Source organism: Dankookia rubra (assembly GCF_004355005.1).
GTDB lineage: Bacteria > Pseudomonadota > Alphaproteobacteria > Acetobacterales > Acetobacteraceae > Paracraurococcus > Paracraurococcus ruber_A.
In genome coordinates this window covers 1-56367 of record NZ_SMSJ01000023.1, presented here as the reverse complement: position 1 = coordinate 56367, position 56367 = coordinate 1, and the positions used below count along the sequence as shown (strand labels likewise).

At 71.6% G+C, this 56367-nt stretch carries 49 protein-coding genes (1 of these 49 only partly in view); 22 read left to right on the top strand and 27 right to left on the bottom strand.

Annotated features, from left to right (window positions below; translation table 11 throughout):
- The 3 genes from E2C06_RS17565 to E2C06_RS17555 all read left to right on the top strand — a co-directional run.
- On the top strand, positions 1-611 hold the end of the coding sequence (locus E2C06_RS17565) for an MFS transporter (protein WP_133289918.1). The gene continues 634 nt to the left of window position 1, outside the view; only the last 611 of its 1245 coding nucleotides appear in the window; its start codon lies beyond the left edge, outside the window; the stop codon is at positions 609-611.
- Between the two features lie 16 nt (positions 612-627).
- Positions 628-1515 (top strand): polyphosphate kinase 2 family protein, encoded by an 888-nt coding sequence (locus E2C06_RS17560; protein ID WP_133289917.1) that lies wholly within the window; start codon positions 628-630, stop codon positions 1513-1515.
- A gap of 64 nt (positions 1516-1579) precedes the next feature.
- Positions 1580-1864, top strand: coding sequence for a hypothetical protein (locus E2C06_RS17555; RefSeq protein ID WP_133289916.1), 285 nt, complete (start codon positions 1580-1582; stop codon positions 1862-1864).
- A 33-nt stretch (positions 1865-1897) separates the two neighbouring features.
- On the opposite strand, the gene E2C06_RS17550 is transcribed toward E2C06_RS17555, so the two are convergent.
- Both E2C06_RS17550 and E2C06_RS17545 read right to left on the bottom strand, forming a co-directional pair.
- The gene (locus tag E2C06_RS17550; protein WP_133289915.1) at positions 1898-3610 is read right to left on the bottom strand and encodes a hypothetical protein; all 1713 of its coding nucleotides are present in this window, start codon (positions 3608-3610) and stop codon (positions 1898-1900) included.
- Between the two features lie 8 nt (positions 3611-3618).
- Positions 3619-5097 (bottom strand): hypothetical protein, encoded by a 1479-nt coding sequence (locus E2C06_RS17545; protein WP_133289914.1) that lies wholly within the window; start codon positions 5095-5097, stop codon positions 3619-3621.
- A gap of 280 nt (positions 5098-5377) precedes the next feature.
- On the opposite strand from E2C06_RS17545, the gene E2C06_RS17540 reads away from it, so the two are divergent.
- Entirely contained in the window at positions 5378-6376 is a 999-nt protein-coding gene (locus E2C06_RS17540) for a glycosyltransferase family 2 protein (RefSeq protein WP_133289946.1), read from the top strand.
- On the opposite strand, the gene E2C06_RS17535 is transcribed toward E2C06_RS17540, so the two are convergent.
- The 6 genes from E2C06_RS17535 to E2C06_RS17515 form a co-directional block, all read right to left on the bottom strand.
- Entirely contained in the window at positions 6362-7915 is a 1554-nt protein-coding gene (locus E2C06_RS17535) for a glycosyltransferase family 39 protein (RefSeq protein ID WP_133289913.1), read from the bottom strand. The genes E2C06_RS17540 and E2C06_RS17535 overlap by 15 nt on opposite strands.
- A gap of 169 nt (positions 7916-8084) precedes the next feature.
- Complete coding sequence (locus tag E2C06_RS17530; protein WP_165982453.1) at positions 8085-9506, bottom strand: oligosaccharide flippase family protein; 1422 nt, start codon at positions 9504-9506, stop codon at positions 8085-8087.
- A 4-nt stretch (positions 9507-9510) separates the two neighbouring features.
- Positions 9511-11130, bottom strand: a complete 1620-nt coding sequence (locus E2C06_RS37635) for a hypothetical protein (RefSeq protein ID WP_165982452.1) — start codon at positions 11128-11130, stop codon at positions 9511-9513.
- A gap of 53 nt (positions 11131-11183) precedes the next feature.
- Positions 11184-11936 carry an SDR family NAD(P)-dependent oxidoreductase gene (locus E2C06_RS17525; protein ID WP_206664574.1) on the bottom strand — a complete coding sequence of 251 codons (753 nt, stop codon included), beginning with the start codon at positions 11934-11936 and terminating at the stop codon, positions 11184-11186.
- Positions 11933-13321 (bottom strand): FAD-binding oxidoreductase, encoded by a 1389-nt coding sequence (locus E2C06_RS17520; protein ID WP_133289911.1) that lies wholly within the window; start codon positions 13319-13321, stop codon positions 11933-11935. Before E2C06_RS17520 ends, E2C06_RS17525 begins: the two co-directional genes overlap by 4 nt.
- Before the next feature lie 7 nt (positions 13322-13328).
- Entirely contained in the window at positions 13329-14807 is a 1479-nt protein-coding gene (locus E2C06_RS17515) for a UbiA family prenyltransferase (RefSeq protein ID WP_165982451.1), read from the bottom strand.
- Between the two features lie 287 nt (positions 14808-15094).
- On the opposite strand from E2C06_RS17515, the gene E2C06_RS17510 reads away from it, so the two are divergent.
- Genes E2C06_RS17510 through E2C06_RS17495 form a run of 4 tightly spaced genes read left to right on the top strand, consistent with a single transcriptional unit; the run spans position 15095 to position 19239 of the window.
- A complete protein-coding gene (locus E2C06_RS17510; protein WP_165982450.1) occupies positions 15095-16207 on the top strand; it encodes a glycosyltransferase family 2 protein in 1113 nt (370 codons plus the stop codon).
- Position 16208: 1 nt separating this feature from the next.
- Positions 16209-17162: a glycosyltransferase gene (locus E2C06_RS17505; protein WP_133289908.1), complete on the top strand. Its 954-nt coding sequence runs from the start codon at positions 16209-16211 to the stop codon at positions 17160-17162.
- Between the two features lie 57 nt (positions 17163-17219).
- Positions 17220-18821, top strand: coding sequence for a hypothetical protein (locus tag E2C06_RS17500; RefSeq protein WP_133289907.1), 1602 nt, complete (start codon positions 17220-17222; stop codon positions 18819-18821).
- Positions 18811-19239, top strand: a complete 429-nt coding sequence (locus E2C06_RS17495; protein WP_133289906.1) for a DCC1-like thiol-disulfide oxidoreductase family protein — start codon at positions 18811-18813, stop codon at positions 19237-19239. Before E2C06_RS17500 ends, E2C06_RS17495 begins: the two co-directional genes overlap by 11 nt.
- Here the strand turns inward: E2C06_RS17495 and E2C06_RS17490 are convergent.
- Complete coding sequence (locus tag E2C06_RS17490) at positions 19226-19528, bottom strand: hypothetical protein (RefSeq protein ID WP_133289905.1); 303 nt, start codon at positions 19526-19528, stop codon at positions 19226-19228. The genes E2C06_RS17495 and E2C06_RS17490 overlap by 14 nt on opposite strands.
- A 376-nt stretch (positions 19529-19904) precedes the next feature.
- Here E2C06_RS17490 and E2C06_RS17485 point away from each other — a divergent pair, with 376 nt between their 5' ends.
- Entirely contained in the window at positions 19905-20735 is an 831-nt protein-coding gene (locus E2C06_RS17485) for a TauD/TfdA dioxygenase family protein (RefSeq protein ID WP_165982449.1), read from the top strand.
- A gap of 50 nt (positions 20736-20785) precedes the next feature.
- On the top strand, positions 20786-21373 hold the full coding sequence (locus E2C06_RS17480; RefSeq protein WP_133289903.1) for an NAD(P)H-dependent oxidoreductase: 588 nt from the start codon (positions 20786-20788) through the stop codon (positions 21371-21373).
- 148 nt (positions 21374-21521) lie between these two features.
- On the opposite strand, the gene E2C06_RS17475 is transcribed toward E2C06_RS17480, so the two are convergent.
- The 8 genes from E2C06_RS17475 to E2C06_RS17440 all read right to left on the bottom strand — a co-directional run bounded on the left by E2C06_RS17475 (position 21522) and on the right by E2C06_RS17440 (position 32832).
- Positions 21522-22670: an aminotransferase class V-fold PLP-dependent enzyme gene (locus E2C06_RS17475; protein WP_133289902.1), complete on the bottom strand. Its 1149-nt coding sequence runs from the start codon at positions 22668-22670 to the stop codon at positions 21522-21524.
- Positions 22671-22693: 23 nt separating this feature from the next.
- The gene (locus E2C06_RS17470; protein WP_241671334.1) at positions 22694-24046 is read right to left on the bottom strand and encodes a cytosine deaminase; all 1353 of its coding nucleotides are present in this window, start codon (positions 24044-24046) and stop codon (positions 22694-22696) included.
- Entirely contained in the window at positions 24043-24849 is an 807-nt protein-coding gene (locus tag E2C06_RS17465) for an ABC transporter permease (RefSeq protein WP_133289901.1), read from the bottom strand. The genes E2C06_RS17470 and E2C06_RS17465 overlap by 4 nt, the downstream gene beginning before the upstream one ends.
- Positions 24846-25601 (bottom strand): ABC transporter ATP-binding protein, encoded by a 756-nt coding sequence (locus E2C06_RS17460; RefSeq protein WP_133289900.1) that lies wholly within the window; start codon positions 25599-25601, stop codon positions 24846-24848. Before E2C06_RS17460 ends, E2C06_RS17465 begins: the two co-directional genes overlap by 4 nt.
- A 72-nt stretch (positions 25602-25673) precedes the next feature.
- Positions 25674-27668: a glycogen debranching protein GlgX gene (glgX, locus tag E2C06_RS17455; RefSeq protein WP_133289899.1), complete on the bottom strand. Its 1995-nt coding sequence runs from the start codon at positions 27666-27668 to the stop codon at positions 25674-25676.
- A complete protein-coding gene (glgA, locus tag E2C06_RS17450) occupies positions 27661-29091 on the bottom strand; it encodes a glycogen synthase GlgA (RefSeq protein ID WP_133289943.1) in 1431 nt (476 codons plus the stop codon). The genes glgX and glgA overlap by 8 nt, the downstream gene beginning before the upstream one ends.
- A gap of 2 nt (positions 29092-29093) precedes the next feature.
- Positions 29094-30365 (bottom strand): glucose-1-phosphate adenylyltransferase, encoded by a 1272-nt coding sequence (glgC, locus tag E2C06_RS17445; RefSeq protein WP_133289898.1) that lies wholly within the window; start codon positions 30363-30365, stop codon positions 29094-29096.
- A gap of 22 nt (positions 30366-30387) precedes the next feature.
- Positions 30388-32832 (bottom strand): glycogen/starch/alpha-glucan phosphorylase, encoded by a 2445-nt coding sequence (locus E2C06_RS17440; RefSeq protein WP_133289897.1) that lies wholly within the window; start codon positions 32830-32832, stop codon positions 30388-30390.
- Between the two features lie 332 nt (positions 32833-33164).
- On the opposite strand from E2C06_RS17440, the gene E2C06_RS17435 reads away from it, so the two are divergent.
- The 6 genes from E2C06_RS17435 to E2C06_RS17410 all read left to right on the top strand — a co-directional run bounded on the left by E2C06_RS17435 (position 33165) and on the right by E2C06_RS17410 (position 38891).
- Positions 33165-34457 (top strand): sensor histidine kinase, encoded by a 1293-nt coding sequence (locus tag E2C06_RS17435; RefSeq protein ID WP_133289896.1) that lies wholly within the window; start codon positions 33165-33167, stop codon positions 34455-34457.
- Positions 34458-34608: 151 nt separating this feature from the next.
- On the top strand, positions 34609-35814 hold the full coding sequence (locus tag E2C06_RS17430) for a CaiB/BaiF CoA transferase family protein (protein ID WP_133289895.1): 1206 nt from the start codon (positions 34609-34611) through the stop codon (positions 35812-35814).
- A 291-nt stretch (positions 35815-36105) separates the two neighbouring features.
- Positions 36106-36285 carry a hypothetical protein gene (locus tag E2C06_RS17425; protein WP_133289894.1) on the top strand — a complete coding sequence of 60 codons (180 nt, stop codon included), beginning with the start codon at positions 36106-36108 and terminating at the stop codon, positions 36283-36285.
- Positions 36286-36336: 51 nt separating this feature from the next.
- Positions 36337-37518, top strand: coding sequence for an aminotransferase (locus E2C06_RS17420; RefSeq protein ID WP_133289893.1), 1182 nt, complete (start codon positions 36337-36339; stop codon positions 37516-37518).
- Positions 37515-38579, top strand: coding sequence for an NAD(P)H-dependent flavin oxidoreductase (locus E2C06_RS17415; RefSeq protein ID WP_133289892.1), 1065 nt, complete (start codon positions 37515-37517; stop codon positions 38577-38579). Before E2C06_RS17420 ends, E2C06_RS17415 begins: the two co-directional genes overlap by 4 nt.
- A gap of 111 nt (positions 38580-38690) precedes the next feature.
- Positions 38691-38891 carry a hypothetical protein gene (locus E2C06_RS17410; RefSeq protein ID WP_133289891.1) on the top strand — a complete coding sequence of 67 codons (201 nt, stop codon included), beginning with the start codon at positions 38691-38693 and terminating at the stop codon, positions 38889-38891.
- Positions 38892-39128: 237 nt separating this feature from the next.
- Here the strand turns inward: E2C06_RS17410 and E2C06_RS17405 are convergent, their stop codons facing one another.
- The 3 genes from E2C06_RS17405 to E2C06_RS17395 all read right to left on the bottom strand — a co-directional run bounded on the left by E2C06_RS17405 (position 39129) and on the right by E2C06_RS17395 (position 42327).
- Positions 39129-40082, bottom strand: coding sequence for a Bug family tripartite tricarboxylate transporter substrate binding protein (locus E2C06_RS17405; RefSeq protein ID WP_133289890.1), 954 nt, complete (start codon positions 40080-40082; stop codon positions 39129-39131).
- Positions 40079-40735 (bottom strand): polysaccharide deacetylase family protein, encoded by a 657-nt coding sequence (locus E2C06_RS17400; RefSeq protein ID WP_133289889.1) that lies wholly within the window; start codon positions 40733-40735, stop codon positions 40079-40081. Before E2C06_RS17400 ends, E2C06_RS17405 begins: the two co-directional genes overlap by 4 nt.
- Positions 40736-41040: 305 nt before the next feature.
- A complete protein-coding gene (locus E2C06_RS17395; protein WP_338324216.1) occupies positions 41041-42327 on the bottom strand; it encodes a polyhydroxyalkanoate depolymerase in 1287 nt (428 codons plus the stop codon).
- A 61-nt stretch (positions 42328-42388) separates the two neighbouring features.
- Here E2C06_RS17395 and E2C06_RS17390 point away from each other — a divergent pair, with 61 nt between their 5' ends.
- Complete coding sequence (locus E2C06_RS17390; RefSeq protein ID WP_133289888.1) at positions 42389-43096, top strand: glutathione S-transferase; 708 nt, start codon at positions 42389-42391, stop codon at positions 43094-43096.
- A 335-nt stretch (positions 43097-43431) separates the two neighbouring features.
- On the opposite strand, the gene E2C06_RS17385 is transcribed toward E2C06_RS17390, so the two are convergent.
- Complete coding sequence (locus tag E2C06_RS17385) at positions 43432-43782, bottom strand: DUF962 domain-containing protein (RefSeq protein WP_206664573.1); 351 nt, start codon at positions 43780-43782, stop codon at positions 43432-43434.
- 79 nt (positions 43783-43861) lie between these two features.
- Here E2C06_RS17385 and E2C06_RS17380 point away from each other — a divergent pair, with 79 nt between their 5' ends.
- Positions 43862-45472, top strand: coding sequence for an MFS transporter (locus tag E2C06_RS17380; RefSeq protein ID WP_133289887.1), 1611 nt, complete (start codon positions 43862-43864; stop codon positions 45470-45472).
- Positions 45473-45523: 51 nt separating this feature from the next.
- On the opposite strand, the gene E2C06_RS17375 is transcribed toward E2C06_RS17380, so the two are convergent.
- Positions 45524-46897 carry a calcium-binding protein gene (locus E2C06_RS17375; RefSeq protein WP_133289886.1) on the bottom strand — a complete coding sequence of 458 codons (1374 nt, stop codon included), beginning with the start codon at positions 46895-46897 and terminating at the stop codon, positions 45524-45526.
- A gap of 315 nt (positions 46898-47212) precedes the next feature.
- Here E2C06_RS17375 and dps point away from each other — a divergent pair, with 315 nt between their 5' ends.
- Entirely contained in the window at positions 47213-47716 is a 504-nt protein-coding gene (gene dps, locus E2C06_RS17370; protein ID WP_133289885.1) for a DNA starvation/stationary phase protection protein Dps, read from the top strand.
- A 44-nt stretch (positions 47717-47760) separates the two neighbouring features.
- On the opposite strand, the gene E2C06_RS17365 is transcribed toward dps, so the two are convergent.
- Positions 47761-49047, bottom strand: a complete 1287-nt coding sequence (locus E2C06_RS17365) for a CAP domain-containing protein (protein ID WP_165982447.1) — start codon at positions 49045-49047, stop codon at positions 47761-47763.
- A 197-nt stretch (positions 49048-49244) separates the two neighbouring features.
- On the opposite strand from E2C06_RS17365, the gene parE reads away from it, so the two are divergent.
- Positions 49245-51227, top strand: coding sequence for a DNA topoisomerase IV subunit B (gene parE, locus E2C06_RS17360; RefSeq protein ID WP_133289883.1), 1983 nt, complete (start codon positions 49245-49247; stop codon positions 51225-51227).
- Positions 51228-51371: 144 nt separating this feature from the next.
- On the opposite strand, the gene E2C06_RS17355 is transcribed toward parE, so the two are convergent.
- The 3 genes from E2C06_RS17355 to E2C06_RS17345 form a co-directional block, all read right to left on the bottom strand.
- Positions 51372-51884 (bottom strand): hypothetical protein, encoded by a 513-nt coding sequence (locus tag E2C06_RS17355; RefSeq protein ID WP_133289882.1) that lies wholly within the window; start codon positions 51882-51884, stop codon positions 51372-51374.
- Between the two features lie 44 nt (positions 51885-51928).
- On the bottom strand, positions 51929-52126 hold the full coding sequence (locus tag E2C06_RS17350; protein WP_133289881.1) for a hypothetical protein: 198 nt from the start codon (positions 52124-52126) through the stop codon (positions 51929-51931).
- Positions 52127-52193: 67 nt separating this feature from the next.
- On the bottom strand, positions 52194-53408 hold the full coding sequence (locus E2C06_RS17345) for an ABC transporter substrate-binding protein (protein WP_133289880.1): 1215 nt from the start codon (positions 53406-53408) through the stop codon (positions 52194-52196).
- 76 nt (positions 53409-53484) lie between these two features.
- Here E2C06_RS17345 and E2C06_RS17340 point away from each other — a divergent pair, with 76 nt between their 5' ends.
- The gene (locus tag E2C06_RS17340; protein ID WP_133289879.1) at positions 53485-53784 is read left to right on the top strand and encodes a hypothetical protein; all 300 of its coding nucleotides are present in this window, start codon (positions 53485-53487) and stop codon (positions 53782-53784) included.
- On the opposite strand, the gene E2C06_RS17335 is transcribed toward E2C06_RS17340, so the two are convergent.
- Positions 53781-54479, bottom strand: coding sequence for an alpha/beta fold hydrolase (locus E2C06_RS17335; RefSeq protein WP_133289878.1), 699 nt, complete (start codon positions 54477-54479; stop codon positions 53781-53783). The two genes, E2C06_RS17340 and E2C06_RS17335, sit on opposite strands and share 4 nt — an antisense overlap.
- 162 nt (positions 54480-54641) lie before the next feature.
- On the opposite strand from E2C06_RS17335, the gene E2C06_RS17330 reads away from it, so the two are divergent.
- On the top strand, positions 54642-56367 hold a 1726-nt coding region (locus tag E2C06_RS17330; protein ID WP_370451445.1), incomplete at its 3' end, for a DEAD/DEAH box helicase.

The window sequence follows — 56367 nt, the reverse complement described above, 5'->3', positions numbered from 1 at the left end:
ACCCCGTCTTCATCCGCACCATGCCGGCGGTGGCGCTGCTCTCGGCCCAGGTCTTCACCTACCAGGGGCTCTGGGCCGGACCCTGGCTGCGCGACGTCGGCGGCCTGGGGGACGACGCGCGGGCCGGGGTGCTGTTCTGCTACGCGCTCGGCATCATGGCGGGGCAGCTCTTCGGCGGGCAGCTCGCCTCGGCGATGCAGGCGCGCGGGAAGGATGCGATGCGGCTCTGCTACGGCGGCATCGCCGCGATGCTGGCGATCCAGGGGCTGCTGATCGCCCAGCCCCAGGGCGTGCTGCCGCTCTCCCTGCTGTGGTTCGGCTTCGCCTGCGTCGGCTCGGCCGGGCCGATCTCCTATTCCGTCCTGGCCCAGCGATTCCCGCCGGAGCTGACCGGCCGGGTCGCCACCCTGCTGAATTTCAGCATGCTCTGCATCGTCTTCCTGCTGCAGACGACGATCGGCCTCATTCTCGACCAATGGCCGCGCAGCGCATCAGGCGGCTGGGATCCGGCCGGCTATTCCTGGGCGCTTTGCTTGACAGTGTCGTTGCAGGGCCTGACCGTCCTCTGGTTGCTGGCCGGGGCGCGGGGGCGCGTGCGGCCGGCGGTCTGACGCCAGGGGCCGACCGATGATCAAGAGCAAGCAGGTCCGCAAGATCCTCGAGCGCTACCGCGTCACCGACGGCAAGGGCTTCCGTCTGGCCGACCGGGATCCGGCCGACACCGCCGGGCTCGACCTCGACAAGGATGCCGCCAGGTCGCTGCTCCAGGACGGAATCGCGCTGCTGAAGCAGGCGCAGGACATGCTCTATGCGCAGGACCGCTGGGCGGTGCTCTGCCTCTTCCAGGCGATGGACGCGGCGGGCAAGGACGGCGCGATCAAGCATGTCTTCTCCGGCGTCAACCCGCAGGGCGTGAAGGTCGACAGCTTCAAGGCCCCGAGCGCGAACGAGCGCGACCACGACTTCCTCTGGCGGCACATCCTGGCGATGCCGCGGCGCGGCGAGATCGGCATCCACAACCGCTCCTGGTACGAGGAGGTGCTGGTCGCCCGCGTCCACCCCGAGATCCTGGCCGGGCAGAACCTGCCGCCGAAGCTGCGCGGCAACAAGAAGATCTGGGACGAACGGCTGCAGGACATCGCCAATTTCGAGGGCTACCTGGCTCGCCAGGGCGTGGTGGTGCTGAAATTTTTCCTCAACGTGAGCAAGGAGGAGCAGCGCCGCCGTTTCCTCTCGCGGATCGAGGAGCCGGAGAAGAACTGGAAGTTCAGCGCCACCGACGTCGCCGAGCGGCGCCACTGGGACGAGTACCAGGCGGCCTATGAGAAGGCGATCCGCGCCACCGCCTCGCCCGAGGCGCCCTGGATCGTGGTGCCGGCGGATAACAAATGGTTCACCCGCCTGGTCGTAGCCGGCACCCTGGCGACCGCACTCGGCGAGCTCGACCTGCAATACCCGAAGGTCGGGCCCGAAGCGTTGGCCCGGCTGCAGGCGGCGCGGAAGGAGCTGGAATGACCGGCCGCCCCGCCGGTCGCACGCGGCGCTTGACGTCGGCCGCGCCGGTTGCGATCCAGGGCGGGTGAGGGATCTCGTCAGCGTCGGACGCAGCGACGACGACACGCTTTGGGCTGTCTATGCGACCGTGGGCCGCACGAGCCGCGTCGCGGAGGTCTTCCGCAGCCGGCCGGCTGCCCTGGCCGACCGCGACTGGCGCGCCCAGCAGGTCCGGGCCTATGCGGATTTCCTCCGCCGCTCGGAACAGCCGCTGCCGCATTACAGCGTGGCGCCGATCAAGCGCCACGACCTGCCGCGCAAATGGACGCCGCTGCCGGCGCTGGGCTTCCTGCGCGGCCAGTTCATCTGAACCGGGCCGCCCAGGTATCGGCCGCCGGGGTCCCTACCCTGCCACGCGGCCTGGACCGCCCGCCGCCAGGGCCGGCGCCGCGGCCAGCCCCGGCCGCCGCCGCCAGAGGCCGAAGCCGAGCAGCCCCGCCGCGCTGATCCCGGTGATCGCCCAGCCGGCCCATTCCCAAGGCGTCACCGCAATATGGACCCGCAGGTCATGCACCGGCCGGTCCACCGCGACTTCCAGGAAGCCGTCCTTGCCGGGCCGCACCGCCACCGGCTCGCCCTTGCCGTCCTCCGCCGCCCAGGCAGGGAACCAGAACTGCGGCAGCAGCAGCGGCCCGTTCGCTTCCGGCACCAGGTAGCCGGCCGTCAGGCGCTGCGTGCCGGGCGGCAGGGCTGGCCGCGGGTGCGGGTCGGGCGCCGGCGCCGTCTCCGTCCCGTTCCATTTCATCCGCCAGCCATTCGCCAGCGCCCAGGCGGGCAGGTGCTCGGAGGAGACGCCGCGCGGCGAGTCGACAGCGCGGGCCAGCCGCTCCTCGGGGGGCAGGAAGCGCGGCCAGTCCGGATGGCCGAAGGCGACCCGGGCCCAAAGGTAGGCCGGGGCGAAGACGGCGCAGGCAAGGCCAAGGCCGAGCACCAGCCGCCGCGCCGCCTGACGGCCGCCGGCCAAGGCCAGGGCCGCCATGGCGGCGAGCGGCAGGGTCAGCACGGTGGTGGCCCGCCAGGGGAATTCGATCGAGCGGAGCTGCGGCAGCACCACCCAGAGCGGCAGGGTCACCACCGTCATCAGCGCCGCCGAGACCGCCAGCAGCAGCAGCGCGGCCCGTGCCAGGGGACCGCGCGTCGCCACCCCGCCGAGGCGGCGGAAGGCCAGCGTGGCGAGCCCGGCCAGCGCCGCCGCCGACCAGATGATGACGAGGAACTGGATCCAGCCGGAGTCGCCGCGCGGCAGGCCATAGAGGAAGAGGCTGCCCTCCCAGGTGCCGTCCTCCAGCCCCTCGAAGTTCGCGTCGCGCAGCAGGCCCATGGCGGGCAGGACGAAGCAGGCCGCGAGCCCGGCGCCTGCGATGCCGCCGCAGAGCACCCGCATTGCCGCGCGCGGCCCGGCATAGGCCCAGGCGTAGAGCGGCGCGAGATGCGCGACCAGGGCGCAGGTCGGCAGATGGGTCATCGCCAGCGCGGCGAAGGCCAGCGCCAAGGCAGGCATGCCGCGGCCGTCGCGGCCTTCCGCCACGCGCTCGAGCGCCAAAAGCAGGAAGGGCAGGATCGCCGCGCCGGCGACCTCGGCATAGGCGAAGCGGATCCAGGGGTTGACCACCGCCGGATAGGGCAGCAGCGCCGCCAGCGCCGCCGCCGCCAGCGCCGCGCCCGGCGCCACGTGCCGCCGCAGCCAGAGAAAGCAGCCGAGCAGGAAGACCAGCCGCCAGAGCATAACCGCCAGCGCCAGCGTCCCGGGGATGTCGAGGCCGGTGACCCGGCGCAGCAGCGCCCCCGCCCAATAGCCGACCGGCGGATAGGTGTAGAAGGTGATGCCGCCGAGGCCGAAATTGGTCTCCATCACCCAGCGCGGCCAGAGCCGACCGGCCGACCAGCCGGCATCCATGAAGCTGAGTGCGGTCAGCGCGTAATCCGAGTCATGGCCGAAGTTGCGCCCATGCACCGGCACGCCCAGCAGCGGCGACATCGCCGACGTGGCGACAAGCAGCAGCGCCAGCAGCAGGGCGACGCGCCAGGTCGTGCCCTGGTCAGCGGACGGGGTCATGCCCGGGGTCATGCCAAGTCGCCCCGCCCGGACCGGCCGCGGACGACCAGCGCCGCCAGCCAGAACAGCAGCATCATGTCGATCGCATGCGGCGCCACGGTGTAGCGCATGTGCCCCGCCTCGGCCGCCGCGGTTGCCAGCAGCGTGCCATGCACCACCATCGCCCCACCCCACATCAGCACCAGCATCGGCGAGCCCCGCCGCCTGAGCACGGGCAGCGCCGCCAGCGGGATCAGCAGCAGCGCCGCCAGCGTGCCGAGGACGGAGACGATGAAAAGCGGCACCAGGCCGAAGAGCGGGAAGTCGTAGCGGTCGATCCCCCAGCAGGTCTCGGTCGCAGCGCAGGCGGCGAAGCGATGCGGCTCGGCCGGCGTGCTGGTGAAGGCGGCCGGCCAGTAATGCGGGTGGATGATCAGGGAGATCCAGTCGTTCGCCACCATCTGCAGGTATTCGCCGCGATGCGCGGCGATCAGCGGGGCGGAGATCGCCTTGGCCAGGCGGTCGCGCTCCCGCCCGTCGGCTGCGGCCCAGGCCGGCCACTCGGTCTCGGCGGCCGGCCAGAAGACGGCGTAGCGTACATCGCTGCTCGCCTGGATCTGCGCCCGCAGCCGGGCGGCCAGGTCGGGCTGCTCGGCGGTGAGCTGGCGGGAGACATCGGCCGCCTCGGCGACCTGCGTCGCCAGCGGCTCCGGCAACAGCGGCAGCTCGCCCGGCCGGGCCAGCACCAGCGACTTGCCGAGCACCGAGATGCCGGCCCAGGAGCCGATCTCGAAGGGTCCGCCGCGGCTCCAGGTCCAGGTCATGCCGATCAGCACGCAGACCACCGCGATCCCGGCCGAGGCGGCGGCGCGCAGGGCGCCGAGCCGCAGCGTCACGCGGCGGTCGCAGAGCGCCGCCAGCAACGGCAGTGGCAGGAAGGCCATGCCGGTGCTGCGGGTCAGCGTGGCGAGAGTGAAGCAGGCGGCGGCGAGCAGCAGCGCGTCCAGCCCGCCGCGGCGGACGAAGCGGCACTGCATGGCGAGGCCGGCGAGCACCAGCGCCATGAAGGGCGCCTCGGTCATCATCCAGCTCGGCGCGTCGTGGATGCCGGGATGCATCAGCAGCACCGGCACGCCGAGCAGCGGCACCAGCGGGCTCCGCAGCATGCGGCCCAGCTCCACCGCAAAGACGAAGACGCCGATGCCGACAAGGGCCAGCTGCGCCAGCGGCAGGTAGTCGACGCTACCGGCGACCGCCTGCCAAGCATTGACCAGCCAGCCGTAGAAAGGCGGCCGGTAGTTGAACAGGTACTGGTAGGCATAGCTGTCGCCGGTGGTCAGCGGCACGACCGGCAGCTTGCGCGCCATGCGCCCGACCAGCAGGCCGGTCAGCAGGAGTGCCACGCCCTGGATCCAGAGATCGATGCCGCCCCAGGCGAAGCGCCCCGGGAAGGCGAAGCCGATCGGCCGTCTAGCCGACAGAGGTGCCATGTTGATCCGTTGACTCATGCCCGGCCCGTACCCATGCCCTCGCGCTTCGTGCCGGGCGCGTTTTGCCCGGCATCCCGCCTCGGTTCAGGGTACGAATGTGACGCAGCGGCGGACGTCCCGCGCCTCACGGTGCGGTTTCCGGCCGCACTCTGACCGCGTTGTGACAGTTGATACCCAATACCACCCAATCGCGTGCCTCGCTGGATTGCGTTTTCGCCGGCATGGGATGCAGCGACTAGGTTTCCGCGGCATCCGGGTTGGAATTTCCGTGGACGACCTTCCTCACTGGCGCGGCCCCATGCCGGCCGCAACGCTTTCGCCGACCACGCGCGGTGCCGCGCCGTCGCTCTCTGTCGTCGTGCCCGCTTACAACGAAGCCGAGGTGATCGAGGAGTTCCAACGCCGGCTCGGCGCCGTCATGGACGGCATCGGGCTGAGCTGGGAAGTCGTCTATGTCGACGACGGCTCCTCGGATGGCACGCCGGCGCTGCTCGCGGCCCTGCAGGCGACGCGGCCGGAAGTCGCGGTGGTCGCCCTCAGCCGCAATTTCGGCAAGGAGGCGGCGCTGACCGCGGGGCTCGACCACGCCAGCGCGCGCGAGGCGATCATCGTCATCGATGCCGACCTGCAGGACCCGCCGGAAGTGATCCCCGAGCTGGTGGCCGCGTGGCGCGAAGGCTTCGACGTGGCCTATGCCCAACGCCGCTCGCGGGCCGGCGAGACCTGGACGAAGAAGGCCACCGCGAGCGCCTTCTACCGGCTGATGGGTCGCATCGGCGGGCCGGTGCGGCTTCCGGCGGATACCGGCGACTTCCGGCTGATGAGCCGCCGCGCGGTGGATGCGCTGCTGCAGCTGCGAGAACGCCACCGCTTCATGAAGGGGCTCTTCGCCTGGGTCGGCTTCCCGTCCCGTGCCGTGCCCTACGACCGCGCGCCGCGCGCTGCGGGCACGACCAAGTGGAATTACGGCCGGCTCTGGACGCTGTCGCTCGAGGGCATCACCAGCTTCACCACGGTGCCTCTGCGGGTCGCCACTTGGCTCGGCCTCGGCACTGCCGCCGCCGCGCTGTTCTATGGCGGCTGGGTGGTGGTGAAGGCGCTGCTCTTCGGCGACCCGGTGCCGGGCTACCCGAGCCTGATGACGGTGGTGCTGCTGCTCGGCGGGGTTCAGCTCATCACCCTCGGCGTCATCGGGGAATACCTCGGCCGCATCTTCAACGAGACCAAGGGCCGGCCGCTCTATGTCGTCGGCCGCCACGTGCCGAGCGGCCGGCGCGGCTCGCTACCAGCGGAGTAGCACCAGCGCCGGGTGGCTGCGGTCCACCTCGGCCGGCGGGCGGGACGTCGCGAGCGCCGCGTCCTTCTGCGCCGCCCAGTCGGTTGCCCGCAGCAGCACCCAGACCGGGCGGCCGCTGCGCGCCTCCTGCGCCAGCGCCTCGGTGCTCATGCCGACCGGCGGGATGATGTGGTCGGGGGTATAGAGATCGGCCGGATGCGGCTGCGGATACCAGCGGAACAGCTGCCGCACGCTGTCGTTGAAGGCACCATCGGCGTAATGCAGCGGCGCGAGCAACGAGGTATCGGGGCCGATCGCCACGACATCATCGGGCCCGAGACGCGGGAGCAGCTCGGCCATCAGCCCGCGCCAATCCTCCTTCTCCGCAAGGGTCCGGACATAAACGCCGTTCATCCCGACCAGGATGCAGGCCGCATAGGCCAGGGCGAAGCCGGCGCGAATCCAGCGCGGCGCAGGGGAGACGAGCGCCATCGCCGCCAGCAGCGCGAGCGGCACGCCCATCCAGATGATGATGCGCGGGATCAGGAAGGGCGAGACATAGCTGACGCCGATGGTGGCCACCAGGAACGTTCCGGGCACACCGACCAGCAGCAGGGCCAGCCGGCGATGCGGCCGCAACACCGGGACCAGCGCCGCCGCCATCAGCAGCAGCGCCGCCAGTGCCAGGATGGAGGTCAGGCGGAACAGCCTGAGCGGGGTGACCGGATCCACCACCAGGTGATCCGCCAGGCTGAGCAGGCCGATCAGGTCGGGCGGCTTGATCCAGCTGAGGTCATGCCTGCCAGCCTGGGCGAGGATCGGAATCGCCAACGGCAGCGCCAGCAGCCCGATGGCCAGATGCGCAAGGATGAAGGCGCGCAGCGCCGCCCGCTTGCGGGGGGTCCGCAGCAGGACCAGCCCGCCACAGACCGCCAGCGCCGCAGCGGTGAAGACCGAGGTCGCATGGGCATAGAGCAGCACGACCATGCCCGCCGCGTAGAGCGCCAGCGCGCCGCGATCCGCCTGCGCTCCGCGACGGCCGGCGCTGCCGAGGAAGCGCAGCAGCCCGAGCAGCGCCAGACCGAAGGCCAGCGGCAGCAGGGCATAGACGCGTGCCTCCTGCGCGAAATAGATCTGCATCGGCGCCATGGCAAAGAGCATGGCGGCGGCCAGCCCGACCACCGGCCCGGCGATCTCGAGGCCAAGCAGGAAGACCACGGGAATGGTGGCCGTGCCGGCGACGGCCGAGAAGAGCCGCAGCGCCGTATCGCTATTGCCGAAGAGGCCGGCCCAGAGCTTGAGCAGGGTGTAGTAAAGCGGCGGGGTCGTCTCGATCACCAAGCCGTCAGTCCAGAGATAGCCGAGCGGCTTGTGGATCCACCAGGCGGAGAAGGCCTCGTCGCTCCAGAGCGACGCCGCGCCGATATGATGCAGCCGCAGCGCCAGGCCGAGGAGCGTGATGGTGGCGGCAGCGCTGAGCACGGCAAGCGCCTGGCCAGTGAGCCAGGCCGGCCTGCTCGCGACGAAAGCAACGGCGCCGCCGCGTGGTTGATCGTGCATTGCAATGTCCCGGGTTGGCGGCGCAGGGCCACGATCATTGAAGCGCGCGAAAGCGCGACCGGCAGCACCGCGCCTAGATCACATGATTGAGAAAATACTTGCGAAACAAGAAAGCGACACGGTTTGGACTTTCTGTCCTAAATTGCGCGTCTGTGGAGCGTGTTATCCGTCATGCTTCCTGTAATGCGCGAGGCCACCGGAAGCCGAGCGCCGGGGCAACGACGGCCGCATAGGCAATGGCGCCGGCCAGGGCCGTGCCGATCAAGGCCGGCACGGCCGCCTGAGCGGCCAGCTCACGTGCCGCCCAGGCGGAGACCACGCCCATCACCAGCGTGCCGAGCAGCGGCGCCAGCAACCGCTGCGCCAGCCAGGCCGGCGAGCGGTGCAGCGCCCGCAGCGTGACGAGGAGCTGCAGGGGCGGCACCGCCAGGCTGCCGAGCACCCAGCAGATCGCCGCGGCCGCGGCATCCTGAGGCCGCAGCACCAGCAGCCCGACCAGCGGCAGGGTAAAGGCGACCAGCTGCATCAGCAGGTTCATTCGGGTCCGCCCGAGCGCGAGCCACAGCGCCGGGGCCGGCCCGACCAGGAAGCCGGGGATGGCGGCCAGCGCCACCAGCCGGGCCGGCTCCGCCGCGCCGATCCAGGGGCCGCCCATCAGGATCTCGATCAGCCGCGGCGCGGTGATGGCGAGGCCGGCAGCGATCGGCAGGCCGATCAGCGCCTGCAGCTGGGCGAGGTCGCCATAGGCCTCGGCCAGCGCCGCCCGGTCGTTCTGCAAGGCCGCCAGCCGCGGCATGGCGAGGCGCGAGGCGGCGCCGGTGACCACCGCCATGGCGACGTCGAGCAGGCGGAAGGCGATGTGCGTGACGGCCACCACCGTCTCGGCCACCAGCATCCCGAGCCCGACGATGAAGATGCGGTAGCGCCCGTTGAAGACCAGCAGGGCGAGGATCTGCGGCCCGGCCACCGGCCAGAGCTCGGCGAGCGCGGCGCGCTGGAACAGCCGCTGCGGCCGCCAGCCGGAGCGCAATGCCAGCAGCAGGAAGACCGACAGCGTCGCCGCGGCCTGCTGCGCCGCCATGGACCAGGCCCCTGCCCCGCCCAGCGCTGCCAGGACTCCGGTGCCGACCGCCAGCGGCTGGCAGAGCAGCACGCGGGAGGCGAGCAGCCGGTAGCGCCGTTCCTTCAGCACGAGGGCCGACAGCATGCCGGCCGCCGCCGAGAAGGGCAGCAGCAGCGCCATGGCGCGGATCATGCCCGTCACCGGCGCGCCGGTGGCCCGGGCGATCAGCGGCGCGCCAAGCCAGAGCACCAGCATTCCGACCGCCGCCGCGCCCATCGTCGCCCAGAGCGCGGACGACCGGTGCCGTTCCTCAAGACCACGGCGTTGCAGCAGGCTGTCGCCGAACAGCGCGGCGATGGGGAAATCGACGGTCAGGAAGACGCTGGCGGCGATTGCCCCGGTGCCCGCCGCCTGCGGCCCGATGATGCGGGCAACGAACAGCAGTCCGACCAGCGCGGTGACGGCGGAACCGAGCGTCTCCGCCGCGACCCAGGCGGGCGAGGCAGGACCGGGGAGGACACGGCGCATCCGCTCAGTGTGCCATCCGTGTCCGGTCTGCCATGCCCCAGTCGAGGATGGCGCCCGGCGGCAGGTCCGGCGCCATCGCCCGCAGCGCGGCGCGGATCGGCTCGGCTTCCTCCGGCTTCGTGGCATAGAAGGTCACGACCGGGCCGCGTACCGTCACCAGCCGGCCGCGCAGCTTGAGCTGGGCGACCGGCTGCCAGCCGGCGGGCGGCACCGGCGGGGCGACGTCGTAGAGCATGGCGAGGCCGACATCGTGCTTCGCCGCCAGTCGTTCCATCCAGCCCGGGCCGCTGCCGCCCCTGCGGGCTTCCTCGTTGGCCAGGCCCGAGAGGTCGAGCATGTAGTAGGGCACCTGGTAGTTCACGTAGCCCAGATGGTTGGCGGCGAAGGGCCGGCGCCAGTGGTCGTTGACGAAACGGTGCATCTGGTACTGCTGGTCGTGCACGTTGCCCGCTGCCGCCACCGCATCCACGGTGCGGAAGACATAGCCGGAGAACAGGAACAGCATGGCCAGGCAGAAACCGGCGCAGCGCCGCGCATCGAGCCGCCGCAGCGCCGCGTTGATCTCCGGCTGCCAAGCCACCAGCACGGCGCAGAAGCCGAGCGCCAGGACGTAGATCTCGTACCGCGAGAAGGAACTGAGGCTGCCGCCGGTGAGCTGCGCCAGGGCGACGACGATGAAGAAGCCGACGGCGGCCGGCTTGGCCCAGGCGCGCTCGCCGAAGCGGGACGGCACCGCGCCGCGCGCCAGGCCCCAAAGGCCGAGCACGATCAGCAGCGCGATATGCGTGCCGCCATAGGCCATGAGGTTGCCGCGATAGGCGCCGTAGACCGCCTTGACGAAGCCGAGCGCGCCGCTGTCGGACATGCCGATGCCGGTGCTGGCGACCTCCGAGCGATGCAGCACCGAGCTCGGCAGCCAGGGCAGGCCGAGGCTGTGCAGGAAAAGCATGAAGCCGCCGACCAGCACCACGCCGACCGCGCCGATGATGGCCGCGTGGCGCCACTTGCCGAAGGCGACCAGCACCAGCATGTCGGCCGCCAGCGCCGCCGCCGCCTCGAAGCGCAGCAGCGGCAGCAGGGTGATCGCCGCCAGCCACCACCAGTCCGCCTGCTTGGTGCGGACGAAGCGCAGCAGGCCAAGCAGCGAGATGACCGTCAGCGTCACGTGCAGCGAGTGCTCGAGCCCGGCGAAGGCAAGGCCTACCAGGTTGAAGGCGAGCGTCAGCGTGGCGGTGATCGCCACCAACTGCGGGGTCGTGAGGCGATCGACCTCGAGCCCGATCTCCTCGGCGACCGCGTACATCAGCACGGCGGCGGCGAGCGTCGCCACGAGGCAGACCAGCAGGGCGGAGAACTGCCCGAGCGGCAGGACGGAGAGCAGCGCCAGCAGGAAGGGATAGATGATCGATGAGGAGGGAGAGGAAGGCTCGCCCGGGTTGATCCCGTAGGTGCCCTGCGTGATCTGGTCGGCCATCGCCATCTGGGTATAGGGCGCATCCAGCGTGTAGCTGAAATGCCCGCCGTTCCGCAGCAGGATGCCGGCCAGCAGCACGAGCGCCAGCGCCAGCACGCTCAGCGCGACGACCATCTTCGGTCTTGCCGCGGCGGCTGCGTAGGCGTCCACGGAATCCGCGCCTGGGCGCGAGAGCGAATCCATCCAGTCCTCCAGCGGGTCGATCAGATATCGAGCTTGTTGAAGATGCGCGTCGGCAGGCTGCGGATGATCGTCATCACCGGCCACCAGATGCGCGGCAGGTAGGCTCCGCCCCCGCCCTTTTGGGCAAGCTTCCAGGCGCCCGCCGCAAAGCCCCGCGGCGTCGTCATGAAGGGCAGCTTCGGCAATGGCCAGGTCATCGCAGTATCGACCGGGCCGGCCTTCAGGCAGAGCACCCGGACCCCGGAACGCGACAGCCGCGCGGCATAGCCCTGCAGGTAGGTCAGCAGCGCCGCCTTGGTGGCGCCGTAGAGATAGTTGCGCGGCCGCCCGCGATCGCCGGCGACCGAGCCTAGGGCGACGACCACGCCCTGCTTCTGCGCCTCCAGCACCGGGGCAAGGGCGGCCAGCACCGTGGTGGCACCGGTGAAGTTCGCCTCGACCATGCCGGCGGCGATGGCCGGGTCGCGGTCGGCCTCCGCCTGGTCGGGCATGACCCCGAAGGCGAGGAAGACATTCAGCGGCCCGCCGGCCCGTGCCGCGCAATCCTCGACAAAGGCGGCGTGGGAAGCGGTGTCGCGCGCGTCGAAGGGCACCGGCGCGGCCGGCACATCGTGGCGGATGGACAGGTCGGCCGCCTGGCGTTCCAGGTCCTCCATGTCCCGCCCGGCCAGCAGGATGCCGGCGCCATGCGCGGCGGCCTCCTGCGCGAAGGCGCGGGCGACGGCGGAGGAGGCGCCGAGCATCAGCCAGGTCGGTTGCATCGTCGCGCTCATGCCGCCAGTCCCAGCCGCTTCGCCATGTCGGAGGAGAAGCGCCCCTCGGGGTCCACCGAGTGGCGGATCTCCTGGAAGCGCTGCGCTTCCGGGTACATCTCCCAGAAGCCCTCGGCCGAGAGCAGGCTGTCCTTCGCCAGGTAGATGCGGCCGCCGGCCTCCCGCGTGATGCGTTCCAGCGATGCGAACAAGCCGCGCAGGCCAGGCCGCGCCGGGATGTCGAGCGCGAGGGAATAGCCCGGCAGGGCGAAGGAGAGCAGCCCGCGCCCCGGCCGCCCCATCACCTTCAGCACCGCGAGGAAGGAGGCGTCGCCGGCGGCCGAGATGGTCTCCAGCAGCCGGCGCAGCGCCATCTCCCCGGGGCCGAAGGGCAGCACGCACTGGAACTGGTGGAAGCCGCGCCTGCCGTACATCCGGTTCCAGTGCAGCACCGCGTCCAGCGGATAGAGGAACTTGCCGTAGTGCTGCAGCTGCTGGCGCCCAGCCTCCGGCACGCGGCGCCAGTAGAGCGCGTTGAAGGCCTTCACCGACATCCGGTTCAGCGCCCAGCTTGGCGCCTCCAGCGGGAATGCCTTCGTCTTTCCCGCCGGCAGGGCGACGCCCGTCTCGCTCGGCTCGGCCGTCTCGAGGATGCCACGCCCGAGCGAGGCGCCGCCGGCCAGCGCGTCGATCCAGCCGACCGACCAAGTGGCATCCGCCGCGGCGGCGAAGCCGGCGAGGAAATCGTCGAGGTTGCGGATGCGCCGGCTCTGGACGGTCAGTGCATTGCTCGGCACCGGCTGCATGCGGAAGCAGACGGCGGTGATGATGCCGGTCAGGCCCATGCCGCCGATCGTCGCGCGGAACAGCGCCGGCTCCTCCTCATCGGAGATGCGGATCTGCCGCCCGTCCGGGAGCAGCAGGTCGAGCCACAGCACATGGTCGCCGAAGCTGCCGGCGCGGTGGTGGTTCTTGCCGTGCACGTCGTTGGCGACGGCGCCGCCCATGGTGACGAAGGCCGTGCCCGGCGAGGTCGGCGCCAGCCAGCCGCGCGGCAGGAAGACCCGCAGCAGGTCGGCGAAGGTGACGCCCGGCTCCGTCACCACCAGCCCGCTGGCCGGGTCGAAGGCCAGGATGCGGTCGAGCCGCCCGGTCAGCACCGCGGCGCCGCCGGTATTGAGCGCCTGATCGCCATAGGCGCGGCCGCCGCCATAGGGCAGCAGCGTGCGGCCTTCCGGCACGTCGAGCGCCGCCATCAGCTCGCGCATCCGCTCGGGCCGCGCCGCCAGGCAGGGCGCCGCGCTGCTACGGCCCCAACCCTGGAGCGAGACCTGCTTCCAGCCGGCCGCGCGATGGGCCTCGGCGGCCTCGGCGGCCGCGCGTTCCTCGGTCATGGTGTCCGACATGCGTTCCTCAGAGCGCCGCGACGATGGCGGCGGCGATGACCGCGCCGATGGCCCAGCTCCAGCGGTCGCGCAGGGCGAAGACCACCGGGTCGTCCTTCAGCAGGCGGCGATGCGACAGCATCCAGATCCGCACCAGCCAGACGGCCAGCGCGGCGGGCGCGACATAAAGCCATGCGCCATGGGTATAGAGGCGGGAGGGCGCGGCCTCGTTCGCCACGTAGAGGATCATGATCTGCAGCGCCGCCATGGCGGAGGCGGCGCCGAAGCCGAGAGTGAGCGGCCAGTCGTCGACCTCGTAGCCGCGCCGGGCAAGGCCGCCGCCATGCGCAACCTTGGCCTCCATCAGCTCGCCATGGCGCTTCGCCAGGGCGCAGGAGAAGAAGAAGAAGCCGGCGAAGGCCATCAGCCACGGCGAATAGGGCACGCCGGCGAGTTCGACGCCGAGCGCCAGGCGCAGGGTGAAAAGACCGCCGATGGTCAGCGTGTCCAGCAGGGCGATGCGCTTGAGGAAGGCCGAATAGGTCAGCGACAGGCAGACATAGCCGACCAGTCCGAGCAGGAAGGCGCCACTGAGCAGCGCGCCGCCGACGAAGCCCATCAGGATCAGCGCGATGGCGCCGGCCAAGGCGTGCAGCGGCGCGATGCGGCCGGCGGCGATGGCGCGGTTGCGCTTGGTCCGGTGCAGCCGGTCCGAGGGCAGGTCGGCGATGTCGTTGAGCAGATAGGTGCCGGAGGCCGTCATGCCCATCAACACGAGGCCGAGCACGCAGCTCAGGATCGCCTGCGGGTCGCCGAGCTTGTGGCCGAGGACGAGCGGCACGAAGAGCAGTGCGTTCTTCGACCATTGATGGATGCGAAGTGCCCCGATCCAATCGCGGATCGGCGAATTCTCCGACGGGAATTCGGCCAGGACCTCCGTTTCCGTCATCCGGCGGGCCGCGGCGGCGACCGCCGGGCTGGTATTGACCAGCACGATCTCCTCGGCCGCGGCGAAGACATCAAGGTCGTGGTGGCTGTCGCCGGCATAGGCGAAGCCGCCGGGGAAGCGGGCGCGCAGCCAGGCGGCCTTCTCCGGCCCCTTCAGGTTGCGGGTGCCGTCGCTGCCGGTGGCGCTGTCGAAGATCTCGAGGTGGCCGGCCACCGCGTCCGCCACCGACTGGTCGGCGGCGGTGACCAGGTGCAGCCGCCGGCCGGCGGCGCGCTGCACCTCCAGCCACTCGACGAAGGGCTTGCGCAGCGGCAGGATCGCCGCATTGGCGGGGGCCGCGCGGCTCACCTGCTGCTTGAAGTGAGCGCGCCCCTGCAACAAGGACCGCAACAGGCCGGGCACGGACGCCGGGTCGCGCACCAGCGCCGCCACGAGGCCTTCATGCAGCGTATCGGTCGCCAGCAAGGTCCCATCGAGGTCGACGGCCAGCGGCAAGAGCGGCGCCGCATTCCCCGCCGCCGACGCGCCATGGCCCTGGTGCATCACCGCGTCCTGCATCACAAATACTGTTCCTGATACCGCGGCCGGAAAATCACATCGCAGGTGCGAAGGCGGTAGTGCCATTGGCGTGAGAGGCCCTGGCATGACGCAAAGATGCGCAGCGTGCCCATAACTCAAAGTTGCTTTATGATGCGCCCGGCTCAGCCATCGGGCGATTGCGGCGTCGCGGCAACGCGCAACGCAACGTGACGGCAACGGGTCGCTCCTGACCGAAGCTTGCCTTTCGCGCGAGTGCGGCGGCTGCTTAATCTCCGGCCGCCATGCAAGGTCATGACAGGAACGGAATGCGCGACACGGCAAGCGAGGCGGCACGGCTGGCACGGGCCGGGCGTCAGACGGGACGGGTGCCGAGCATCACCGTCTGCCTCGTCACCCACAACCGCCCTCACTATGTAAGAAGCTGCCTGGACAGCCTGCGGGTCCAGACCGTCGGGCTGGATCGCTTCGACGTGATCGTCGTCGACAGCTGCGGCACGCCGGAAACCGGCGCCGCACTGCGCGGAATGGTGGCGACCCTGCCCAATGCGCGGTTGCTCCGCGTCGATCGGCCCGGGGCCAGCGCCGCGCGCAACATGGGTGCGGAGGATTCGGACCGGGACTTCCTCGCCTACCTCGATGACGACGCCCTGGCGATGCCCGACTGGCTCGAGCGCATCCAAGAGGTGATCCAGGAACACGATCCCTGGCCGGGCGTGATCGGCGGCAAGGTCCTGCCGGTCTGGGAGAAGCCGCTGCCGGATTGGTGGCCGGAAAGCCTGCGCGGCGTGCTCTCCATCATCGACTGGGAGGGACGCGGCGAGTTCCGCACCAAGGCGATTCCGGCGGGGCTCGAGCCCTACGGCGTCAACATGGTGGTGCAGCGCCTGCCGCTGCTGGAAATGGGCGGCTTCGCCGACCGGCTCGGCCGATTCGCCGGGCTGCTGCTGTCGGATGAGGACGTGCAGGTCGGCTGGAAGCTGCAGGATCGCGGCTATTCCGCCTGGTACGACAGCCGCCTGGTCGTGCGCCACCAGATCCAGGCGACGCGCATGAACCCGGAATGGCTGATGAAGCGGCTGTACTGGCAGGGCGCCTCGACCGTCGCCACCCGCCGCATGCTTGGCCAGCCGGAACAGGTCTGGCGCGAATTCCCGCGCCGCCTGGTGGTCGAGATGCTGACCAGCGTCGCCGGCCTCCTCCCGGCCTCCAGCACGCGGCTGGTACCGCTGCGCTGGCGGCTGGCCTACGCCCAGGGCTTCACTCGCATGGCGCTGGCCAACGAGCAGAAGAAGCGCAGCCTGCCCGGCCGCGCGCTGCGGGCGCTGATCCGCCGGGACGGCACGCCGATCGTCCCGGTGATGGATATCGGCGCCCGGGCCGGCGTCCCCGACCCGGCCCGGCCGGAGGCGCGGCGCTGAGATGCTGACCGCCGTCTTCGCGACCCGCAACCGCGCCGCCGCCCTGCCCCGCGTGCTGGATGCCTTCTGCGGCCTGCAATCGCCGCCGGGCGGCTGGAAGCTCGTCATCGTCGACAACGGCAGCACGGACGATACCGCTGCCGTGATCGATGGCTATGCCGGGCGCCTGCCGGTCACCCTGCTGCACTGCGCCGCGCCGGGCAAGAACCGCGCGCTGAACACCGCCCTGCCGGAATTCGCCGGAGACCTCATCGTCTTTACCGATGACGACGTGCTGCCGGCGCCGGACTGGCTGGTCCGGCTGCGCGCCGCGGCCGAGTCCCACCCGGAGGCGACGCTGTTCGGCGGTACCGTGCTGCCCGACTGGCCGGCGCCGGTGCCCGCATGGCTGTCGGAGGAAGTGGTCGAGTTCAGCGTGCTATACGCCAAGAACGAGCGCTCGAGCGGCGCCTGCCGGCCGATCGACATCTACGGCCCCAACATGGCGGTCCGCGCCGCGGTCTTCGCAGCCGGCACCCGTTTCGCCGAGCATGTCGGGCCGGATGCCAGCAATCCGCTCTACGCCATGGGCTCCGAGACCGAGCTGCTGCGCCGGCTGGAAGCCGAGGGCCATCGGGCCTGGTTCGAGGCGAGCGCGATCGTCGGTCACATCATCCGGCCCGAGCAGATGCAGGAGAGCTGGGTGCTGGAACGCGCCTATCGCTACGGCATCGGCGAGGGTCGCAACCATGCCAGCACGCTGTTTGCCGGGCGGCCGGTCCTGGCGGGCCTGCCGGCACCGCTGCTGGCCCGCGTCATCGCCTATCGCCTGGCCGCGCGGGGGATGGGGCTGCTGCCGCCATCCGCCCGTCGGCTCCGCATCCGCTACCGCGACAGGTGGCTGGCCGGCGTCCTCGCCGGCCGGAAGGCCCCCGCAGTTCCGCCAAAACTGGCGCGTCCGAGCTTTTCCTCCTGATGGAGACCTGAGGTGTATTCGACGAGGACTCCCGCCTGGGCTTTGCGCGCACCGTCGGTGACGGTCACGCTGCCGCTGTCCATCCTGCTGCTTTCGCTGCTGGCCTACATGGCGGCGCGCAAGGTCACGCTCTTCGCCGCGCATCAGTCGGAGGCGCATGCCTTCGCGCTGACGATCTTCTGCTGCGTCGCGGCGCTGCCCTTCATCGCCATCCGCTATGCCGACATCCCGTTCCTGCTGCGGGCCATCGTGCGCGGCATCGGCATCGTCGTCTTTGTCCAGGTGCTGTTCGATGCCTTCGGCGCAGTGCCGCCGGCGCCGAACCTGATCCTGGGCGAGGCGAACGCGCATGCGCTCTTCTTCCGCTGGGGCATGCTGGTCGCGGTGCTGGCCGGCGCCATCGGCATGGCCCGGCCGGCCTTCCTGCTGCCGCTGTCCTACTACTACATCCTGTGGCGGCACCTGATCGGCCCGCGCACCGACATGTGGGTGACGGACACCGACTACTTCGCCATGCTCGACGGCATCACCTTCGCCACGATCGGCGTCCTGCTGATGGTGACGGCGACCAGCGAGTGGACGCTGCAGCGCTTTCCCCGGCTCCGCAGCCTGATGCAGGACCTGCCGCCGGCGGTGCTGCGGCAGAAGACCGCCGGGCTGATCTGGGCCGTGGTGGTCGGCGCGCATCTCGGCAACTACTTCTGCTCGGGCGTCGCCAAGCTGGTCGCGGGCGGATCGGAGCCTTGGACCTGGCTGGTCGCCAACCCGACCCAGACGGCGATCGTCATCGGGCTGGAGCGCGGCAACAATCCGCTCGCCACCTTCCCGACGCTGCTGCAGGGCAGCTGGGACACCATCTCCAACTTCACCCTCGCCTTCAACTTCGTCGTGCTCGGCGCCCAGCTGCTCTCGCCCATCGCCATCCTGCGAAAGCGCTGGCTGCTGGGCTTCACGCTGCTGTTCGACCTGTTCCACATCGGCGTCTACTTCACGCTCGGCGCGCTGTTCCACTTCTGGATCGCGGTCAACCTGATCGTCTACAGCTCGGCGTGGCGGCTGAAGGAATCCGACATCACGCCGATGATGAAGGCTGCCTGCGTGGCCGCGGCGCTGTTCGGCCACACCGTCTTCTACACCAACTTCCTCGGTTGGCTGGACGCGGCACGGCTGGCGAGCCCGCAGTTCTACGCCCTCACGAAGGATGGGCGTGAGGTGTGGATGACGCCCACCTATTTCGGCATCTACTCCTACAGCGTCGCGCAGACCGCCATGTTCGTGCCGGAAGGCCATTTCCCGCACCGCATCGGCGGCAACCTCAACAACCTCAACGACTGGCGGGAGGCCTCGGCCTGCCTTGCCAGCCCGACGACGACGCCGCAGACGGTGGGCGGGGCGACCTTCCACTCGGTGGAGCGGCTGGTGCGGGAAACGCACGACTTCATGACCCGCTACCCCGCTATCAAGAACAACAACCTCTACTACCTCTACCCGCATCACATGCAGCCCAATCCCTGGGTCTTCACCGAGTTCAACAACCTCCGGATGGAAGACATCGTCGGCTACAAATACGTGGTCGACAGTGTTTGCCTGACGCTGCGGGACGGGGCCCTGGTGCGGGACGTGAAGAAGCGCGCGGAGTTCCGGTTCGATGTCCGCTGACACCATGGAAAAGCCGGCGTCTACCCCGACGGGTGGCGCCGAGGCGAAGCAGATCTGGGTCGTCTATGACGGGATGTGCCCTTTCTGCACCCGCTACGTCATGCTCTACCGCATCCGCCAGCTCGCGGAGAAGGTACACATGATCGACGCCCGCACCGACCATCCCGTGGTGCGGGAGGTGAAGGCGCGCGGCCTCAGCCTCGAGAACGGCATGGCGGTGAAGTGGAACGGCCAGTACTACCACGGTGCCGCGGCGCTGCACGTGCTGGCCCTGTTGGGCGCCGAGAGCGGCGCCTTCAACAGGCTGAACCGGCTGGTCTTCAGCCGGCCGAAGCTCGGCCGCTTCCTCTACCCCGCCATGGTGGCGGGTCGGCGGCTGACCCTGAAGCTGCTGGGACGGCCGCCTATCGCGGACTGACCGGCAACAGGGCGGCGGCGATCGCCGCCCATTCCGCCTCGAGCGGCATGGCCGGGTGGTGGCGACCGGCACGGCGGTACCAGTAGTCCGCATTCGCCAGGTCACCTTCCCGCCGGTGCAGGTAGGCATGCACCCAGGCACTCTCGGCATCGTCCCCGGCCTGGGCCGCTTCGTGAGCCCGTGTCCAGTCGCCGCGGGAATCCCACCACAGCGCGAGCAGCGGGCCGGCAAGACCGGGCGGGGGGGTGGTTTCCGCCGCGGCGGATCGGCGCAGGGCATCCGGGGTCATCCCGGCAGTCTTCACCCGATGCTGCGGCAGGTGCAAGGCCGCAGCGACGCCAATGAACCGCGACGATGTCCTGTGCTTTGCCGATCGACTCGGCGCATTGGCAGGCCGGCTCATCAGCCATTCGGCAGGCGGCATGACCTGGTCGGTTTGGCCGACCCAGCGATCGCATCGGACCTATCTCTCTGAAATTGCTGGAATGATTCTCAGCCGGAAGCGCCGTTGCGCGCCTGCCCGCAAGGCTTAATAACTATCATCAATAGTGTTTAGCAAATTTTACGCTTGCATGTGCGTTTTAAAGGTCCACTCTTCCGCCAACGACGTGGAATCGCTTCCGGCTTCACGGCGTCCCTTCCCGGTCCTGTCGGAGCCGCAGGCGATGACCTCCATGCAGTCCCTCTCCACCCCGCTTGCCACCGGCATCTCGCTCAGTCCCCTCCATCCCGCCTTCGGCGCGGAGGTGCTGAACCTCGACCTCGCCGCCCCCCTGCCCGCCCCGGTGCTGGAGGTGCTGCACGACGCGCTGACCGAACACGGCGTGCTGCTGCTGCGCGGCCAGTCCGGCTTGCCGGCTGCCCTGGCGCTTGGCCTGGCGTCGCTCGAAGCCCCGCTGCTCGGGCAGGCGCTGCACCAGGCGGCGCCGGTCCTGCCGCTTTCGGTCGGGGCGCCCGCCGATCTGCCGCCACCGGACCGCGCCGACCGCCCCTTCTGGCATGCCGACCGCAGCTATGCGGCGCAACCGGCCCTCGCCTGCCTGATGCGCGCCGAGGCACCCGCCGGGGAGATCGCCTTCGCCGACCAGCGCCGCGCCTGGGCGAGCCTGCCGCCGGCGCTGCGCGACCGGCTCGGACAGTTTCGCGCGGTGCATGCCAGCCCGCTCGACCCCGCGGCGCGGACGGAGCACCCGCTGGTCCGCCGCCATCCCGTGACCGGCGAGCCGGTGCTCTACGCCAATCCCGCCTTCACCAGCCGCATCCTGAACCTGCCGGAGGCCGAGAGCGGCCGGCTGCTGCAGGCCCTTTTTGCCGCCGCAACCGCCGAGGCGCTGACCTGGCGTCACCAGTGGCAGGCGGGCGACGTGCTGATCTGGGACAACCGCAGCCTCCTCCACACCGCCAGCGCCGGCCCGGGCCTGGAGGCGCTGCGGATCGGGGGCGACCAGCCGACAGGCGCCGCCGCGCTCGAGATGCCCTGGGTCATGGCCGGCTGACACGCGGCATGCCGCATGCTTGAAGCGGCCCCGCCGTTCCGGGGCCGCCCATGCACGTGCTGATGATCGCCTGCCACCCAAGGGCCGACAGCTATTCCGCGGCGCTGCGCGACGCTGCCTGCGCCGCGCTGCAGGCAGCGGGGCACGAGGTGCGGCTGCACGACCTGCATGCAGACGGTTTCGTGCCCGTCATGTCCGCTGCCGAGCACCGCGTCACCAATGCTCCGGGCGGGAACGAGGCCCACATCACGCGCGAAGCCGCAGACCTGCGCTGGGCAGAGGCCTTGGTGCTGGTCTACCCGACCTGGTGGTACGGCATGCCGGCGATGCTGAAGGGTTGGTTCGACCGGGTCTGGCTGCCCGGCGTCGCCTTCCGCATCGGCCCGGGCGCGATCGAGCCGCTGCTGACCAATATCCGCCGCATCGCGGTGGTCACCACCTACGGCTCGCCGCTCTGGCTGCTCTGGTACATCGGCTGGCCGGACTACCGGGTGATGCGCCGCGGCCTGCGCCGGCTCTGCGCCAAAGGCTGCCGGCTGGACTGGTTGTACCTGACGCGGATGGACCAGCGGAAGCGGCCGGCGCTCGAGCGCTTCCTCGGCCGGGTCGGCGGCTTCTTCGCGGGGTGGGCTGCCTGACCGGCGGGGCAGCGGGAGTGGGCAGGAAAAATCGTTTCCTCTCTGCCTCAATTCCCTTCGTGGCGGCTTCGCCCCCGCGGCGCGACGGGTGCCAAACCCACAGAAATAGAGGAGGGTCCAAGGAGGATAGGTCCTCCCTGGCCTTCCTTCAGCCCAGCGCCCGCCGCAGCGCCCCCACCAGCGCATCCGCATCCGCCTCGTCGTTGTAGACATGCGGGCTGATGCGCATCCTGCCGAGCCGCGGCGCGACATGCACCTGCTCCGCCGCCAGCCGCTCGATCAGCCGCTCCGGCATGCCTGCCGGAAAGCCGAGGCTCAGCACATGCGGCGCCCGCACCCGCTCGGCCGGCACCGTCACCGGCAGCCCGGTGACGCCATCTGCAATCCGGCGGTTCAGCATGGCAAGGTGGGCCGCGATCGGCGCCTGGCCCCAGGCGGCCATCATCTCCATCCCGACCGCCGCCATCTCCAGCGAGATGAAGTGGTCGCGCTCCCCCATGTCGAAGCGTTTGGCGCCCTCGGCGAAGGAGAGGTCGGCGAAATAGGGCGCTCGTTCGGCGGCGACGCCCTTGCGGGAATAGCTGGTCTGCTCCAGCGGCACGCCCTGCTGCCAGCGCTTCGCCACATAGAGGAAGGCGCGGCCATAGGGGCCGAGCACCCATTTGTAGGTCGGGAAGATCAGGAAGTCGGGGTCGAGCGCCGCGACGTCGATCGGCAGGATGCCGGCATGGTGCGTCGCATCGACCAGCAGCGCCGCGCCCTGCCGCCTGAGCGCCGCCTGCACCGCCGCCAGATCCACCAGCCCGCCATCCGACCAGTGGACCGAGGAGATCGAGGCGAGCGCGACCGGCGCCGCCCCCTGCCGCTCGATCGCCGCCAGCAGCGCCGCGGTCCAGTCGCCATCGGGCCCGGGCGAGACCGCTTCGGTCTCGAACCCGGCCTCCGGCGCGCGCTGCATCCACTCGAGCGTCGGCGCGCTGTGGTCGTCCGCCAGCAGGATCACCCGGCTGCCGCGCGGCACCTTCAGGTTCTTCGCCGCGGTGGCGACGCCGAAGCCGACCGAGGAGATCAGCGCGATGTCCTCGGGCGCCGCGCCGATCAGAGCCGCCGCGGCGGCCCGGGCGCGGGCGAGCTGCGCGGCCTGATCCGGCGCGTTCCAGTTCCAGGGCTGGGCCTTGCGCGCCACGCCCGCATGCCCCGCCGCCTGCACCGCCTTGGGCAGCGGGCTCCAGGAGGCGGCGTTGAGGTAGGCGACCTCGCGCGGGATGTCGAAGGCGGCGCGTTGCGGGGCGAGCATGGGTCCCTCCGGGATGGTTGCCCTCAGCCTGGACCGGTCCCCAGCACCGCGTCCAGGTCCCGGTAGTCCGGCGGCTCGGCGTCCAGCACCTTGCCGTTCCGCAGCACCACGCGGTCGGCTTGCGGCCGGCTCAGCAGCTCGGTCATGCCGCGGGCGCGGAACAGCAGCAGGTCGGCCGCGGTGCCGGGCTTCAGCCAGCCCTTATCCTGCAGCCCCATGGCGGCGGCGGGCGTGGCGGCGGCCGCGCGCGGCCAGTCGCCGACGGGATGGTCGAGCTGCAGGATCCGCGTCGCCTCCCGGTACACCTCGACCATGTCCATGTCGCCATAGGCATAAAAGGGGTCGCGGGTATTGTCGGAGGCGACCGAGACCGGCACGCCGGCCGCGCGCAGCTCATGCACCAGCGTCACGCCGCGCCAGCGCGGGGTGCGGCCCGGCACGCGGTCCTGCAGGTACATGTTGCACATCGGCAGGACGATGATGGACAGCCCCGCTTCGGCGCAGGCTTCGATGGTCGCCCTGGCGAATTCCTCCGGTTGGATCGAAAGCGAGCAGCAATGACCGCACTGGATGCGGTTCTTGAAGCCGCGCCGGACCGCGGTGCGGGCGATCTCGATCAGCGCGCGGGCACCGCTCTCGCCGCTTTCGTCGACATGCAGGTCGAGCTCGAGGCCGCGCGCCTCGGCCAGCGAGAAGAAATGGTCGAGCAACGGCTGGAACTCGTCCGGCAGCCGGTCATGCACGCCGCCGGCCAGCCGGGTGACCATGCCCAGCACGCCGCCCGAATCCGCCACCGTATCGGCCAGCAGCCCGCCATCCTCGCCGGCGAAACGGTCGAGCGGCGCGATGGAACTGGCCTGCAAAGCAATCCGCCCGGCCCAGCGGTCCCGCAGCCTGCGGAAGACCCGCCAGGAGGCCGGGTCGCGCGGCGCATAGCTCTCGAGATGCGTGCGGATGGCGACCGTGCCATGGGCATGGGCAGCGCGCAGGCTCCATTCGAAGCGCGCCTCGATGTCCGCGTCGGTCCAGCCGCCGCGATCGGTGGCGCAGGCGGTCAGCGCGCCATGGAAGCTGCCGGTTTCGTTCGCGTGCCGCGGCCAGATATGCCCTTTGTCCAGATGCGTGTGGCCATCGACCGGCCCGGGCCAGACCTGGCCGCCATCAAGGCTCGGCCCCTCCGTCGCCGTGCCCAGGGGCGCCAGCGCGGCGATGCGCCCCTGCTCGATCCTGAGGTCGAAGCGGACCAGGCCCTGGCCATCGACCGGACCGGGGGCCTCACCCGGGATCAGCGTCGCCGGCGCCCGCGCGTCGCGGAGCCAGTAGTCCTGGCCGCCGGCGCTGATCGCCTGGCGCAGCCGGTCCATCGCAGTGCTCATCGGCGGTCTCCTTGTCCCATGGCGCTTTCGTGCCAGCGCCGCAGCAGCAGGTGCGACAGCAGGCTCAAGGCAAGAAAGATGCCGATGCCGGTGGCCGAGATGAGCACCAGCGCCGCGAACATGCGGGGGATCTGCAACTGGTAGCCCGATTCGAGAATCCGGTAGGCGAGGCCGGAGGACCGCCCCCCCGTCCCCGCGACGAATTCCGCGACGATGGCGCCGATCAGCGCCAGCCCGCCCGAGATCCGCAGCCCTGCCAGGAAGAAGGGCATCGCCGTCGGCAGCCGCAGCCGCCACAGCACCTGCCAGCGCGTGGCGCCATAAAGCCGGAACAAGTCGAGCAGGTTGTGATCGGTGCTGTTCAACCCGACCGTGGTGTTCGAGAGGATCGGAAAGAAGGCGACGATCCAGGCGCAGATCAGCAGGGAGAGCGTGACGTCATCCACCCAGATGATGATCAGCGGCGCGATGGCGACGATCGGCGTTACCTGCAGGATGACCGCGTAGGGGAACAGCGAAAGCTCCAGGATGCGCGACTGCGCGAAGACCACCGCCAGAAGCAGCCCGAGCGACGCCGCGATCAGCAGGGCGAGCGCGGTGATCTTCAAGGTCACCAGCAGCGCGGCGGAGAGCGCCGGCCAGTCCCGCGCAAGTGCCTCGGCGATCGCCACCGGCCCGGGCAGCACGTAGGGCGGGATGCCCCGCGCCCGCACCAGCCATTCCCAGCCGCCGAGGAAGACCACCCCGATCACAAGAGGCCCGAGGACCCGCAGCCAGCGCTGGGCCCGCGCCGAGCCCATCATGCCGCCATCGCCCCTTCCAGCGCACCGGAAACCTCGCGGCAATGCGCCGCGTAGGCGGCCGAGGTGCGGAAGGCCTCGCCGCGCGGATAGGGAGCGTCCACGGCAAGCTCGGCATGGATGCGGCCGGGGCGCGGCGCCATCACCGCGATGCGGCGGGCGAGGTAGACGCTCTCGAAGACCGAGTGGGTGACGAAGACCACGGTGAAGCGCTCCGCCTCCCACAGGGTCAGCAGGTCGTTGTTCAGCCGGAAGCGGGTGATCTCGTCGAGCGCCGCGAAAGGCTCGTCCATCAGCAGCAGGCGGGGCTTCGTCACCAGGGCGCGGGCGATGGAAACGCGCATCCGCATGCCGCCCGAGAGGGCGCGGGGATAGGCGGCCTCGAAGCCGCGCAATTCGACCCGGGCGAGCGAGTCCGCGGCGCGCGCCGCGGCCTCCCGCTTCGGCAGACCGGCGAGTTCCAGCGGCAGGGCGACATTGGCCAGCGCCGTGGCCCAGGGCATCAGCGTCGGCTCCTGGAAGACGAAGCCGATGTCACGGGCCTGGGGCCTGCCGCCCGGCCAGTCGATGCTGCCGCCGGTCGTGGCGGACAGCCGGGCGATCATCCGCAGCAGGGTCGACTTGCCGCAGCCTGAAGGCCCGAGCAGCGCCAGGAAGTCGCCCGCGGCGATGTCGAGGTCGATGCCCTGCACCGCCAGCGTGCCGGAATCGTAGCGCTTGGCGACGCCGCGCAGCGCGACGAGCGGCGCGGTCACGCGCGGGCGCCTTCAGGCATCAAACGCCGGTCCCGCATCGCCGCCCCCGTCGTCCCGTCGCCCGAACATAGGTCAGGCGGGGAATTCCGCCAGCAGCAGCGCGCTGCGCGGGGCGAGCGCGGGCGGCGGCGCCTCCCCACCGGCCGGATCGGCGCTGTCGGCCAGCACCCGCCAGGCGAAGCCGGGACGCGGCGCGGGCGGCGTGAAACCCGCGGCCTCCGCCCCGCCGTGCAACGCGACCAGCACGCGGTCGGCCGGCCTGTTCCCTCGCGCCGGCACATGGAACACCGCGACCAGGCTGCGCGCGCCCGCATCGCCCCAGTCCATCGCCGCGCCGTCCGGCCGCAGCCAGGCGACGTCCGGCAGGCCGCTCTCGTCCTGCGCCGCGCCGGTCAGCGGCGCCACGGCGTGCAACGCCGGATGCGCCAGCCGCGCCCGCACCAGCCGCGCGGCGAAGTCCAGCAGCGCATGGTCCATCCCCGCCCAATCGAGCCAGGAGACCGGGTTGTCCTGCGCATAGGCATTGTTGTTGCCGCCCTGGGTCCGGCCGCATTCGTCGCCCATCGACAGCATCGGCGTGCCGCGCGACGCCAGCAGCGTCGCCAGCAGCGCCCGGACGTCGCCGGCCCGCCGGGCCAGCACCGCGGGATGGTCGGTCGGCCCCTCGACCCCGCAATTCCAGGAATGGTTCTCGTTGTGGCCGTCATGGCCATGCTCGCCATTGCCGTGGTTGCGCTTGGCGGTGAAGGCGACGAGATCCGCCAGGGTGAAGCCGTCATGCGAGGTGACGTAGTTCAGGCTGTCCGAAGCCTGCCGCCGTGCCGGCCCGAAGACATCGGCCGAACCCGCCAGCCGCGTCGCCAGGTCCGGCACCTGCCCCGCATCGCCGCGCCAGAAGCGCCGCACCGTGTCGCGGAACCGGTCGTTCCATTCCGCCCAGTCCGGCGGGAAGGCGCCGAGCTGGTAGCCGCCCCAGCCGATATCCCAGGGCTCGGCGATGACGATCCTTTCCCGCAGCAGCGGGTCCTGCCGCATCGCCGCCAGCAGCGGCGCATGCGGGTCGAAGCCGCCGTCCCGCCGCCCGAGCGTGGTGGCGAGGTCGAGCCGGAACCCCTCCACACCCGCCGCCAGCACCCAGTGGCGCATGGCATCCATCGCCAGCCGCAGCGGCCAGGGACGGTCGAGCGCCAGGGTATTGCCGCAGCCGGCATCGTTGGCGTAGCGGCCATCCCCGGCAAAGCGGTGAAAGGCGCGGTCGGCCAGGCCGCGGAGCGAGAGAGTCGGGCCATGCTCGTCGCCCTCCCCGCTATGGTTGTAGACGACGTCGAGGATCACGCCGATGCCAGCCGCGCGCAGCGCGGCGACCGCGGCGCGCACCTCCTCCATCCCGCCCGGCACCAGGCGCGGGTCGGGGGCGAGGAAGCCGACCGGGTTGTAGTTCCAGTGATTGTTCAGGCCGAGCGGCGGCAAATGCCGCTCGTCGATCCCGGCGGCGACCGGCATCAGCTCGACATGCGTGACGCCGAGCGCCCGCAGGTGCGCGACGGCGGCGGGATGGCCGAGCGCGGCGAAGGTGCCGCGCATGCCCTCGGGGATGCCGGGATGCAGCCGGGTGAAGCCGCGCACGTGCAACTCGTAGATCACCCGCGGACCCGGTGATGCCGGCGGTGGCGGCGCGGGCAGGCCGGGCACCGGCACCACCGCCTTCGGCATCGCCGGCGCGCTGTCGACGCCGCGGGCGAATTGGCTGGCATGCAGCAGGAAGGGCCGGTCGATCCGCTGCGCCCAGGGGTCGAGCAGCAGCTTCGACGGATCGAATCGCTGCTCCGCCGGCCCATGCGCCCGCAGCCCGTAGCGCGCGCCCGGGCCGATCCCCGGCACATGCCCGTGCCAGACATCGCCGCTGCGCGCGGGCAGCCGGTGGCAGGCGAGCTGCACGTCGCGCGTCGCGTCGAAGAGGCAGAACTCGATCGCGGTCGCATCGGGCGCCACGACGGCGACGTTCACCCCCGCCGCATCGGCACTGATGCCGAGCGGCTCCGGCGCTCCCTCCCCGAGCTCAGCCATCCGCCGCGACGATCTCGTCGAACAGCGCGGCATAGCGGGCCGCGGAGCGGCGCCAGGAGACATCGCAGCCCAGGGCATTGGCCTGGATGTGCGCCCAGGCGGGACGGTCGCGGTAGAGGCCGATGGTCCGCTGCACCGCGCCGGCGAGCAGCGCGGCATCGCCCGGGGCGAATTGCACGCCGGTCGCGCAGCCGGCGGCCAGGGCCATCTCGTTCGCGTCGATCACCGTATCGGCCAGCCCGCCGGTGCGGGCGACCACCGGCGGCGCGCCGTAGCGCAGCGCGCAGAGTTGGGCGAGGCCGCAAGGCTCGAAGCGGGAGGGCACCAGCACCGCGTCGGCGCCGCCGTAGCAGAGCCGCGCCAGCGCCTCGTCGAAGCCGATCACCGTGCCGGCCCGGCCGGGATGCGCCGCCGCAGCGCCGAGGCAGCGGGCTTCCAGCGCCGCATCGCCGGTGCCGAGGATGGCGAGCTGCCCCCCGGCCTCGAGCAGCGCGGGCAAGGCGTCCAGCACCAGGTCCATGCCCTTCTGCCAGGCGAGACGGCCGACGAAGGCGAAGAGCGGCGCGGCCGGGTCGGGCGCCAAGCCGAAGCGGGCCTGCAGCGCCGGCTTGTTGGCCGCGCGCGGCGCCGGATCGGCGGCGGAGAAGCACGCTGCCAGCGCCTTGTCCCGGGACGGGTCCCATTCGGCCTCGTCGATCCCGTTCAGGATGCCGCTGACCTGTCCGCCCCGGCCGCGCAGCAGCCCGTCGAGCCCCATGCCGCCGGCCGCCGTGCGGATCTCGGTCGCATAGCTGGGGGAGACCGTGGTGATGCGGTCGGCATACCAGAGGCCGGCCTTCAGGAACCCGACGCTGCCGAAATACTCGAGCCCGTCCATCCGCCAGGCGGTGGCGGGCAGGCCGAGCCGGGGGAAGAGCGCCGGCGGGAATTGTCCCTGGAAGGCCAGGTTGTGGATGGTGAAGACCGAGGGCACGCGCCGCGCCGCGGTCAGCCGCAGGTAGGCGCCGGCCAGCCCGGCCTGCCAATCATGCGCATGCACCGCATCGAAGCCGAGCGCCGTCGCCGCCTTGGCCGCGGCAAAGCCGAGCGCGGCAAAGCGCAGGCCGTTGTCGTCCCAGGCGACACCGTCCGGCCCGGCATAGGGATTGCCCGGCCGGTCAAAATGCTGCGGCGCGTCGAGCACCAGCAGGTCGAGCCCATGGACCTTCGCCCGTCGCAGCCGCGCCGGGCCGAAGCGGTCTGTCAGGTCCAGCACCACCGGCGCCGCGCCGACCGCCGACAGCACCGCCGGATAACCCGGCACCAGGGTGGTCACCGTGATCCCGGCCCCGGCCAGCGCCGCCGGCAGCGCCCCCACGACATCCGCGAGCCCGCCGGTCTTGATCAGCGGGAAGCACTCCGAGGCGACCGCCAGCACCCGCAGCCTCATGCGGGGATCCGGTCCAGCATCGCCTGGGTGATCAGGCAGATTCCCTTCGCCGAGCGGCGGAAGCGGGCGGCATCGGCCACCGGGTCCTCCCCCACCACCAGACCTGCGGGGATCCGCACGCCGCGATCGACGACCACGTTGGTCAGCCGCGCCCGGCGCCCGACATCGACCTCCGGCAGCAGCACCGCGCCGTCGATCGCCGCATAGGAATGCACCCGCACCCCGGTGAAGAGCAGCGAGTGCCTGGCGGTGGCGCCGGAGACGATGCAGCCGCCGGAAACGAGCGAGGAGATCGCCTCGCCCCGCCGTCCGTCCAGGTCATGGACGAACTTGGCCGGCGGCACGACCTCCGCATAGGTCCAGATCGGCCAGTCCTTGTCGAAGATGTCGAGCGGCGGGACGACATCGGTCAGGTCGATATTGGCTTCCCAATAGGCGTCCACCGTGCCGACGTCGCGCCAATAGGGCGAGGTCTCGGCGGCCGAGCGGACGCAGCTCGCCTCGAAGCGATGGGCATGCGCGGTGCCCTCGGCCACCATGCGGGGGATGATGTCCTTGCCGAAGTCGTGCGAGGAGGCCGCATCGGCCGCGTCGCGCCGGAGCTCGGCGATCAGCACCTTGGTGTCGAAGACATAGATGCCCATGCTGGCGAAGGACTGGTCGGGCTGGTCGGGCAGGCCGGGCGGGTCGGCCGGCTTCTCGACGAAGCCGGTGATGCGGTCGCTGTCGTCGACCGCGACCACGCCGAAGCCGCTGGCCTCGGCGCGCGGCACCCTCATGCAGCAGACCGTGACGCCCGCCCGGCGGTCGACATGCTCCTGCAGCATCACCTCGTAGTCCATCTTGTAGACATGGTCGCCGGCCAGCAGCACGATATGGCGCGGCCCCAGGTCCTCGATGATGTCGATGTTCTGGAACACCGCATCCGCCGTGCCGAGGTACCAGTTGTGCTCGGAGACGCGCTGGCTGGCGGGCAGGATGTCGAAGCTCTCGTTCCGCTCCGGCCGCAGGAAGTTCCAGCCGCGCTGCAGGTGCCGGATCAGGCTGTGCGCCTTGTACTGGGTGGCGACCGCCACCCGGCGGATGCCGGAATTGATGGCGTTCGACAGCGCGAAGTCGATGATGCGCGACTTGCCGCCGAAGAAGACCGCCGGCTTGGCCCGGCGGTCGGTCAGCTCCATCAGCCGGCTGCCGCGGCCGCCGGCCAGGACGAAGGCCATGGCGGTGCGGGCCAGCGGCCCCTCGCTGCGCGGGCGTGTATGCGGCATCGTTCCCCCCCTTCCGCGCAGCTCAGCGCTTGATCGGCACGTCCCAGATCTCGCTGGCATATTCGGCGATGGTACGGTCGGAGGAGAACCAGCCCATGCGGGCCGTGTTCAGCACCGCGCTCCGCCACCAAGCGCCGCTGTCCTGCCAGCGCGCATCGGCGCGTCGCTGCGCCTCGAAGTAGCTGTCGAAATCGGCGCCGACCATGAAGTAGTCGTGGCCGCGGATCGAGGCCATCATCTCCCGGTAGCGGCCGGCGTCGTCGGGGGAGAAGACGCCGGATTCCACCGCCTCCAGCACCTCGCCCAGCCGCGGTGAGGCCTGCACCGCGGCCGCGCCATGGCTGCCGTCGTGCCGGCGCGCCTCCACCTCCTCGGTGGTCAGGCCGAAGATGAAGATGTTGTCGGCCCCGACATGCTCCAGCATCTCGACATTGGCGCCGTCCAGCGTGCCGATGGTCAGCGCGCCGTTCAGCCCGAGCTTCATGTTGCCGGTGCCGGAGGCCTCCATCCCCGCGGTCGAGATCTGCTCCGACAGGTCGGCGGCGGGGACGATCATCTCGGCGAGGGAAACGTTGTAGTTCGGCAGAAAGGCGACCTTCAGCCGGTCGCGCACCGTGGGATCGCCGTTCACCACGCGCGCCACGTCATGCGCCAGCTTGATGATCAGCTTGGCACGGTGATAGCTCGCCGCCGCCTTCCCCGCGAAGATCTTCACCCGCGGCGCCCAGTCGAGATGCGGTTGCGATCGTATGGCGTCGTAGAGCGCGACCGTCTCCAGGATGTTCAGCAGCTGGCGCTTGTATTCGTGGATGCGCTTGATCTGGACGTCGAACATCGCCGCCGGGTCGACCCTGAGGTCGAGCTGCTGGCGGATCAGCGCCGCCATCGCCTCCTTGTTGGCGCGCTTCACCGCGGCGAAGCGGTCGCGGAAGCCGGCGTCGTCGGCCAGCGGGATCAGCCCCTCGAGGCGCGCGGCGTCGTTGAGCACGGCCGGCCCCACGGCCTCCACCAGCAGGCCGGTCAGCCCTGGGTTCGACTGCTGCAGCCAGCGGCGGAAGGTGATGCCGTTGGTCTTGTTGGTGATGCGGTCGGGTGTGATGGCGTGGAAGTCGCGGAAGACGGTCCGCTTCAGCAGGTCGGAATGCAGCGCCGAGACGCCGTTCACCTTGTGCGAGCCGACGAAGGCGAGATGTCCCATCCGCACCCGGCGGCCATGGCCTTCCTCGATCAGCGAGACCGAGGACAGCAGCCGCACGTCGCCCGCATGCGCCGCGCGGACGCTGTCGAGGTGATGCGCGTTGATCAGATAGATGATCTGCATGTGGCGCGGCAGCAGCCGCTCCATCAGCGGCACCGCCCAGCTCTCCAGCGCCTCGGGCAGCAGGGTGTGGTTGGTATAGCTGATCGACCCGCGGGTGATCGCCCAGGCCTCGTCCCAGGGGATCGCGTGCAGGTCGACGCAGATCCGCATCAGCTCGGCGACGGCGATCGCCGGATGGGTGTCGTTGAGCTGGATCGCCACCTTGTCCGGCAGCGAGCGCAGGTCGCCATAGACCCTGAGGTGCCGGCGCACGAGGTCCTGCAGCGCGGCCGAGGTGAAGAAGTATTCCTGCCGCAGCCGCAGCTCCTGCCCCGCCGGCGATTCGTCCGAGGGGTAGAGAACCTTGCTGATCGCCTCCTGCCGCATCCGGTCGGCCAGCGCGCCGACATGGTCGCCGAAATTGAAGGCCTCCAGCTTCAGCGGATCGAGGGCCCGGGCCGACCAGAGCCGCAGCGTGTTCACGTGCTCGCCGCGCCAGCCGACCACCGGCGTGTCGTAGGCCACCGCCTGAACCGTCTCCCCGGGGTGCCAGACATGCCGCATCTCGTCCTCCGAGACCCGCACCGCCTCGACGCTGCCGCCGAAGCCGATGTCGTGCGAGATCTCCGGCCGGGCGAATTCCCAAGGGTTGCCGAATTGCAGCCAGTCCTCGGGGTACTCGTGCTGCCAGCCCTCGCGCAGGATCTGCCGGAACAGCCCGTGCTCGTAGCGGATGCCGTAGCCGAAGGCGGGGATCGCCAGGCTGGCCAGGCTTTCCATGAAGCAGGCCGCGAGCCGCCCGAGGCCGCCATTGCCCAGCGCCGCGTCGGGCTCGGCCTGGCGGACCGCGTCGAAATCGACGCCGAGCGGCGCCAGCGCCTCTCGCAGCGTCTCGACCAGGCCAAGGTTGCTGACATTGTCCCGCAGCAGCCGGCCGACCAGGAATTCGAGGCTGAGATAGTAGACCTGCTTCTCCCCATGCGCGTAGGCGGCCCGCGTCGCTTCCAGCCAGCGGTCGATCACCCGGTCGCGTACCGCAAGCGCGGTGGCCAGGAACCAGTCCCGGTCGCGCGCGCCGCTGCGGCTCTTGCCCATGTCGTAGGTCAGCTTGCGGACGATCGCCGCGCGGAGGGCGGCCGCGTCCTGGGCCGTATCGGTGTTCGCCATCGCTTCTGTCACCGGTTCGCGCTGCCTTTCGCTCGGACGGCATGGGTGCCGCGGTCGCTGCGTCGTTTCTGCCCGAAGCGTCCGGGCGGTTGAAGCAAAACCGGGACCGGTTGACGAATCCTTCGACTTTTGCGTGCACACCGGCGTGAAGAGCGCCCGTCCCGCGGCATGGATCGTTGCTGCAGCGCAGCAAGCCCGTCAACCACGCGGCACCGAGAATTACACGATCGGAACGGTGCGGTTCCGTCGATTTTCTTTCCGGTTTTCTCTTTGCCTTAACTCCATCGCGATATAGTGATTGCGCAATCTGCGCCACGGGCAGCAATCACGCCATGCGAGTCGACCAATCCTACCCCGCCGCCGGCGAGCGGGCCGCGCGGGATCACCAGATCAACCGGCCAGGCCGGATGGCCGGCCTCGCCGCCCCGGCCGCGCCGCGACCTTATCCCGGCCTGGGCGTCCCCACCGCCGAGTTCGAGGCAGCCGGCTGGGACCGATCCATGCCTTGTCCCGACGATTATGCGGCCGTCCAGATGGAACTGTCCTGGCCGGTCACGGCGCCGCCGGATCGGGGCGACCCCCTCTCCGCCTTGCTGCAGGGGATCCCGGCGCCCGGCTGCCTCGCCGACGATCGCGTTGCGGGACATCGCGCCGCACTCGCCCGGGCCATCGCCGGCACGGGCATGGTGCTTCGCCTCGACGGCCAGGGCGACCGGCTGGGCGAAGCGCCGCCCGCGCCGGTGGCCGAGGCCCTGCTCCGCTGGCTCGGGGACCGCTCCGCGGCGGGGGTGCTGGCCATGGACAGGCTGCCGGCCGAAGCGCCGGTCAGCGGCCGGCTGCTGGCCATCTCCCTGCCGCGGGCGACGCGCGACTGGGCGGTCTGGCTGCGCCCCGCCACGGCGCCGCGCTGGAGCCGGGCGGAGATCGCCACCGCCGCCCGGCTCCGCACCGCATGGCTGGAAGCCGGGCTGCAGCGCGCCGAGACGGCCGCGAGCGCCTCCCGGGCGGCGCAGTCGCACCAGGCCTTCGTCATGGCCGAACTGGACCACCGGCTGAAGAACATCCTGGCCAATATCCAGGCCCTGCTGCGCCACAGCCGCCGCCGCGCCGCCGGCCCGGCCGTCGATGCCGATGCCTTTGTCCGCGACTTCGAGGCGCGGCTGCACGCCATGGCGGCGGCGCACGACCTGCTGCATGCCAGCCGCTGGGAAGGCGCCAGGCTGCGGCCGCTGATCGCCGAGGAGCTCGGCCCGCATGCCGACGGGCCCGGCCGCGGCCGGATCGCCGCCAGCGGACGCGACCTGGTGCTGCGGCCGCGGGCGGCGATGTCGCTCAGCCTCGCGCTGCATGAGCTGGCGACGAATGCGGCCAAGCATGGCGCGCTGTCGGTCCAGGACGGCACGGTGGCGCTGCGCTGGCGCCGCACCCAGGCCGGGCTGATGCTGCAATGGACCGAGCATGGCGGCCCGCCGGCAGCGCCGCCGACCCGGCGCGGCTTCGGCCTGACGGTGATCGAGCGCAGCCTGGCCTATGAGCTCGGCGGCTCCGGCCGGCTGGATTTCACCCCGTCCGGCCTGCGCTGCACCATCCGGATCCCGGCCGAGCATATCCTGCCGGCGGGGTGATCCGGTCGCCGCGGGGCGTTTCCGCGCGGCGCCGGCTGCACTAGCCTTCCCCGGACCTGGTCCCGCCGCCCGCCGGCCGGGAGCCGCCCAGCAAGATGGGGAGCAAAGCGAGAATGGTGCCGCATTGCCACAGCGCCCGGATGCGCCGCGCATGAGCGCGCCCACTCCCCCGACCGGCCCGCTCGCCGGCATCCGCGTGCTCGACCTCACCGCGGTGGTGCTGGGGCCGCTGGCCACCCAGACGCTCGGCGACTGGGGCGCCGAGGTGATCAAGATCGAGACCCCGACCGGCGACCTCGTCCGCAATTCCGGGGTCTTCCGCAACCGCGGCATGGCCTCGGTCTTCCTCGGGGTGAACCGCAACAAGCGCTCCGTCGCGCTCGACCTCAAGACGCCGGAGGGCGCCGCGGTGCTGCGCCGGCTGATCCCGACGGCCGACGTGCTGGTCACCAATATCCGACCCGCAGGGATGGCCCGACTCGGCTTCGGGCCGGAGGAGTGCAAGGCGCTCAATCCCCGGATGGTCTTCGCGGTCGCCACCGGCTTCGGCCAGGACGGGCCGCACCGCGCCCGGCCGGCCTTCGACGAGATCATCCAGGCCGCCTCGGGCCTGGCCGACATCGTCGGCGAGGAGGAAGGCCAGCCGCGCTTCGTCCCCTCCCTCGTCGCCGACAAGATCACCGGCATGGCCCTGGTCTCGGCGGTGCTGGCCGCGCTCCTGCACCGCGAGCGCACCGGCGAGGCGCAACTGGTGGAAGTCCCGATGCTCGAGACCATCACCGCCTTCGTCGCGGTCGAGCACCAGGGCGGCCACGCCTTCGACCCGCCGATCGGCGAGCCCGGCTACGCGCGCCTGCGCCACCGCAAGCCGGCGCCGACCAAGGACGGCTGGATGACCCTGCTGCCCTATACGGCCGCGCATTGGCGGGCCTTCTTCACCGAGGCGGGCCGGGAGGAGCTGATCGAGCAGCTCGGCGTGAACGACCCAGTGACCCGCAACGCCAATATCGACCGGGTCTATGCCGCGGTGGCGGCGATCGCCCCGGGCCGCACCACCGCCGAATGGCTGGCGGTCTGCGAGCGGCTCGACATCCCGGCGACCGGCTTCTCGAGCATCGAGGACGTGCCCGAGCACCCGCACCTCAAGGCGGTCGGAATGTTCCAGCCGATGGACCATCCGAGCGAGGGCGCGCTGCGGATGGCCCGGCCGCCCACCCGCTTCGCCGCGACCCCGGCCGGCATCCACCGCCACCCGCCGCGGCTCGGCGAGCATACCGCGGAGGTGCTGGCCGAACTCGGCTACGACCCGGCCGAGATCGCCGCGCTCGCCGAGCGGAAGATCATCCGCCGGGGCTGACCCGACCGGGTGCCGGGCGGCGCCAGCGCGCCGCCCGTGGCGGCGATGCCAGCCGGCCTTCGCCGACCGCGGCGGGATTGCCGCCTGTATCGCATCGCACATCCATTCCGTACCCGGTGCCGTATCCCTTCATGCGGGAGACGAAGCCCACGGCTTTGCCGGAAAAGCGCCGGACCTCACGGTTCCGTGTTGACGGATCACACGGAAAGTTTAAAGTATACTCTATCAGATTTGAGGTCTCCGATGTTCGCGGCCCTGGCTTCCAACCCACTGATTTCCAGCACCGCTCCTTTGATCCTCTTGCGCAGCCGCCCGACGCTGCCCGGCGCGCTGCGCCGCGGCATCGCGGGCCTGGCCGGCCTGATCCGCCCCGACCGCTACCGTCCGGAGCGGCATTACATGCGCGGCGGCAATACCGAGGGCAGCCGCAACCTCGCCATGGCGCGCGGCCGAATCGCCGGCCGCACCTGACGCCCACGGCGCGCCTGGACGGCCGCGCCTCCAGGTGAAAGGGTCGGGCGCATGCCCGACCTGCCGTCCCTTTCCCCCCGCCTCCGCGCCACCGCCGAACCGCCGATTCCCGCCGCCCGCGCCTGGGCCGCGCGCTATGCCGGCGGCGCGGGGCCGATGATCGACCTGACCCAGGCGGTGCCGGGCTACCCGCCGCATCCCGACCTGCTGGCCAAGCTGGCCGAGGCCGCCGGCAGCCGCGCCGCCGCCGGCTATGGCCCGATCGACGGCGATCCTTCGCTGCGCGAGGCGCTGGCCGCCGATGTCTCCGCCGTCTACGCCGCGCCGGTCGCCGCCGCCGAGGTGGCGGTCACCGCGGGCTGCAACCTCGCCTTCTCCATGGCCATGGCGGTGATCGCGGGCGGCGGCACCGGGGGCGTGATCCTGCCGGTGCCCTGGTACTTCAACCACCGCATGGCGCTGGAGATGCAGGGCATCCCTGCCGTCCCGCTGCCCTGCCGCGCCGAGGACGGCTTCCTGCCCGACCCCGCGCGGATCGAGCCGCTGCTGGCGGCCGGGGCGCGCGCCCTGGTGCTGGTCACGCCGAACAACCCGACCGGCGCCGTCACCCCGCCCGGGACCATCGAGGCCTGCGCCGCGCTCTGCCGCAGGCACGGCGCCTGGCTCGTGCTGGACGAGACCTACCGCGACTTCCTGCCCGCTGAAGCGACCCCGCCGCACGCCCTGTTCCGGGACCCGGCCTGGCGCGACGGCCTCGTGCATCTCTACAGCTTCTCCAAGGCCTATTGCGTGCCCGGCCACCGCGTCGGCGCGATCATCGCCGGCCCGGCCTTCCGGGCGGAACTGATGAAGGCGCTCGACACCTGGCAGATCTGCGCCGCGCGGCCGGCCCAGGCGGCGCTGGCCTGGGGCGTGCCGGCGCTGGCCGACTGGCGCGCCGGCAACCGCGACCTGATGGCCGGCCGCGCCGCCGGCTTCCGCGCCGCGGTCGGGCAATTGCCGGGCTGGCGACTCGACAGCCTCGGCGCCTATTTCGCCTATCTCCGGGTGCCGGAGGACGGGCCGGACGCGATGGTGATGGCCGAGCGCCTGGCCGCCGAACGCGGCCTGCTCTGCCTGCCCGGCCCCTTCTTCGGCCCGGGCCAGGACCGCCATATCCGCCTCGCCTTCGCCAATGCCGGGCTGGAGGCGATCGCCGAAGTCCCCGTCCGCCTTGAGGGAACCCTGCCATGACCGCCCGCCGCCGTGCCGAGGCCTTCTGCGCGCGCTTCGGCCTTCGCGTCCCCATCCTGATGGCGCCGATGGCCGGCGTATGCCCCCCGCCGCTCGCCGCCGCCGTCGCCTCGGCCGGCGGCATGGGCGGCTTCGGCGCGCTGATGTCCTCGCCGGCGCAGATGCGCGACTGGGCGGCGCAGTTCCGCGCCGCCAGCAACGGCGCCTTCCAAGTCAACCTCTGGGCGCCCGAGCCGGCGCCGCGGCGCGACCCGGAGCACGAGGCGCGGGTGCGCGCGACGCTCTCGGCCCTCGCCGGGGCGGAGGTGCCTGACCCGGGCCCCGGTCCCTTCGTGCAGGACTTCGCCGCGCAATGCGAGGCGCTGGTCGAGACCGCGCCGGCGGTCGCCTCGACCATCATGGGCCTCTTCCCGCCCGAGGTCGTGGCCCGGCTGAAGGCGCGCGGCATCGCCTGGATCTGCAACGCCACGACGGTCGCCGAGGCCCGCGCCGCCGAGGCGGCCGGGGCCGATGCGGTGGTGGCGCAGGGCGCCGAGGCCGGCGGCCATCGCGGCACCTTCGAGAATGCCGCGGCCGAGCAGTCCCAGGTCGGGCTCTTCGTGCTGCTACCGCAGGTGGCCGATGCGGTGCGCATCCCGGTCGTCGCCGCCGGCGGCATCATGGACGGGCGCGGCATCGCCGCGGCGCTGACCCTCGGTGCCAGCGCGGTGCAGCTCGGCACCGCCTTCCTGCGCAGCCCGGAGGCGGCGATCCACCCGGCCTGGTCGGCGGCCATCGCGCAGACCGCGCCGGAGGACACCGTGCTGACCCGCGGCTTCTCCGGCCGCCTCGCGCGCGGCATCCGCAACCGGGTGACCGAGGCCTTCGCCGGCGAGCTGCGCCCCGCGCCCTACCCGGTGCAGCGCGCCCTGATGGTCAAGGTCCGGGCGGCGGCCGAGGCGGCGGGCGATGCCTCCCGCATGCAGGCCTGGGCCGGCCAGGGCGCGTCCCTGGCGCGGGCCGAGCCGGCGGGCGAGATCCTGCAGCGGCTCTGGGCCGAGACCACCGCGCTGCTGCCCTGAGGGAACGCGACGACCGCGGCGCAAGGGCCTGACATTTCCGCGCCCTCTGCGAACGAATCGGTCCGGCAGCGTTCCTGCGCGCAGCACCGCCGCTGGAGCCGCAGGCCCATCATGCCGACCGAGGATCACCGCCACGAGGACAATGGCCAGGGCCGGGTGAAGGATCCCAGCCGCGACGGGCGGCTGAAGCAGAACCGCGACCGCGGCATCTCGCTCGGCACGACCCTCCGGCGCGAGAACTCCGAACCCACCGGCAAGGGCAAGGTGAAGAACCCGGCGCGGGACGGCAGGCTCAAGCAGAACCGGCGCTGATGCCTGACGCAATACGTCCCGACCTGCGGCCCGCCGGGCCGAGGCGCGGGATGGCGCCCGCCGCCGGTGCGGCGAAGCCAAGCCGTGCGGCGGCACGGCGCCCGGCGCCCGAGGGGCACGAAGGCATGACCTTCGTGCGCTTGGCACGGGGCGGATCGCCTCGGGGCGGGACGCCGCGGCCGGCATCGCTGCGCCATGGCGGGCCGGCAAGGCCGCGAGCCGCCTTCGCGCCCGGGGTCAGTCGACCCTGATCCTGGCCGCCTGGGCGATCTCGCGCTGCTTCGCCAGCTCCGCCCGGGTCAGCGTCGCCAGTTCCTCCGGCGTGCCGCCCATCACCTCGAGGCCCTGCCGCTCCAGCTCCGCCCGCGTCGCCGGCTCGGCCAGCGAGGCGTTCGCCAGGGCGTTCAGCCGGGCGACGATCGGCGCCGGCGTGCCGGCCGGCGCATAGAGCGCCCACCAGCCTTCCACCACCGCGCCGGCCAGGCCGGATTCGACCAGGGTCGGGACCTCCGGCAACAGCGGGTGCCGCGCGGCGCCGGTCACCGCCAGCGGCCGGATCGTCCCGGCGCGGATATGCGGCAGGAAGCCGAGGGGGTGGTAGACCATGGCGTCCAGCGTGCCGTTCAGCAGGTCCGCCACGGCGCGGGAGCCGTCGCGGTAGGGCACGTGGGTCAGCGGCAGGCCGCTCCGCATCTCGATCAGCGCGGTGGTCAGGTGGCCGGTGGTGCCGGTCCCGGCGGTGCCGACCGAGAGCGGCCGCTGCCGCGCCAGCGCCAGGAAGCCGGCGAGGTCCGTGACGCCCAGCTGCGGCCGGACGCCGAGGATGACCGAGGTCTTGGCATAGCTGCCGATCGGGGCGAAGTCGCGCAGCGGGTCGTAGGGGATGGCGGCCATGATGACCGGGTTGGTCGCCATGGTGCCGCTGGTGCCGAACAGGATGCTGTAGCCGTCGGGCGCCGCCTGGGCGACCGCCTGGGTGCCGACCACCCCGCCTGCGCCGGTGCGGTTGTCGGCGACCACGGGCTGGCCGAGGCCCGGCTGCAGCGCCGCGGCGCAGAGCCGCGCCAGGATGTCGGTCGTGGTGCCGGCGGCGAAGGGCACGATCAGCCGGACCGGCCGGTCCGGCCATTCCGCGGCACGGGCCGGCAGCACGGGCAGCGCCGCGGCGGCGAGGAGCGCGCGGCGCCTCATGGCGTGCGCTCCGCCGCGACGCAGCCGGCGAGGCCCGGCATCGCGACCCCGCGGCGGATCGGCACGCAGGCCTCAGGCGGCTCGGCGAGGAATTCGACGCCCTGGTCCTGCCAGGCGCCGAGCACCCGGTCGAGGTGCCGCATGGCGCCGTTCGGCAGGTCGTGCAGCACCATCAGCACCGGCGCGGTCGCCGCCGCATGCTGGGCACGGGCGCGCTCGGGCCAGCCCTCCGGGTCGTCGAAGTCGCGCGGGATGGCATTCCACAGCACGACGGTATGGCCGCCGGCCTCGAGGTGCCGCACCGCCGCGCCGTTCAGCAGGTGCCGGCCGAGCGCCCCGCCCCCGCCGTTCGGCCGGAACAGCCGCTCCGGCTCCCGCAGGTCGCCGAGCAGCGCGTCGCAGGCCTCGATCTCGGCCACCGCCTCGGGCCCTGGGCGGCGGCCGAGCGGCATGCCGTGGCTGAGCGTGTGGTTGCCGACCGCGAAGCCCTCCGCCCGCATGCGCCCGGCGAGCGCCAGGCACGCGGGATCGCGCAGCTTCTCGCCGATCAGGAAGAAGGTGGCGGGGATGCCGCGGCGGGCCAGGACGGCGAGGACGCCGGGGGTGACCTCGGGCTCCGGCCCGTTGTCGAAGGTGAGGCAGAGGGGCTGCATGGGCAACAGGCTACACGCATGCCGGGTGGCGTCGAGATGGGCCGGGCGGCACGAGGAGGACGGATTTATTCCCTGAGATCCGCTCAATTCGGCTCAAACCTGCTCAATTCGGCTGAAGATCATTGAGGCCGGTCCGGCCCCGATCCCGGCAGGGCGGCGGCAGCCGCGGCTTTGCCACGGATCCACCTTTAGGATTGAGGAATTGAGCTTTTCAATTCGGCTCGGCGGGTTGCCATAGGCAGGGCAATGCCGTTGACTATTTTCCTATATCAGCCCGCACCCGGCGTTGCAACGCCCGCGCGCCGTTATCCCTCGTTCGCCTGGATCACCTCGCGCACCCGGGGATAGACCTGCTGCGCCCAGCGCCGGCCGCTGAAGACGCCGTAATGGCCGACGCCGGTCTGCAGGTGGTGCCGCTTCATCGTCACCGGCACGCCGCGGCAGAGGTCGAGCGCCGCCATGGTCTGGCCGATGGCGCAGATGTCGTCCTTCTCGCCCTCGACGGTCAGCATGGCGGTGCGGCGGATCGCCTCCGGCCGCACCGGGCGGCCGCGAAAGGTCAGCTTGCCCAGCGGCAGGTCATGCGCCTGGAACACGCTCCGCACCGTCTCGAGGTAGAACTCGGCCGGCAGGTCCATCACGGCGAAATACTCGTCGTAGAAGCGCCGGTGCATCGCCGCCTTCGCCGCCTCCCCGTCATGCAGGTTCCAGAACTGGGCGTGGTGCGCCCCGACATGGCGCTCGAGGTTCATCGCCATGAAGGCGCCGACCTGCACCGCGCCGGGATAGACCCGGCGGCCGCCGCCCTTGTGCCGCCAGGGCACCTCGGCGATCAGGGTCTTCTCGAACCACTCGATCGGCTTCGACTGCGCGAGCTCGTTCACCCTGGTCGGGTTGACGCGGGTGTCGATGGGGCCGGCCAGCAGCGACAGGCTGCGCGGCGAATGGGGGTTGCGGTCCTCGGCCATGATCGCCACCGCCGCCAGCACCGCGACGACCGGCTGGCAGACCGCCAGCACATGCGCGCCGCGCCCCATCTCCTGCAGGAACTGCATGACGTGGTCGGTGAACTCGTCGAGCCCGAAGGGCCCGGCCGCGAGCGGCACGTCGCGCGCATTGTGCCAGTCGGTGATGTAGACGTCGTGGTCCTGCAGCAGCACCTGCACGGTGTTCCGCAGCAGGGTGGCGAAATGGCCCGACATCGGCGCCACCACCAGCACCCGCGGCAGGCGGATGCCGGCCTCCTTCCGGAAATGCAGCAGGCTGGCGAAGGGCGTCGCGGCGACGACCTCCTCCTCCACCTCGACCAGGCGGTTGCCGACGCGGACCGGGCCGATGGCGTAGGCGGGGCGCGCATGGGTGATGCCGGCATGGCCGAACACCTCCATCGCCGCCCGCATCTGGCGGACCGGCGAGAAGGCGGGATGCGCACCATCGAGCCCGGCGAGGATGCCGCCACCGCCCCGCGCCGTCCGCCGCATCGGGTTCAACAGGTCCTGGGCGGCCTGCAGCATGTGGTAGATCATCCCGAGCGCGCACTCCCCGCTGCCCGTTTCCGGCAGGCCGGCGCCGGCATGGTGCCAGCGCGGCACCTTTTCGCAACTGCGAAAGCGCTGCTAGGCTGCCTGTTCATTCCCCGCCGAGGAGAGCGCGATGGCCGTGCAGACCCGCCGCAGGACCGCTGCGACGAGCGCCGTCGAGCCGGCCGTGCTGCGGATCAGCAGCCGCAACTATTCCTCCTGGTCGATGCGCGGCTGGCTGCTCTGCCGCATGGCCGGGATCGCCTTCCGGGAGGAGGCGGTCTCGGCCGACGACGCGGGATCGCGCGCCGAGCTGCTGCTGCAATCCTCCTCCATCCTGATCCCCGCCCTGCGGCACGAGGGCGCCGAGCTCTGGGACACGCTGGCGATCGCCGAATACCTGAACGAGCTGGTGCCGGAGGCGCGGATGCTGCTGGCGGACCGCCTGGCCCGCGCGCGCTGCCGCGCCATCAGCGGGGAGATGCATGCCGGCTTCGCCGCGCTGCGCTCCACGCTGCCGATGAACCTGCGCGCGGTGGTGCCGAACTTCACGCTGTGGTCCGGCGCGCGGGCGGATATCGAGCGCATCCTCTGGATCTGGCGCGACTGCCTGGGACGCTGGGGCGGGCCCTGGCTGCTGGGGGCGGAGAAGAGCGTGGCGGATGCGATGTATGCGCCGGTGGTGACGCGCTTCCGCACCTACGACGTGAAGCTCGACCCGGCCTGCGAGGCCTATGCCCGGACCATCCTCGGCTGGCCCGACGTGGCCGCATGGATCGAGGCCGGCAAGCGCGAGCCGGAGGCGCGGATCACCGAGCTGGATCTCGAAGCGGAGTTCTGATCGGGCGTCCAGCGCGCTTCGGCCGGATCGCGGCGGCGACGCGCTGATCGCCGGCGCGGCATTGTCCGGGCGCCGGCGACCGGATGATCCGCCAAAGAGCGTCCAGGCGATCCCGCGCCGGTGGGCGGCGCGACCGCACCGCCTCCCCCGCGGTCATGAGCGCTGGCCGGCGACCGGCGCGGCGATGGCCGGCGCAGCGTTGCCGCCCGCGATGCCGTGCCGGGAAAGCCCGATCGCCGGCACCGGCGGGCCCCGCCGCATGCCCAGGGCCGGCGCTGCCTCGACCCGACACGCACCGCGTGTCCGGCCGCCCGCCGGGGGCCGGCGGCGCCGCCTCAAGCGGCCGGCCCGTCCACGCCCTGCCGGCGCAGCTCGGCGCCGAGCCGTCCGGTCGCCGCGAGCCAGGCGAGCCGCAGGTCGCCGCGCAGCGACCAGGCGGGATAGGTGAAGGTCGCCGGCCGGTTGCGCTCGATCAGCAGGTGGGAGATCCAGGCGCAGCCATAGCCGACCAGGGGCGCGAGCAGCGCCAGCCACCAGGGGCCGCGGAGAATGGCGGCCAGCAGCAACGCCGCCGCGGCCCAGGTGCCGCCGACATGCACCGCGCGCGTCGCCGGCCGCGCATGTTCGCGCAGGTAGTAGGGCCAGAAGGCGGCGAAGCTCGGGAAGCGCTCGGCCATGCAGGTCATGGTGGTGGCCCGCGGCGGCCCATGCAAGGTCGCAGGAGTTTCGCTTCCGAAGCCGGCATGACCATGCCTATCTGCCGGCATGCCTCTCCGACTCCCGATGCCGCGTGCCTTCCTGCCGCTTCGCCACGCCGTCTTCCGCACGCTCTGGCTGGCGACGCTCGCCAGCAACATCGGCATGTGGGTGCAGAACACCGGCGCGGGCTGGCTGATGACCAGCCTCGACCCGGCGCCGCTGATGGTCTCCCTGGTCCAGGCCGCCTCGATGCTGCCGGTCTTCCTGCTGGCGCTGCCGGCCGGCGCGCTGGCCGACATCATCGACCGGCGCGTCTTCCTGATCGGCGCGCAGGCCTGGGTGCTGGCGATGGCCTTGCTGCTGGCGGTGCTGACCGCCTCCGGGTCGCTCGGCCCCTGGGGGCTGCTGGCGCTGACCTTCGCGATCGGCGCGGGCAGCGCGATGAACTTCCCGGCCTGGGCGGCGACCACCAACGAGCTGGTGCCGCGGGAGGACCTGGTCGGCGCCATCGCGCTGAACGGCATCGGCTTCAACCTGGCCCGCGCGCTCGGCCCGGCGCTCGGCGGCTTCGCCATCGCCGCGGCCGGGCCGCAGGCGGCCTTCGTGCTGAACGCCGCCGCCTTCCTGGTGCTGATCGTCGCCCTGGTCCTGTGGCGCCGCCCGGTCGAGCCGCGCGGCCGCATCCCGAAGGAACACCTGGTCTCCGCCATGCGGGCGGGGCTGCGCTTCGTCTCGGCCAGCCCGGCGATGCGGGCGGCGATCCTCAGGGCCTGCACCTTCTTCCTGTTCAGCGCCGCGGTCTGGGGGCTGCTGCCCTTGTTCGTGCGGCAGCAGCTGGGATTGGGCCCGCAGGCCTTCGGGCTGATGCTCGGCGTCATGGGACTCTCCGCGGTGGCGGCGGGCTTCGCCCTGCCCTCCCTGCGCGGCCGGCTGGACCGCAGCGGGATGGTGTTCTGGGCCTCGATCGGCATCTGCGCCGCCATGGGCATCCTGGCGGCCTCGACGCATTGGGCGCCGGCGGCGCTCGGGATGCTGCTCTACGGCGCCTCCTGGATCGCCGCCGGCAGCACGCTCGGCGCCTCGGCCCAATTGGCGGCACCGGGCTGGGTGCGGGCGCGGGCGATCGCCATCTACCAGCTCAGCTTCTTCGGCGTCATGGCGCTCGGCTCGGCGCTGGCCGGCTGGGTCGGCGGGCGGTTCGGCGTGCCGCTGGCGCTGGGGGCCGCGGCCGGGCTCGGCGCCGTCGCCGCCGTCGCGGTGCGCGGCTGGCGGATCGACAGCGTGGCCCTCGCCCCCGCCGCCGCCGCCCCTGCCCCGGCACCGGAGCCGGAAGCCCCCGATCCGGCGCTGCGCGCCCTGCTCGGCGAGCATTCCGGCCGGGTGCTGGAGGTGGTGCGCTACTGCATCGACCCGACGGCGCGGGACGCCTTCATGGCGGCGATGCAGGAGGTGCGGCGGGTCCGGCTGCGCTCCGGCGCGGCGACCTGGCGGCTGTACGAGGACGTCGCGCATCCGGAGCGCTGGGTCGAGCTCTGGACCGTCGAGAGCTGGACCGAGCACCTGCGGGAGGAGGCGCGGCGGACCGACTGGGACCGCGCCGCGCTGGCCCGGGCGGCGGCGCTGCACCGGGGCGAGGAGCCGCCGGAGGCGGCGCGCTTCCTCAACGTGGTGCCGTGAGGCGTCCGCCGCCCTTGCGCCGGTGCCCGTCCGGGCCAGCGCCGCCGCGCGTCAGCCGAGCGGTCGCCCCTCGTAGACGCCGTACTGCAGGTAGTGCTGCAGCGGGTCGAGCCCCGCCGCGGCGACGTCGGGATTGGCCGCCAGGTAGCCCCGCGTGCTGAAATTCGGCCCGGGATCGACGCCGGCCTTCCAGCCATACAGGTCGTAGTGCAGCAGCGGGTCGATGCCGGCGGCGGCGACGGCCGGGTTCTGCGCCAGGTAGTACTTGGTGTCGAAGAGGTAGTTCGGGTTCGCCCCGGCCCGCCAGCCATAGGCCTGCCAGTGTGCATAGGCGTCGACCCCGGCCTGGCCGACGACCGGATTGGTCAACAGGTAGTAGGCGGAGTCGAAGCCGCCGGTGATGCCGAAGCCGACAGCCGCATGCACCGGCCGACCCTCGGCCTGGCCGTAGTTGAGGTAGTGGAGCAACGGGTTGAGCCCGCTGGCCGCCACGTCGGGGTTCTGCAGCAGGTAGAGCGTGGTGTCGAACTTCGCCGAGGGGTCGCGGCCTTCCTTCCAGCCATAGCTGAGATAGTGGGAATAGGCGTCCAGCCCGGCCCGGGCGACCTCCGGATAGGCGGCGTTGTAGCCGGCATAGTCGAAGAAGCCGGGGCGCACGACCAGAGAGCCGGTCGACAGGTCCCAGATCGTGCCGGTCGCCTGGAAGTAGACCGTCTCCACCTTCTGGGAATTCGCGTTGAAGTACGTGTTGAAGATGATCGCGTTCTGGCCGCCCGCGGTCTGCAGGACAAGGTCGTTGCCGATGCTGCTGCGGATCGGCTGGAAATAGGCCTCCGTCCAGTCCGCGGCGACCACCACGAGGTCGACGCCCGAGGTTTCGTTGATCACGTCCCGGCCGAAGGCGCCGGAGAAGAAATAAAGGTCGTCGCCGTCGCCGCCCCGCAGGTCGTCGTTGCCGCCGAAGCCGATGAGAAGGTCGTTCCCGCTGGTGGCGAGGATGGTTTCGGCCGCGTTGGTTCCGGTGAATCCGACATTGGCGAAGGCGGAGCCGTCGGCCAGGTTCCACACGGTGCCATTGCCGGTGAAGCGCACCGTCTCGACCAGACCGCGGTTGGACCCCGAGGTGTTGAAATACCCATTCAGGATGACGGCGTTGTCACCGTTGACCTGTTGGATGACTAGGTCGTTGCCGATGGCGGAGCGCACCAGCCGGAAAGAGCCCGGGCCGTAATCCGGGCCGAACTGGACCTCGTCGATGCCGGCGACATCGTTGCTGATGGTGTCGCGGCCGAAGGCACCGGAGAAGATGTAGATGTCGTTGCCATCCCGGCCGAACAGGTCGTCGTTGCCGCCAAGGCCGGTGAAGACGTCGTCGCTCGAGGTTCCGTCCAATCTTTCGCTGGCATTGGTTCCCGGGAAGATCATTTGGCCGCTCCATCGATCTGCGAGGCAAGTTGCCTTTTGCGTTCAACGTCACAAAATCGAGCATTGCGGGGCAGCCAGCGACAACATTATTTAGAAAGACGAAGATATTCACACCGCTTTGTGACATTACGCCTCAGATATAACATCTATAGTTACAGAGATCGGCGATGCGGGCTGCGGGCTGCGCACGGCTTTGTCATGCCTCCCGAGGCCCGGTCGCGCGCTCCCGTAGCGCAGTCAGCATGGCGCGGGGGCTGGCCGGGCGCGGCCCCGGTCCCCAGGTCCGTGCCGAAACGACACCCGAGGAGAGAGAGCATGGCGAAAGCCCAGACCCACGAGACCCGCAACGACGTCAAGACCAATGCCAAGCAGGTTTCGATCGGCGTGCTGCAGGGGTGCCTCGCCGACGGCATCGACCTCTACAACGCCACGCGGCAGGCCCATTGGAACGTCAAGGGACCGCATTTCGGCGAGCTGCACAAGCTGTTCGAGGAATTCTACAACGCGCTGCAGACCAGCACGGACGACCTGGCCGAGCGCATCGTCCAGCTCGGCGGCACGGCCTGCGGCACCACCCAGGTGCTGGAAAAGACCACCCGCCTGCCGCCCTACCCGACCGACCTTTATGCCGGGATGGACCACGTGAAGGCGCTGGCCGACCGCTACTCCATGGTGGCGAAGACCCTGCGCGACGGCATCGACCAGACCGACGAGGCCGGCGACGCCGACACCGCCGACCTGCTGACCGAGCAGTCCCGCGCCACCGACAAGATGCTCTGGATGATCGAGGCGCATCTGGGCGGCGACAAGGCCGCCTGACTTCCCGGAGGGGCGGCGGGGCGCAGTCCCGCCGCCCCCTACGGTCAGGCGATCAGCACCGCGGCCGTCAGCCCGGCGGTGCCGGACAGCCCGTTCAGGGTCGTCAGCGTCACCCAGGAATCGCCGCCGCCATCCGCGTCGACCTGCACGCGCACCAGGCCGTTGCCGGCCAGGAACCGCACATAGCCGCCATCCAGCAGCGCCTGCCCGCCATGCGGCCCGGCCGGAAAGACTGCGTCCAGGTCCAGACGGTCGCCCCCCGTTGCCGAGAAGTCGGTGATCGCGTCGCAGCGGTCGCCGATCCCGAGGAAGACGAAGCGGTCCGCCCCGGTCCCACCGGTCAGGATGTCGGCGCCGCCGCCGCCGACCAGCCGGTCGGCGCCGGCATCGCCGTAGAGCCGGTCGCCGCCCGCCCCGCCTTCCAGCGTGTCGTCGCCGCCGAGGCCGCGCAACGCGTCGTTTCCGCCGAGCCCCTGGATCAGCTCCCCCGCGGCGGTGCCTGTCAGCGTCTCCGCCGCCTCGGTGCCGCGCAGGGCTGCCGGTCCCGCCGCCACGTCGGTCTCGAGGTCGAGCTTGATGTTCGCCGTGCCCAGCACAGCCGTGCGGACCACCGGCGCGGCGAGCCCGCCGCCGGAGAAGGTGACGCTGTAGGTCCCGGCCGCGAGCGGCTGCTGCCAGCCGCCGGCATCCCAGGTGGCGAGGTGCCAGAGCTGCCCCGAAGCCGCGCGGATATCGACCGAAACGCCGCCCAGCCCCTCCCCCGGATCGTAGGAATGGTCGCCGTCGCGGTCGTCGAAGGCGACGCCGAGCAGGAATGCCTTGCTGCCGGACCGCGCGAAGTCCTCGGTCGCGGTCAGGCCGTTGCTGCCCTGGTACTCGCCGGCCTGGACGCCGATGCCGATCTCGCCGAAGCCGGCATTCTCGATGTTGGTGCGGTGCCCGGGACTGCGGAACAGCCCGTCATGGAAGGCGTCGATCGCGGCCGGGGTGATGGCCTGGGTGCCGCCCCAGCGGATGGAGATGTTCTCGCCCCAGCTCCAGCTGCCGCTGAAGGCATAGCCGGCCGCCGCCATGCGGTCGCCCGGCGAACTGCCATTGGCGCCGGTATGGGAGAAGGTGTCGGTCGCCAGCATCCAGGCGCTATGCGCCTCGGCCGCGTCGATCAGCAGCGGGTTGAAGGCGAGCGGCGCCTTGGCCGCCGTGGTGATGGTGCCGGCGGCCAGGCCGTCGTTCAGCCCGATGCCGAGCCGGGCGGCCTCCGCCGCCGGGTCGAGCCGGGCGCGGTTCACCAGCTCCAGGAAATACTGCTCGAAGGCGGTCGGCTGGGCCATGTGGTGTTTCCCTGTCCTGCGACCGCGGTCTTTGCCGCGGGCAGCGCTGGCGTGGCGGGGGACCACAACCAAATGGTTAATCGGTCCATGCCGGACTGCCGGGGCGGGCCAGGCCGGGGACGATACCTCCCGACTCGCACTTCGCATTGTATGAGGGCGGCGCGGAGGCTATCGTGGCGCCATCAGGGGAACAAGACATGAACGACCTGTTCGGAGGCAAGCGGCCCCCGAAGGGCGGCACGCCCGAGGCCGCCTCCTACACCGCGCGCGACATCGAGGTCCTGGAAGGGCTGGAGCCCGTCCGGCGCCGCCCCGGCATGTATATCGGCGGCACCGACGACAACGCCCTGCACCACCTGGCGGCCGAGATCCTCGACAACGCCATGGACGAGGCGGTGGCCGGCCATGCCGACCGGATCGAGGTGGTGCTGGAGCCCGGCAACTGGCTGATGGTGCGCGACAACGGGCGGGGCATCCCGACCGACCCGCACCCGAAATTCCCGAAGCTCTCGGCGCTCGAGGTCATCCTCACCACCCTGCATTCCGGCGGCAAGTTCTCCGGCAAGGCCTACGACACCTCGGGCGGCCTGCACGGCGTCGGCTCCTCGGTGGTCAATGCGCTGTCCGAGCGCATGGAGGTCGAGGTGGCGCGCGACCGCACGCTCTTCACCCAGGCCTATTCGCGCGGCAAGCCGCTCGGCAAGCTGAAGAATGCGGGGGCGATCCACAATCGCCGCGGCACCTCCATCCGCTTCAGGCCGGACCCCGAGATCTTCGGCGCCCTGGAATTCTCGGCGGCCCGGCTCTACCGGCTCTGCCGCTCCAAGGCCTACCTGTACCGGGGCGTCGAGATCCGCTGGTCCTGCGACCCGTCGCTGGTGAAGGACGAGACGCCGGCCCAGGCTACGCTGCATTTCCCCGGCGGCCTCGCGGACTACCTCGCCGGCGCGATCGAGGGCCGCAGCCAGGTGGTTCCCGCCGCTTACGTCGGCGAGGCATCCTTCCCGGACGGCGCCGGCCGCTGCGAATGGGCCATCACCTGGCTCGACCAGGGCGACGGGTTCCTCTCGACCTATGCCAATACCATCCCGACCAGCCAGGGCGGCACGCATGAGGCCGGGCTGCGCGGCGCGCTGGTCAAGGGCCTGCGCGCCTATGGCGACCTGAAGAAGGACAAGCGCGCCGCCACCGTCACCGCCGAGGACCTGTTCGGCGGCATGGCGGGGATGCTCTCGGTCTTCGTGCGGGAGCCGCAATTCCAGGGCCAGACCAAGGAGAAGCTGACCAGCCCAGAGGCGCAGCGGCTGGTCGAGGCGGCGCTGCGCGACCATTTCGACCATTGGCTGGCCGGCGACCCGCAGACCGCCGACAACCTGCTGGCCTGGGCGATCGAGCGCGCCGAGGACCGCATCCGCCGGCGCGAGCAGAAGGAGACGCCGCGCAAGTCGGCGACCCGCAAGCTCCGCCTGCCCGGCAAGCTGGCGGATTGCAGCCGGGAAGGCGTCGACGGCACCGAGTTGTTCCTCGTCGAGGGTGACTCCGCCGGCGGCTCCGCCAAGCAGGCGCGCGACCGCGAGACCCAGGCGGTGCTGCCGCTGCGCGGCAAGATCCTGAACGTGGCCTCGGCCAGCGCCGACAAGCTGCGGCAGAACCAGGAGCTGAAGGACCTGATCGAGGCGCTGGGCTGCGGCGCCGGCGACCGCTTCGACCTGGCGCGCCTGCGCTACGGCCGCATCGTCATCATGACCGACGCCGATGTCGACGGCGCCCACATCGCCGCCCTGCTGATGACCTTCTTCTACAAGGAGCTGCGCGAGCTGGTGGCGCAGGGCCGGGTCTTCCTGGCGCAGCCGCCGCTTTACCGGCTGCAGGCCGCGGGCAAGTCGGTCTACGCGATGGACGACCGCGACCGCGAGCGCATCCAGAAGCGCGAGTTCAAGCCGAACCAGAAGGTCGAGGTCAGCCGCTTCAAGGGCCTGGGCGAGATGCCGCCGGCGACCCTGAAGGAGACCACGATGGACCCGAAGCGCCGCACCCTGCTGCGGGTGGTGCTGCCGCAGGAGGAACGGGCGACCACCGCGGACCTCATGGAAGCGCTGATGGGCCGCAAGCCGGAATTGCGCTTCAGGTTCATCCAGGAGAACGCGGCGAAGCTCGACGTCGAGGAAGTGGACGTCTGATACCAGGCGCACGGCGTCCCGACCTGCGGCCCGCGGGGCCGAGCGGCGCCCGCCGGCGGTGCGGCGAGGCCAAGCCGCGCGGAGGCACGGCGCCCGGCGTCAGAGGGGCACGAAAGTAAAGCCTTCCTGCGCTCGGTACGAGCCTCAGGGCCCGACCGGCCGGAAGGACAGCGACATCGTCGCCACCGCCGCTTCCAGGCAGGGCTTCAGCTCGCGCGGGAATTCGATCCAGAGCGTGGCGATCACCGCCCCGCCCCGGCCGAGGAAGCTGCGCCGGTAGTAGATGCGGTCGGCAAGGTAGCCCGAGAGCACGAACCAGTCCGGGGTGACCCGGCGATAGGTGATGCTGCCCCGGCCGTTCTCGCCGATGTCCCGCTCGGCCTCGGCCAGCACCGCCGCGAGCGACTGGCCGTCGCGGTTGCGGAGGCCGGTGACCACCGCGGTTGCCCGGCCCCCGGCGGCCCAGAAGCGGGCGCTGTCGCCATTTTCGGGCACGCTGCCCGGATCGAGTACGAAGCCCGCGGGGTAGTCCATGGCGAAGCCCCAGGCCGGGTTCCGGTAGGAGAGCAGGCGGGCCCCGCGCAGCCCCTCGCAGGCCGGCTGCGCCGCGGCCGGCTGGGCCAGCAGGAACAGCAGTCCCGCCGCCAGCCGCAGCACCGGGACGCGCCGCGGACGAACGGCGGCAGCGGCCGCGAAGCCGGTCAGCGGTGCTGCGCCACGCCCTGGCCGCGCCGCAGCGGCTCCAGCCGCCGCTCCGGCTCCCGGCCCAGCTTCAGGCAGTCGGCCGCCGTCACCGGCGCCTGGGCGGGCTGCCGCCGCCGCAGCATCGCGGCCCGTGCCGCGGCCTTCGCTTCGGCGGCCGACCAGCCGAGCCGCCGCCGCAGGTCCATCCGGTCCATTATCCGCCCTCCGCCGCGGCAATGGAGCCGCGCCGGCCGGAAACGCGCCGGCGGCCGGCCGGCTCCCTCAGGCCTTGACCAGCGGGCAGCCGCCCTCGCTCAGCGGCCGCCAGGCCTGGTCGGGCGGGATCGCGGTCAGCAGCTTGCAGAAGTCGTACTTGTACTTCGCCTCGGCTTCCTTCTTCACCTCCCACAGGTGCATCACGTGCAGGGTGCGGCCGTCCTCGCGGATGCGGACCTTGTCGTTGTACATGTCGTTCACCGGCATCGCCTTCATCTGCGCCGCCACCGCATCGGCCTCCGTGCTGCCGGCCGCCTGCGCCGCCTTCAGCCAATGCGTCACGCCGGTATAGACCGCGGCGTGCTGCAGCCCGGGCGGCGTGGTCATCTTGGCCATGTAGCGGCGCGACCAGGCGCGCGTCGCCTCCGACTGGTCCCAGTAGAAGCTGTCGGTCAGCACCATGCCCTCGCAGGTCTTGTGGCCCAGCGCGACCAGGTCGGTGACCTGCACCAGCAGCGTGGCGATCCGTGCGCCGCCGCGCGTGAGGCCGAATTCGGCGGCCTGCTTGATGCAGTTCTGCAGGTCGGTGCCCGCCAGCGCGAAGCCGATCACCTTGGCGCCCGAGGCCCGCGCCTGGATCAGGAAGGAGGAGAAGTCGGCATTGTTCAGCGGCGCCCGCACCGCGCCGAGCACCTTGCCGCCGGTGGCCCGGACGGCGGCCATGGTGTCGCGTTCCAGCGCATGGCCGAAGGCGTAGTCGGAGGTGATGAAGTACCAGCTGTCGCCGCCCGACTTCGTCAGCGCGGTGCCGGTGCCATGCGCCAGCGCATAGGTGTCGAAGCCGAAATGCATCCCGTAGGGCGAGCACTTGGCGCCGGTCATGTCCGAGGTCGCCGGTCCCGTGATGAGGTAGATCCGCTTCTTCTCGCGGCAGACCTCCTGGATCGCCAGGCCCGAGGAACTGGCGGCGCCGTCGACCAGCACGTCGACGCCGAGGTTGTCGATCCATTCCCGCGCCAGCCCGGCCGAGACGTCGGCGCGGTTCTGCCCATCGGCCTGCCGGGTGGTGACGGGGCGTCCCAGGAGACTGCCGCCGAAATCCTGGATGGCGAGCTCGGCCGCGACCCGGTTGCCGGGGCCGCCGACATCGCGGAAGGGGCCGCTCATGTCGCTGAGCAGGCCGATCTGGACGGGGCGTGGCTGGGCCTGCACCAGGCCGGGCACGGCGAGCGGCAGGGTGGCCATCCCGGTCAGGATGGCGCGGCGGTGGATCTTGGACATCGTTCTGTACTCCCTCGCGCAACGATGCCCTGAACCCGCGCGCGATTCAAACCGCCATGCCAGGATGCCGCCGCCCATGCGCCGCGCGCTCCTCCTCGCCGCCCTGCTCCTGCCGTGGTCCGCGAGCGTCGCGCCGGCCCGGGCGCGGCCCGATGCGGCCTCGCTCGAGGCGGCGCGGCGTTTCCTCTGCCCGCATGGCGGGATGCCGGTGCGCGGCCAGGGCGGGCGCTGCCGCGCCGTGGCCGGGGAAGGCCCGGCGCGCGGCTGGGACCGGGGGTTGCCGCCGCCGGCGCATCGCCAGGCGCCCTGCCCGCCCGGCACCCACGCGGCCGAGGCCCTGGCGCGGCCGGAGGCGGTGCGCTGCCTGCCGGACTAGCGGCCCAGCCAGCCCCGCAGCAGCGCCGTGGTCGCCGCCGGGTCTTCCATCGGCGGCAGGTGCCCGCAGCCGGGGATCCGGTGCAGCACCGCGCCCGGGATGCCGGCGGCAATCTCCGCCGCCTGGTCGGGCGGGGTCAGCACGTCCTGCTCGCCGACCGCGACCAGGGTCGGGACCCCGATGCCGGGCAGCCCGGGCCGGCTGTCCGGCCGGCCGAGGATCGCCGCCTGCTGCCGCAGGAAGGCGTCGCGGCCGACCCGCTCGGCCATCGCCGTCACCTCGTCCGCCACCGGCCGGGCCATGTTGTCGGGATGCAGCAGCTGAGGCAGCAGCCGCGGCGTCACGCCCCTGAACAGGCCGGTGCGGCTCAGCCCGATTAGCCCGCGGCGGCGGCGTGCCTGCTCCGGCGTGTCCGGCCGGGCGGAGGTGTCGAAGAGCGCCAGGCGGGTCACCCGCTCCGGCGCCTGGCGGAGGATCTCGAAGGCCAGGTAGCCGCCCATCGACAGGGCGACGAGGCCGAAGCGCGGCGGCGCCTCAGCCAGGGCACGGGCCGCCATGGCGGCGAGGCTGTCGTCCTGCGTGGCATCGGCCACCCGGCATTCGGTGCCCGGCCGCAGCGCCAGGATCTGGTCGCGCCAGAGCCGGTCGTCGCAGAGCAGGCCGGGCAGGAAGAGCAGGCTGGGCGCTTCGGGCATGGCGCCTGCCCATAATCGTCGCGCCGGTGCGGCACAATCCATGGCAATGCTTGATTTCCCGGCACCAAAAGCGCATATGGCGGCCGGACCTGGAACGGCGGCCGTCTGATTCGGCACGCCGGGCGTCGGTTTTCGGCCCTTGCGCCCTCGCAACCGGCCGCCATGCCGCCGCTGTCCCGGCGAAGGAACCGACCGCACTTGACCGATACGTCCGACCGGCCCGCCGAAGCGGCCGCCGACACCCAGCACGATGCCACTGAAATTCCGGCCACCATGCCGGTCGCGGACGCGGCCGCCCCGGCGGAAGCCGAAGCCGAGGCCGTGCCCGCCCCGGCGGACGAACCCGCGGCGGCCCCGGTCGCCGAAGCCGGGCACGAACCGGCGCCGGCCGTGATCGCCGCGGCAACTTCTGAAGAGGCGCCGGCCGGGGCCGAGCACGAACCGGCGCCGGCCGTGATCGCCGCGGCAACTTCTGAAGAGGCGCCGGCCGGGGCCGAGCACGAACCGGCGCCGGCCGTGATCGCCGCGGCGACTCCCGACGAGGCGCCGGCCGAGGCCGCGGCACCCGAGGTGGCCGACGACGAGGATGAGGACGACGAGGACGAGTCCGAGGAGGAGGACGCCGAGGCCGCCGCCCCGCGCGTCACCTTCGCCGATCTCGGCCTGTCCGAGCCGATCCTGCGCGCCGTGACCGAAGCCGGCTACGTGACGCCGACGCCGATCCAGGAAGCCGCGATCCCGATCGTGCTGATGGGCCGCGACGTGCTCGGCTGCGCCCAGACCGGCACCGGCAAGACCGCCGGCTTCACCCTGCCGATGCTCGACATCCTGGCCTCCGGCCGGGCCAAGGCGCGGATGCCGCGCTCGCTGATCCTCGAGCCGACGCGGGAACTCGCACTGCAGGTCGCCGAGAACTTCGTGAAGTACGGCAAGCACCTGAACCTGGTGCATGCCCTGCTGATCGGCGGCGAGAGCATGAACGACCAGCGCGCGGTGCTGGAGAAGGGCGTCGACGTCCTGATCGCCACGCCGGGCCGGCTGCTCGATCTTTTTGATCGCGGCCGCATCCTGCTGGCCGACTGCAAGGTGCTCGTCATCGACGAGGCCGACCGCATGCTGGACATGGGCTTCATCCCGGACGTCGAGCGCATCGTCTCCATGCTGCCGCCGATGCGGCAGACCATGTTCTTCTCGGCCACCATGGCGCCCGAGATCCGCAAGCTGGCGGATGCCTTCCTGCAGAACCCGAAGGAGATCAGCGTATCGGCGCCGGCCAGCGTGGCGAGCACCATCGTCGCCGGCCTGCTCTGGACGCGGGAGCTCGACAAGCGGGAGGCGCTGCGCCGGCTGATCCGGCGGGAGCAGGTGCAGAACGCCCTGATCTTCTGCAACCGGAAGACCGAGGTCGACATCCTCTACAAGTCGCTCAAGCGGCACGGCTTCTCGGTCGGCGCGCTGCACGGCGACATGGACCAGCCGACCCGCTTCGCCACGCTGAACAAGTTCAAGTCGAACGAGCTGCAGCTGCTGGTCTGCTCCGACGTCGCGGCGCGCGGCATCGACATCGGCGGGCTCAGCCACGTCTTCAACTTCGACGTGCCCTTCCGCGACGAGGACTATGTCCACCGCATCGGCCGCACCGGCCGTGCCGGCAAGCAGGGCGCCGCCTTCACCATCGCCACGGCGGACGACGCCCGCAACGTCGCGGCGATCGAGAAGCTGACGGGACGGCCGATCCCGCGCATCGAGATCGAGGGGCTGGACCCCGTCAGCGCCGAGGAGATCGCCGAGGCGGCGGCGCGGCCGAAGGGCCGTGGCCGTGGCGGCCCGGCGCGCGGCGGCCGCGGCAGCGGCAGCCGCGATTCCGGCCGCGGCGGCCGCGACCGGC

Bases quoted from the DNA above. Each gene is read 5' to 3' on its own strand.
- E2C06_RS17505 (WP_133289908.1), top strand. From the start codon at position 16,209: ATGCTGACCGCCGTCTTCGCGACCCGCAACCGCGCCGCCGCCCTGCCC.
- E2C06_RS17535 (WP_133289913.1), bottom strand. From the start codon at position 7,915: ATGCACGATCAACCACGCGGCGGCGCCGTTGCTTTCGTCGCGAGCAGG.
- E2C06_RS17550 (WP_133289915.1), bottom strand. From the start codon at position 3,610: ATGACCCCGTCCGCTGACCAGGGCACGACCTGGCGCGTCGCCCTGCTG.
- glgX (WP_133289899.1), bottom strand. From the start codon at position 27,668: ATGGCTGAGCTCGGGGAGGGAGCGCCGGAGCCGCTCGGCATCAGTGCC.
- E2C06_RS17365 (WP_165982447.1), bottom strand. From the start codon at position 49,047: ATGGCCCAGCCGACCGCCTTCGAGCAGTATTTCCTGGAGCTGGTGAAC.
- E2C06_RS17515 (WP_165982451.1), bottom strand. From the start codon at position 14,807: ATGCAGGACGCGGTGATGCACCAGGGCCATGGCGCGTCGGCGGCGGGG.
- E2C06_RS17520 (WP_133289911.1), bottom strand. From the start codon at position 13,321: ATGTCGGACACCATGACCGAGGAACGCGCGGCCGCCGAGGCCGCCGAG.
- E2C06_RS17525 (WP_206664574.1), bottom strand. From the start codon at position 11,936: ATGAGCGCGACGATGCAACCGACCTGGCTGATGCTCGGCGCCTCCTCC.
- E2C06_RS17335 (WP_133289878.1), bottom strand. From the start codon at position 54,479: ATGCCCGAAGCGCCCAGCCTGCTCTTCCTGCCCGGCCTGCTCTGCGAC.
- E2C06_RS17470 (WP_241671334.1), bottom strand. From the start codon at position 24,046: ATGAGCACTGCGATGGACCGGCTGCGCCAGGCGATCAGCGCCGGCGGC.
- E2C06_RS17480 (WP_133289903.1), top strand. From the start codon at position 20,786: ATGCACGTGCTGATGATCGCCTGCCACCCAAGGGCCGACAGCTATTCC.
- glgC (WP_133289898.1), bottom strand. From the start codon at position 30,365: ATGCCGCATACACGCCCGCGCAGCGAGGGGCCGCTGGCCCGCACCGCC.
- E2C06_RS17530 (WP_165982453.1), bottom strand. From the start codon at position 9,506: ATGCGCCGTGTCCTCCCCGGTCCTGCCTCGCCCGCCTGGGTCGCGGCG.
- E2C06_RS17345 (WP_133289880.1), bottom strand. From the start codon at position 53,408: ATGTCCAAGATCCACCGCCGCGCCATCCTGACCGGGATGGCCACCCTG.
- E2C06_RS17400 (WP_133289889.1), bottom strand. From the start codon at position 40,735: ATGCAGCCCCTCTGCCTCACCTTCGACAACGGGCCGGAGCCCGAGGTC.
- parE (WP_133289883.1), top strand. From the start codon at position 49,245: ATGAACGACCTGTTCGGAGGCAAGCGGCCCCCGAAGGGCGGCACGCCC.
- E2C06_RS17380 (WP_133289887.1), top strand. From the start codon at position 43,862: ATGCCTCTCCGACTCCCGATGCCGCGTGCCTTCCTGCCGCTTCGCCAC.
- E2C06_RS17545 (WP_133289914.1), bottom strand. From the start codon at position 5,097: ATGAGTCAACGGATCAACATGGCACCTCTGTCGGCTAGACGGCCGATC.
- E2C06_RS17420 (WP_133289893.1), top strand. From the start codon at position 36,337: ATGCCCGACCTGCCGTCCCTTTCCCCCCGCCTCCGCGCCACCGCCGAA.
- E2C06_RS17435 (WP_133289896.1), top strand. From the start codon at position 33,165: ATGCGAGTCGACCAATCCTACCCCGCCGCCGGCGAGCGGGCCGCGCGG.
- E2C06_RS17340 (WP_133289879.1), top strand. From the start codon at position 53,485: ATGCGCCGCGCGCTCCTCCTCGCCGCCCTGCTCCTGCCGTGGTCCGCG.
- E2C06_RS17405 (WP_133289890.1), bottom strand. From the start codon at position 40,082: ATGAGGCGCCGCGCGCTCCTCGCCGCCGCGGCGCTGCCCGTGCTGCCG.
- E2C06_RS17350 (WP_133289881.1), bottom strand. From the start codon at position 52,126: ATGGACCGGATGGACCTGCGGCGGCGGCTCGGCTGGTCGGCCGCCGAA.
- E2C06_RS17440 (WP_133289897.1), bottom strand. From the start codon at position 32,832: ATGGCGAACACCGATACGGCCCAGGACGCGGCCGCCCTCCGCGCGGCG.
- E2C06_RS17475 (WP_133289902.1), bottom strand. From the start codon at position 22,670: ATGCTCGCCCCGCAACGCGCCGCCTTCGACATCCCGCGCGAGGTCGCC.
- E2C06_RS17540 (WP_133289946.1), top strand. From the start codon at position 5,378: ATGCCGGCCGCAACGCTTTCGCCGACCACGCGCGGTGCCGCGCCGTCG.
- E2C06_RS17510 (WP_165982450.1), top strand. From the start codon at position 15,095: ATGCGCGACACGGCAAGCGAGGCGGCACGGCTGGCACGGGCCGGGCGT.
- E2C06_RS17410 (WP_133289891.1), top strand. From the start codon at position 38,691: ATGCCGACCGAGGATCACCGCCACGAGGACAATGGCCAGGGCCGGGTG.
- dps (WP_133289885.1), top strand. From the start codon at position 47,213: ATGGCGAAAGCCCAGACCCACGAGACCCGCAACGACGTCAAGACCAAT.
- E2C06_RS17560 (WP_133289917.1), top strand. From the start codon at position 628: ATGATCAAGAGCAAGCAGGTCCGCAAGATCCTCGAGCGCTACCGCGTC.
- E2C06_RS17375 (WP_133289886.1), bottom strand. From the start codon at position 46,897: ATGATCTTCCCGGGAACCAATGCCAGCGAAAGATTGGACGGAACCTCG.
- E2C06_RS17485 (WP_165982449.1), top strand. From the start codon at position 19,905: ATGACCTCCATGCAGTCCCTCTCCACCCCGCTTGCCACCGGCATCTCG.
- E2C06_RS17465 (WP_133289901.1), bottom strand. From the start codon at position 24,849: ATGATGGGCTCGGCGCGGGCCCAGCGCTGGCTGCGGGTCCTCGGGCCT.
- E2C06_RS17430 (WP_133289895.1), top strand. From the start codon at position 34,609: ATGAGCGCGCCCACTCCCCCGACCGGCCCGCTCGCCGGCATCCGCGTG.
- E2C06_RS17490 (WP_133289905.1), bottom strand. From the start codon at position 19,528: ATGACCCCGGATGCCCTGCGCCGATCCGCCGCGGCGGAAACCACCCCC.
- E2C06_RS17495 (WP_133289906.1), top strand. From the start codon at position 18,811: ATGTCCGCTGACACCATGGAAAAGCCGGCGTCTACCCCGACGGGTGGC.
- E2C06_RS17385 (WP_206664573.1), bottom strand. From the start codon at position 43,782: ATGACCTGCATGGCCGAGCGCTTCCCGAGCTTCGCCGCCTTCTGGCCC.
- E2C06_RS17390 (WP_133289888.1), top strand. From the start codon at position 42,389: ATGGCCGTGCAGACCCGCCGCAGGACCGCTGCGACGAGCGCCGTCGAG.
- E2C06_RS17415 (WP_133289892.1), top strand. From the start codon at position 37,515: ATGACCGCCCGCCGCCGTGCCGAGGCCTTCTGCGCGCGCTTCGGCCTT.